This is a genomic window from Stenotrophomonas nitritireducens (assembly GCF_050984405.1).
Lineage (GTDB): Bacteria > Pseudomonadota > Gammaproteobacteria > Xanthomonadales > Xanthomonadaceae > Stenotrophomonas > Stenotrophomonas nitritireducens_B.
In genome coordinates this window covers 622,340-678,645 of the sequence record NZ_CP158790.1, presented here as the reverse complement: position 1 = coordinate 678,645, position 56,306 = coordinate 622,340, and the positions used below count along the sequence as shown (strand labels likewise).

At 68.7% G+C, this 56,306-nt stretch carries 50 protein-coding genes (2 of these 50 running past the window's edge); 20 read left to right on the top strand and 30 right to left on the bottom strand.

All coding sequences use genetic code 11. The annotated features are described in order from the left end of the window. The 3 genes from egtD to ABTV91_RS02835 form a co-directional block, all read right to left on the bottom strand. Positions 1-889: the 5' portion of an L-histidine N(alpha)-methyltransferase gene (gene egtD / locus ABTV91_RS02845; protein WP_433853130.1), read on the bottom strand. 83 nt of this gene lie to the left of the window's left edge; 889 of the gene's 972 nt are visible here — the first part of the coding sequence; the start codon lies at positions 887-889; the stop codon falls past the left edge of the window. After that, positions 890-2,167 (bottom strand): ergothioneine biosynthesis protein EgtB, encoded by a 1,278-nt coding sequence (gene egtB, locus ABTV91_RS02840; RefSeq protein ID WP_433854106.1) that lies wholly within the window; start codon positions 2,165-2,167, stop codon positions 890-892. A 75-nt stretch (positions 2,168-2,242) separates the two neighbouring features. Continuing rightward, positions 2,243-2,638, bottom strand: a complete 396-nt coding sequence (locus tag ABTV91_RS02835; protein WP_433853129.1) for a YchJ family protein — start codon at positions 2,636-2,638, stop codon at positions 2,243-2,245. A gap of 81 nt (positions 2,639-2,719) precedes the next feature. On the opposite strand from ABTV91_RS02835, the gene ABTV91_RS02830 reads away from it, so the two are divergent. Continuing rightward, positions 2,720-3,496, top strand: coding sequence for a sulfite exporter TauE/SafE family protein (locus tag ABTV91_RS02830; protein ID WP_433853128.1), 777 nt, complete (start codon positions 2,720-2,722; stop codon positions 3,494-3,496). 98 nt (positions 3,497-3,594) lie between these two features. Next, complete coding sequence (locus ABTV91_RS02825) at positions 3,595-4,338, top strand: SDR family NAD(P)-dependent oxidoreductase (RefSeq protein ID WP_433853127.1); 744 nt, start codon at positions 3,595-3,597, stop codon at positions 4,336-4,338. A 108-nt stretch (positions 4,339-4,446) separates the two neighbouring features. Here the strand turns inward: ABTV91_RS02825 and ABTV91_RS02820 are convergent, their stop codons facing one another. The 11 genes from ABTV91_RS02820 to ABTV91_RS02770 form a co-directional block, all read right to left on the bottom strand. Further along, on the bottom strand, positions 4,447-4,590 hold the full coding sequence (locus ABTV91_RS02820; RefSeq protein WP_433853126.1) for a hypothetical protein: 144 nt from the start codon (positions 4,588-4,590) through the stop codon (positions 4,447-4,449). 84 nt (positions 4,591-4,674) lie between these two features. Next, positions 4,675-5,052 carry an MAPEG family protein gene (locus ABTV91_RS02815; protein WP_433853125.1) on the bottom strand — a complete coding sequence of 126 codons (378 nt, stop codon included), beginning with the start codon at positions 5,050-5,052 and terminating at the stop codon, positions 4,675-4,677. A 312-nt stretch (positions 5,053-5,364) separates the two neighbouring features. After that, positions 5,365-5,964 (bottom strand): GTP cyclohydrolase I FolE, encoded by a 600-nt coding sequence (gene folE, locus ABTV91_RS02810; protein ID WP_433854105.1) that lies wholly within the window; start codon positions 5,962-5,964, stop codon positions 5,365-5,367. Positions 5,965-6,096: 132 nt separating this feature from the next. Further along, the gene (locus ABTV91_RS02805) at positions 6,097-6,735 is read right to left on the bottom strand and encodes an RpiB/LacA/LacB family sugar-phosphate isomerase (protein ID WP_433853124.1); all 639 of its coding nucleotides are present in this window, start codon (positions 6,733-6,735) and stop codon (positions 6,097-6,099) included. A gap of 98 nt (positions 6,736-6,833) precedes the next feature. Beyond that, the gene (gene kduD, locus ABTV91_RS02800; RefSeq protein WP_433853123.1) at positions 6,834-7,589 is read right to left on the bottom strand and encodes a 2-dehydro-3-deoxy-D-gluconate 5-dehydrogenase KduD; all 756 of its coding nucleotides are present in this window, start codon (positions 7,587-7,589) and stop codon (positions 6,834-6,836) included. A gap of 206 nt (positions 7,590-7,795) precedes the next feature. Continuing rightward, a complete protein-coding gene (locus ABTV91_RS02795; RefSeq protein WP_433853122.1) occupies positions 7,796-8,854 on the bottom strand; it encodes a LacI family DNA-binding transcriptional regulator in 1,059 nt (352 codons plus the stop codon). A 201-nt stretch (positions 8,855-9,055) separates the two neighbouring features. Beyond that, positions 9,056-10,339, bottom strand: a complete 1,284-nt coding sequence (locus ABTV91_RS02790; protein ID WP_433853121.1) for a TRAP transporter large permease — start codon at positions 10,337-10,339, stop codon at positions 9,056-9,058. 3 nt (positions 10,340-10,342) lie between these two features. After that, positions 10,343-10,861: a TRAP transporter small permease gene (locus ABTV91_RS02785; RefSeq protein ID WP_433853120.1), complete on the bottom strand. Its 519-nt coding sequence runs from the start codon at positions 10,859-10,861 to the stop codon at positions 10,343-10,345. Positions 10,862-10,873: 12 nt separating this feature from the next. Next, entirely contained in the window at positions 10,874-11,875 is a 1,002-nt protein-coding gene (locus ABTV91_RS02780) for a TRAP transporter substrate-binding protein (protein WP_433853119.1), read from the bottom strand. 35 nt (positions 11,876-11,910) lie between these two features. Continuing rightward, positions 11,911-12,735, bottom strand: a complete 825-nt coding sequence (locus ABTV91_RS02775; RefSeq protein ID WP_433853118.1) for a 2-keto-4-pentenoate hydratase — start codon at positions 12,733-12,735, stop codon at positions 11,911-11,913. Positions 12,736-12,806: 71 nt separating this feature from the next. Further along, positions 12,807-12,953 (bottom strand): hypothetical protein, encoded by a 147-nt coding sequence (locus ABTV91_RS02770; RefSeq protein ID WP_433854229.1) that lies wholly within the window; start codon positions 12,951-12,953, stop codon positions 12,807-12,809. On the opposite strand from ABTV91_RS02770, the gene ABTV91_RS02765 reads away from it, so the two are divergent. The 3 genes from ABTV91_RS02765 to ABTV91_RS02755 all read left to right on the top strand — a co-directional run bounded on the left by ABTV91_RS02765 (position 12,901) and on the right by ABTV91_RS02755 (position 16,135). Next, positions 12,901-13,863 (top strand): alpha/beta hydrolase, encoded by a 963-nt coding sequence (locus ABTV91_RS02765; protein ID WP_433853117.1) that lies wholly within the window; start codon positions 12,901-12,903, stop codon positions 13,861-13,863. The genes ABTV91_RS02770 and ABTV91_RS02765 overlap by 53 nt on opposite strands. Further along, on the top strand, positions 13,860-15,467 hold the full coding sequence (locus ABTV91_RS02760) for a carboxylesterase/lipase family protein (RefSeq protein WP_433853116.1): 1,608 nt from the start codon (positions 13,860-13,862) through the stop codon (positions 15,465-15,467). The genes ABTV91_RS02765 and ABTV91_RS02760 overlap by 4 nt, the downstream gene beginning before the upstream one ends. A gap of 68 nt (positions 15,468-15,535) precedes the next feature. Further along, positions 15,536-16,135, top strand: coding sequence for a cysteine dioxygenase (locus ABTV91_RS02755; protein WP_433853115.1), 600 nt, complete (start codon positions 15,536-15,538; stop codon positions 16,133-16,135). 504 nt (positions 16,136-16,639) lie between these two features. Here the strand turns inward: ABTV91_RS02755 and ABTV91_RS02750 are convergent. Further along, positions 16,640-20,437, bottom strand: coding sequence for a LamG-like jellyroll fold domain-containing protein (locus ABTV91_RS02750; protein WP_433853114.1), 3,798 nt, complete (start codon positions 20,435-20,437; stop codon positions 16,640-16,642). Between the two features lie 138 nt (positions 20,438-20,575). Then, on the bottom strand, positions 20,576-23,374 hold the full coding sequence (locus ABTV91_RS02745) for a TonB-dependent receptor (RefSeq protein ID WP_433853113.1): 2,799 nt from the start codon (positions 23,372-23,374) through the stop codon (positions 20,576-20,578). Positions 23,375-23,647: 273 nt separating this feature from the next. Between ABTV91_RS02745 and ABTV91_RS02740 the strand changes: the two genes are divergently transcribed. The 3 genes from ABTV91_RS02740 (at position 23,648) to adhP (ending at position 26,427) form a co-directional block, all read left to right on the top strand. Continuing rightward, positions 23,648-24,670 (top strand): sugar kinase, encoded by a 1,023-nt coding sequence (locus ABTV91_RS02740; protein ID WP_433853112.1) that lies wholly within the window; start codon positions 23,648-23,650, stop codon positions 24,668-24,670. Then, a complete protein-coding gene (gene eda, locus ABTV91_RS02735; protein WP_433853111.1) occupies positions 24,657-25,295 on the top strand; it encodes a bifunctional 4-hydroxy-2-oxoglutarate aldolase/2-dehydro-3-deoxy-phosphogluconate aldolase in 639 nt (212 codons plus the stop codon). The genes ABTV91_RS02740 and eda overlap by 14 nt, the downstream gene beginning before the upstream one ends. 103 nt (positions 25,296-25,398) lie before the next feature. Further along, positions 25,399-26,427: an alcohol dehydrogenase AdhP gene (gene adhP / locus ABTV91_RS02730; RefSeq protein ID WP_433853110.1), complete on the top strand. Its 1,029-nt coding sequence runs from the start codon at positions 25,399-25,401 to the stop codon at positions 26,425-26,427. 66 nt (positions 26,428-26,493) lie between these two features. Here the strand turns inward: adhP and ABTV91_RS02725 are convergent, their stop codons facing one another. Beyond that, entirely contained in the window at positions 26,494-28,572 is a 2,079-nt protein-coding gene (locus ABTV91_RS02725) for a TonB-dependent receptor family protein (protein WP_433854104.1), read from the bottom strand. Positions 28,573-28,780: 208 nt separating this feature from the next. Here ABTV91_RS02725 and ABTV91_RS02720 point away from each other — a divergent pair, with 208 nt between their 5' ends. The 3 genes from ABTV91_RS02720 (at position 28,781) to ABTV91_RS02710 (ending at position 31,789) form a co-directional block, all read left to right on the top strand. Beyond that, positions 28,781-29,983 carry an aromatic amino acid transaminase gene (locus ABTV91_RS02720; protein ID WP_433853109.1) on the top strand — a complete coding sequence of 401 codons (1,203 nt, stop codon included), beginning with the start codon at positions 28,781-28,783 and terminating at the stop codon, positions 29,981-29,983. Positions 29,984-30,238: 255 nt separating this feature from the next. Next, complete coding sequence (locus ABTV91_RS02715; RefSeq protein WP_433853108.1) at positions 30,239-31,252, top strand: class 1 fructose-bisphosphatase; 1,014 nt, start codon at positions 30,239-30,241, stop codon at positions 31,250-31,252. A gap of 111 nt (positions 31,253-31,363) precedes the next feature. Then, positions 31,364-31,789: a nuclear transport factor 2 family protein gene (locus tag ABTV91_RS02710; protein ID WP_433853107.1), complete on the top strand. Its 426-nt coding sequence runs from the start codon at positions 31,364-31,366 to the stop codon at positions 31,787-31,789. Positions 31,790-31,808: 19 nt separating this feature from the next. Here the strand turns inward: ABTV91_RS02710 and ABTV91_RS02705 are convergent, their stop codons facing one another. Further along, positions 31,809-32,900: a PA0069 family radical SAM protein gene (locus tag ABTV91_RS02705; protein WP_433853106.1), complete on the bottom strand. Its 1,092-nt coding sequence runs from the start codon at positions 32,898-32,900 to the stop codon at positions 31,809-31,811. Between the two features lie 113 nt (positions 32,901-33,013). Here ABTV91_RS02705 and cls point away from each other — a divergent pair, with 113 nt between their 5' ends. The 3 genes from cls (at position 33,014) to ABTV91_RS02690 (ending at position 35,678) form a co-directional block, all read left to right on the top strand. Then, entirely contained in the window at positions 33,014-34,474 is a 1,461-nt protein-coding gene (cls, locus tag ABTV91_RS02700; protein ID WP_433853105.1) for a cardiolipin synthase, read from the top strand. A gap of 170 nt (positions 34,475-34,644) precedes the next feature. Beyond that, positions 34,645-34,923 carry a hypothetical protein gene (locus ABTV91_RS02695; RefSeq protein ID WP_433853104.1) on the top strand — a complete coding sequence of 93 codons (279 nt, stop codon included), beginning with the start codon at positions 34,645-34,647 and terminating at the stop codon, positions 34,921-34,923. After that, a complete protein-coding gene (locus ABTV91_RS02690; RefSeq protein ID WP_433853103.1) occupies positions 34,920-35,678 on the top strand; it encodes a pyridoxine 5'-phosphate synthase in 759 nt (252 codons plus the stop codon). Before ABTV91_RS02695 ends, ABTV91_RS02690 begins: the two co-directional genes overlap by 4 nt. 90 nt (positions 35,679-35,768) lie before the next feature. Here the strand turns inward: ABTV91_RS02690 and ABTV91_RS02685 are convergent, their stop codons facing one another. The 12 genes from ABTV91_RS02685 to dnaA all read right to left on the bottom strand — a co-directional run bounded on the left by ABTV91_RS02685 (position 35,769) and on the right by dnaA (position 48,987). Further along, a complete protein-coding gene (locus ABTV91_RS02685; RefSeq protein ID WP_433854103.1) occupies positions 35,769-36,137 on the bottom strand; it encodes an ExbD/TolR family protein in 369 nt (122 codons plus the stop codon). Positions 36,138-36,339: 202 nt separating this feature from the next. Then, the gene (locus ABTV91_RS02680; protein WP_055768671.1) at positions 36,340-36,750 is read right to left on the bottom strand and encodes an ExbD/TolR family protein; all 411 of its coding nucleotides are present in this window, start codon (positions 36,748-36,750) and stop codon (positions 36,340-36,342) included. Positions 36,751-36,753: 3 nt separating this feature from the next. After that, positions 36,754-37,179 carry an ExbD/TolR family protein gene (locus ABTV91_RS02675; RefSeq protein ID WP_433853102.1) on the bottom strand — a complete coding sequence of 142 codons (426 nt, stop codon included), beginning with the start codon at positions 37,177-37,179 and terminating at the stop codon, positions 36,754-36,756. Positions 37,180-37,224: 45 nt separating this feature from the next. Continuing rightward, entirely contained in the window at positions 37,225-37,968 is a 744-nt protein-coding gene (exbB, locus tag ABTV91_RS02670) for a TonB-system energizer ExbB (protein ID WP_153190421.1), read from the bottom strand. An 85-nt stretch (positions 37,969-38,053) separates the two neighbouring features. After that, entirely contained in the window at positions 38,054-38,725 is a 672-nt protein-coding gene (locus ABTV91_RS02665; protein ID WP_433853101.1) for an energy transducer TonB, read from the bottom strand. Between the two features lie 146 nt (positions 38,726-38,871). Beyond that, positions 38,872-40,065, bottom strand: coding sequence for a heme biosynthesis protein HemY (locus tag ABTV91_RS02660; RefSeq protein ID WP_433853100.1), 1,194 nt, complete (start codon positions 40,063-40,065; stop codon positions 38,872-38,874). 152 nt (positions 40,066-40,217) lie between these two features. Next, positions 40,218-41,024, bottom strand: a complete 807-nt coding sequence (locus tag ABTV91_RS02655) for a M48 family metallopeptidase (RefSeq protein ID WP_433853099.1) — start codon at positions 41,022-41,024, stop codon at positions 40,218-40,220. 74 nt (positions 41,025-41,098) lie between these two features. After that, positions 41,099-41,941: a lysostaphin resistance A-like protein gene (locus ABTV91_RS02650; protein ID WP_433853098.1), complete on the bottom strand. Its 843-nt coding sequence runs from the start codon at positions 41,939-41,941 to the stop codon at positions 41,099-41,101. Positions 41,942-42,013: 72 nt separating this feature from the next. Continuing rightward, complete coding sequence (gene gyrB, locus ABTV91_RS02645; protein ID WP_433853097.1) at positions 42,014-44,473, bottom strand: DNA topoisomerase (ATP-hydrolyzing) subunit B; 2,460 nt, start codon at positions 44,471-44,473, stop codon at positions 42,014-42,016. 111 nt (positions 44,474-44,584) lie between these two features. Further along, complete coding sequence (gene recF, locus ABTV91_RS02640) at positions 44,585-45,685, bottom strand: DNA replication/repair protein RecF (protein WP_433853096.1); 1,101 nt, start codon at positions 45,683-45,685, stop codon at positions 44,585-44,587. A 547-nt stretch (positions 45,686-46,232) separates the two neighbouring features. Next, on the bottom strand, positions 46,233-47,333 hold the full coding sequence (gene dnaN / locus ABTV91_RS02635; RefSeq protein WP_433853095.1) for a DNA polymerase III subunit beta: 1,101 nt from the start codon (positions 47,331-47,333) through the stop codon (positions 46,233-46,235). 322 nt (positions 47,334-47,655) lie between these two features. Next, on the bottom strand, positions 47,656-48,987 hold the full coding sequence (gene dnaA / locus ABTV91_RS02630; protein WP_433853094.1) for a chromosomal replication initiator protein DnaA: 1,332 nt from the start codon (positions 48,985-48,987) through the stop codon (positions 47,656-47,658). 253 nt (positions 48,988-49,240) lie between these two features. Between dnaA and rpmH the strand changes: the two genes are divergently transcribed. From rpmH to ABTV91_RS02600, 6 genes are all read left to right on the top strand, one after another. Continuing rightward, a complete protein-coding gene (gene rpmH, locus ABTV91_RS02625; protein WP_006404565.1) occupies positions 49,241-49,381 on the top strand; it encodes a 50S ribosomal protein L34 in 141 nt (46 codons plus the stop codon). 38 nt (positions 49,382-49,419) lie between these two features. Beyond that, a complete protein-coding gene (gene rnpA / locus ABTV91_RS02620) occupies positions 49,420-49,881 on the top strand; it encodes a ribonuclease P protein component (protein WP_433853093.1) in 462 nt (153 codons plus the stop codon). After that, entirely contained in the window at positions 49,881-51,599 is a 1,719-nt protein-coding gene (yidC, locus tag ABTV91_RS02615; protein ID WP_433853092.1) for a membrane protein insertase YidC, read from the top strand. Before rnpA ends, yidC begins: the two co-directional genes overlap by 1 nt. Before the next feature lie 199 nt (positions 51,600-51,798). Next, positions 51,799-54,465 carry a polysaccharide deacetylase family protein gene (locus tag ABTV91_RS02610; RefSeq protein ID WP_433853091.1) on the top strand — a complete coding sequence of 889 codons (2,667 nt, stop codon included), beginning with the start codon at positions 51,799-51,801 and terminating at the stop codon, positions 54,463-54,465. A gap of 3 nt (positions 54,466-54,468) precedes the next feature. After that, positions 54,469-55,812, top strand: a complete 1,344-nt coding sequence (gene mnmE, locus ABTV91_RS02605) for a tRNA uridine-5-carboxymethylaminomethyl(34) synthesis GTPase MnmE (RefSeq protein ID WP_433853090.1) — start codon at positions 54,469-54,471, stop codon at positions 55,810-55,812. 193 nt (positions 55,813-56,005) lie between these two features. Beyond that, positions 56,006-56,306, top strand: partial view of an ATP-binding cassette domain-containing protein gene (locus tag ABTV91_RS02600; RefSeq protein ID WP_433853089.1) — the 5' end (the start) only. The gene runs 1,316 nt beyond the window's last position; the window shows 301 of its 1,617 coding nt (coding positions 1-301); it begins with the start codon at positions 56,006-56,008; the stop codon falls past the right edge of the window.

The following is a 56,306-nucleotide window of genomic DNA, read 5'->3' as shown; positions in this document are numbered from 1 at the left end:
CCATCGCCGCGAACTGCGCGTCGTCGTACTTGTGGCTGTATTCCACGTGCATGGCTTCGTCGCGCTCGAACGCGAACGCCTGCCCGGCCACGTGCACCACCTGCGCGTGGCGGCTGACCAGCGACGTCTCGATGCGCCGCCACGCGGCCGCGTAGCGGGCGCGATGGACGAAGCCGGACAGGTCGAAGTCGCTGTCGATCTCGCGGTTGAGGCGCGCCAGCAGGTTGAGGGTGAAGGCGGCGGTGACGCCGGCCGCATCGTTGTAGGCGGCCTCGATGACGTCCGGATCCTTGTCCAGGTCGATGCCGATCAGGGCCAGGCCCTGCGGCCCCATCGCCTGGCGCATGCCGCGCAGGATGGACACCGCCGCCGCCTCGGTGAAGTTGCCCAGGGTCGATCCGGGAAAGAACAGCAGCGTGCGCCGCGCCGGGCGCTGCGGCGGCGGCAGCGGCGGCAACACGGTGAAGTCGGCGCAGACCGGCAGCATCTCGATGGCGGGAAAATCCACCGCCAGCGCGCGGATGCTGTCCAGCAGCGCGGTGCGCGAGATCTCCACCGGCGTATAGGCCACCACCTCTTCCAGCGCCTGCAGCAGCAGCCGCGTCTTGCGGCCGCTGCCGCTGCCGTATTCCACCACCCGCGCCTGCGGCCCCACCTGCGCGGCGATTTCCGGCAGCACCCGCGGCAGCAGTTCCAGTTCGGTGCGGGTGAGGTAGTACTCCGGCTGCCGGGTGATGCATTCGAACAGCGCCGATCCGCGCGCGTCGTAGAAATACTTGGACGGCAGCGCGCGCGGCCGCGCCGACAGGCCGGCGAGCACGTCGGCGGTGATGGTGGCACGGTCGGGGCGGCGGTCGACAAGCGCGGCCTGCGGCGGAACCGGCGCCACTCAGCTGTCCCTGGCCAGGCGCAGGCCGGCGAACTGCCAGCGCGCCGACGGCGGGAAGAAGTTGCGGTAACTGGCGCGCACATGCCCGGCCGGCGTGGCGCAGCTGCCGCCGCGCAGCACGAACTGGCCGCACATGAACTTGCCGTTGTATTCGCCCGCGCTGCCCGGCAACGGGCGGAAACCGGGGTAGGCACCGTAGGCGCTGGCGGTCCATTCCCAGACGTCGCCGAACAGCTGCCGCGGCACGCCCGGCTCGACGGCGGCGGCCGATGCCGGATGCAGCAGGCCGGCATCGGCAAGGTTGCCGGCGACCGGCCGCGCCGCGGCCGCGGACTCCCATTCGAATTCGGTGGGCAGGCGCGCGCCGGCCCAGCGCGCGAAGGCGTCGGCCTCGAACCAGCCCAGGTGGCAGACGGGCGCGTCCGGGTCCAGCGCACGCCAGCCACCCAGCGTGTACTCGCGCTCCAACGCTTCGTCCCAGTACAACGGCCGGCGCCACTGGCCGGCCTGCAGCTGCGCCCAGCCGTCGCTCATCCACAGCAGCGGGTCGCGGTAGCCGCCGTCGTCGATGAAGGCGCGGTACTCGGCGTTGCTCACCGGACGGTCGGCCAGCGCATGCGCCGGCACCAGCACGCGGTGGCGGGGCGATTCGTTGTCGTAGGCGAAGCGCACATGCGCGGGCCAGGCCGGCGCACCGATCTCGACGATGCGCTCCGGGCTTTCGATCCACACCGCGGAACCGCCCGCCGCCGTTGGCGCGGGCATCGGCAGGTCGTCGCGATAGGCCGGCTGTAGCGGATTGCTCCACAGCGCATGCTTGATGTCGGTCAGCAGCAGTTCCTGGTGCTGCTGTTCGTGCTGCAGGCCCAGCAGCAGGTGTTCGCGCGCCTGCGCGTCCAGGTCGTCGGCCTGCAGGCGCTGGCCGATGCAGTTGTCGACCTGCGCCCGGTACTCCAGCACCTGCGCCAGCGAGGGCCGCGACAGCAGGCCGCGCTGCGCCCGCGCATGGGCCTGGCCGATGCTCTGGTAGTAGCTGTTGAACAGCGCCTGCCACTGCGGATGCAGCGCGCGGCCGCCGGATTGCAGGCCCAGCACGAACTGTTCGAAGAACCAGGTGGTGTGCGCCAGGTGCCATTTGGCCGGGCTGGCGTCGGGCATGCTCTGCACCATGGCGTCTTCGGCCGAGAGCGGCGCGGCCAGCGCCATGCTGGCCTGGCGCACGGCGCGGTAACGCTCCGCCAGCGTGGGTGGCGTCGTCGCAGCGCTGGAGGTCTTCAGCAGTGCGGCACTGGAAATCTGCATGCCGCCAGCTTAGCCATGGCGGGTGAGCGCGGTGTCATGGACACGTGGCGCTCAGTCCAGCGCGTCGAGGTAGTACCAGCGGCCGTGCTCGCGCACGAAGCGGCTGTGCTCCTGCAGGCGCACGGCACTGCCGCCGCCGACGCGGTAGCGGGCGACGAACTCCACTTCGGCGGTGTCGGCGCCGGTGGCCCGGTGGCGCTTCACGTCCAGGCCCAGCCACTGCGTGCGCTGGCCCGGCGCGTCGTCCAGCGACAGCGTCTGCGGCCGCGTATCGGCATGCCAGGTCGCCAGCAGGTAATCGGCGTTGCCGGTCACGTAGGCGCTGTAGCGCGAACGCATCAGCGCCTCGGCGTCGGGCGCGGCCTCGCCGGCATGCCAGCGCGCGCAGCAGCGGCCATGGGCGTGGCCGGAGCCGCAGGGACAGGGAGAAGTCGGGGCGATCTGCATGCGCGCATTTTCCCATCCACCTCGCCGCCGCGACCAGCCGGCGCGGGCGTATGCTGTCGCGCCCTCCGTTCAGGTCCGACCATGCTGGAACTCCTGCCCACCGAGCTGCCATGGCTGCTGGCCATCGCCTTCATCGCCGGGCTGGTGGATGCGGCGGTCGGCGGCGGCGGGCTGATCCAGCTGCCGGGCCTGTTCACGGTGCTGCCGCAGCACACGCCGGCCGCCCTGCTGGGCACCAACAAGTTCAGTTCGGTGTTCGGCACCGGCGCGGCGGCATGGCGCTACGCTCGCTCGGTGCGCTTCCCGTGGCGGCCGGTGCTGCTGGCCGCGGCGACGGCGTTCGTATTCGCCTTCCTCGGCGCCACCGCGGTCAGCCTGCTGTCCAAGGACGCGGTGCGGCCGCTGGTGCTGGCGCTGCTGATCGTGATGCTCGGCTACACGCTGGCGAAGAAGGATTTCGGCGCCCTGCACCGGCCACGCGAGGTCGGCCGCCGCGAGCTGGGCATCGCGCTGGCGATGGGCGCGGTGATCGGCTTCTACGACGGCTTCTTCGGCCCGGGTACGGGCAGCTTCCTGATCTTCCTGTTCATCCGCTTCTTCGGCCTGGATTTCCTGCGCGCCTCGGCCGCCTCCAAGGTGGTCAACCTGGCCACCAACGTGGCCGCGCTGTCGTTCTTCGTGCCCAGCGGCAACGTGCTGCTGGCCTTCGCGGTGCCGATGGCGGCGGCCAACGTGGCCGGTTCGGTGACCGGCACGCGGCTGGCGCTGCGCGGCGGCACGCCGTTGATCCGCAGGCTGTTCCTGCTGCTGGTGGTGGTGCTGATCGCGCGCATGGCGTGGGACACGTTCGCCGGCTGAACGGACCGCGGCGGTTTGATCGAACGCAACGCCGCCACCACGGCCGATGCGGATGATGGTGCCATGGCGGCCCTCCCCTGCCGCCTTGGAGACCCACCATGCAACTGGATTTTTCCGGCAAGGTCGCCCTGGTCACCGGCGCCGCCTCGGGCATCGGCGAGGCCGTGGCGCGGCAGCTGGCCATCAGCGGCGCGCAGGTCGTCGTGGCCGACCTGGACCGCAATGCCGCCGGGCAGGTGGCGTCGAGCATCGGCGCGCGGGCCCGCGCGCGCCAGCTCGACGTCAGCGACGCCGACGCGGTACGGCAGCTGGTGGAAGCCACCGTGGCCGAGTACGGCGGCCTGCACCTGGCGGTGAACAACGCCGGCATCGGCGGCGCCAGCCTGCCGACCGCCGACTACCCGCTGGAGGAATGGCACCGCGTGCTCGGCGTGAACCTGCACGGCGTGTTCCATTCGATGAAGTATGAGATCGCCGCGATGCTGGCCGGCGGGGGTGGCGCCATCGTCAACATGGCCTCGATCCTCGGCAGCAACGGCTGGGCCGGTTCGACCGCCTACGTGGCGGCCAAGCACGCGCTGGTGGGCATGACCAAGACCGCGGCGCTGGAATACTCGGCGCGCGGGCTGCGCATCAACGCGGTCGGCCCGGGCTTCATCGACACGCCGCTGCTGGCGGGCATGGAGCGCGCGGCGTACGACGGGCTGGTGGCGCTGCATCCGGCCGGACGCCTGGGCAACGCGGAGGAAGTAGCGGCGCTGACCTGCTTCCTGCTCTCGGACCAGGCCTCGTTCATCACCGGCAGCTATCACCTGGTGGACGGCGGCTTCTCGGCGCGCTGAGTCCACCACGGGCGGCCGCCCGGTCTGGCGCCGCCAGCAACGGCAAAGGGAGCCGCGAGGCTCCCTTTCGTCTGCCGTCGTGCCGGCCCGCGGCAAAGGCGGCTCGCGCTAGTGCTCGGCGTCGAGCTGGGCCAGCCGGCGCGCGGAGGCGTCATGCACCTTCAGCAGGTCGGCACGGATCTCCCAGAGACCGGCCACCAGCAGCAGGGCCAGCCATGGCCAATGGCGCCGGAACAACGAATGCTGTTTCATCGCAACCTCCTGTCGTCAATGTATCCATCGTGGAACGGAACCGGGGCGCCGGGCGACACGGTTCCCGGCGAAGATCGCCCCACCCTAGCGCAGCACCGCGCCGGCCACGGCCAGCAGCACCAGCGCGATCACCGGCAGCATCGACAGCGCGAAGCCCAGCGCGCGGCTGGACGGTGCGCTCAGGTAGGCGCGCCAATAGATGAAACGGCCGACCAGGTACACCGCGCCGATGCCCGCTACCCAGGCCGCCGGCCAGAAACGGGCGGCGACGAACAGCGCGGGCAACAGCGCGACCATCAGCTCCAGGGTGTTCATCTGCACCCGGTACGCGCGCTCGAAGCCTTCGTGGCCGACCACCGCCGGCGCCTTCACCCCATGGCGGCCGCGGGCGCGGCCGACCATGACGCCGAAGAACAGGTACTGCGCGACGGCCAGCATTGCGGTCAGTTCTACGTAGTGCATGGGGTTCTCTCAGAGGTAAAGCCCCTCTCCCGGTGGGGCGAAACCGCACGGCTTGCGCGCCATCGGCGCGCGTGCGGTTGAGCGCCCACACCGCCGGTGTGGGCCGGGGCGCAGGGCGCGGGGCGGGGGTTGGGGTGAGGGCAAGGGCGAAGCCTCGTGGTATCTGGTTGGACTAGGCTTCGCCCGTACCCTCATCCGCCCCTTCGGGGCACCTGCATTCGGCACATCCCTGTGCCTCACCCTTCGGGCGGCTTCGCCGTGCAGTCCGGCAATCCTGCCGGACTGTCTCCCGGAGGGAGAAGGAATACCAGCTCAGCGGCGCGCCTGGCCCACTTCGATGAAGCGCAGGAACTCGGCGCGGGTGCGGGCGTCGTCATGGAAGCTGCCGCGCATGCGCGAGGTGACCATGCTGACGCCGCGCTTGTGGATGCCGCGGGTGGTCATGCACTCGTGCGAGCCTTCCACCACCACGCCCACGCCCAGCGGCTGCAGCACGTCCTGGATGACGTCGGCGATCTGCGCGGTCATCTTCTCCTGCACCTGGAAGCGGCGCGCATAGGCCTCGACCACGCGCGCCAGCTTGGAGATGCCGACCACGCGGCCGTTGGGCACGTAGCCCACATGCACGCGGCCGATGATCGGCGCCATGTGGTGCTCGCAGTGGCTTTCGTACTCGATGTCGCGCAGCACGATCATCTCGTCATAGCCGGCCACTTCCTCGAAGGTGCGCGCCAGGTACTCGCGCGGGTCGTCCTGGTAGCCCTTGAACCAGTCGCCATAGGCCTCGGCCACGCGGCGCGGGGTGTCCAGCAGGCCTTCGCGGGCGGGATCTTCGCCAGCCCAGCGCAGCAGGGTGCGCACGGCCTCCTCGGCCTGGGCCTGGGTGACGGACGGGTTCTTGGAGTCGGCCATGGGTGACGGCGCCTGGATTTCGGGGGTGGACATGCTACCAGCCGGGTGCCGCGGGGGCACCGGCGGCGGCACTGGCCGGAAACGGCAAGGGCGCCCGCAGGCGCCCTCGTCCACCGGTTGCGTGCCCTGCCCTTACTGGCCCAGCACGCCCTTCACGTAGGCCACGATCTCCGCGTCCTGCGCGTTGTCGAAGAACGCCTTCTGGAAACGCGCACCGCCGACGGCCTGCTTCACCAGCTCCGGATCGATCGACTTCAGGCCAGCGATGAACTCCTTCGAGGCGCCCTGCTTCACCTGCGCCAGGATGCCGGCGTTGGTCATCTGCGACTCCTTGCGCTCGGCCGGGTAACCCTGGCCGCGCTCGCCGCCGAAGGCCTTCTCGAAGATGTAGCGGATGTTGATTTCCGCGCCCCAGCCGTAGCCCTTGGCGAACGGCAGCGCCAGCGCGTTGCCGTTGTTGACCTGGGCGAACAGGAAGGCGTCGGTCGGTTCGATGCAGTAGCCGCAGTACACGCCCGGCCAGGCGTTGAGCGACATCATCGCGCCCTGCCCGGTGCCGCAGCCGGCGACGACGAAATCCACCGCCCTGGCGTTGAGCAGCAGCGCGGCGCAGATGCCCAGGTGGATGTAGGTCAGGCGGTGGTCGTTGTCGCCGTCCATGCCGACGTTGAACACCTCGTGGCCCTGGGCGGCGGCAACGGTGTTGAGCTGTTCCAGCACCACCGGGTTCTTGGCGGCCTGGCTGAATTCCTGCATCAGGGCGATCTTCATGGCGTGACTCTCTTTGTTCTGTGGAAGCGTGTTCTGAGGGTATTGCGGGCGCCCATGCGCCCCCTTCCGCCCCGCGGGGGAAGGAAAAAAAACCGGGATCAGCGCGCCAGCCAGCCGCCGTCGACCGGGATCACCGCGCCGTTGATGTAGTCCGAGGCGCTGGAGGCCAGGAACACGGCGGTGCCGCCCAGGTCTTCCGGCCTGCCCCAGCGGCCGGCCGGGATGCGGTCGAGGATGGCCTTGCTGCGGTCCTCGTCGGCGCGCAGCTGCGCGGTGTTGTCGGTGGCCATGTAGCCCGGGGCGATGGCGTTGATGTTCACGCCCTGCTGCGCCCATTCGTTGGCCAGCAGCCGGGTGATGCCGGCGATGCCGCTCTTGGAGGCGGTGTAGGACGGCACGCGGATGCCGCCCTGGAAGGACAGCATCGAAGCGATGTTGATGATCTTGCCGCCGCCCTGGGCGATGAAGTGCCGGCCGGCGGCCTGGCACATGAAGAAGGCGGACTTGATGTTGACGTTCATCACGTCGTCCCAGTCCTTCTCGCTGAACTCCACCGCGTCGGCGCGGCGGATCAGGCCGGCGTTGTTGACCAGGATGTCCAGTCCGCCCAGCCCCTCGACGGTTTCGCGCACCACCCGCTCGACCGGCTCGATGCTGATCAGGTTGGCCTCGATGTTGAGGAAGCGGCGGCCCAGCGCGCGCACCTTGGTGGCGGTTTCCTCGGCCGGGACGATGCCGGCGCCGGCGATGTCGGCGCCCGCGGCGGCCAGCGCCAGCGCGACGCCCTGGCCCAGGCCGGTATTGGCACCGGTTACCAGCGCGACCTTGCCTTCGAGGCTGAATGGATTCGTCATGGTGTTCCTCTCCCTGAGCGGTGGTACGGGGGTGGGTTGGCGGTGCCGCGCCTTGCCTGGCGGGCGATCCGGCGCGGCCGTGGCGCGGGCCCGTCCTGGACGGATCCCGCCGGATGCGGTGCGGGGCCATCATAGCCAATTAGGAAACCGGTGTCATTCCGCAACGCGGGATACTGGTTTTCCTTTCCGGAACAATGATTTGGGGGTCAATCCAGGGGCGGCTGGCAGGAATCGCGCACGATCAGGTGCGGGCGCACGCTGGCGATCTGCAGCGCGGCCTGGCCTTCGGGCTGGATCAGCATCGCCGCGGCGGTGCGCCCGGTGTCACGGGTATTGCGCCGCACCGAGGTCAACGACGGCCACAGCCGCGAGGCCAACGGGCTGTCGTCGTAGCCCACCACCGACAGTTCGCGCGGGATGTTGATGCCGGCGCGCATGGCGACCTTGTAGACGCCGGCGGCCATCTCGTCGTTGCCGGTGAAGATGGCGGTGGGGCGCTGCTTGCCGAGCAGCAGCTTCTCGGCCGCGGCCACGCCGGATTCGAAGGTGTAGCCGGCCTCGATGATGCGCGCCGGCGGCAGTTCGATGCCGCGCCGCTGCAACGCATCGATGAAACCGGCGGTGCGCTCGTGCGCCGAGCGGTAGGCCGACGGGCCGGTGATCAGGGCGATGTCGCGGTGGCCGAGCGAGAGCAGGTAGTCGGCGGCCTCGGCGGCGCCGTCGCGGTCGTGGGTGATCACCATCTGCGAGGTGTCGTCCAGCGGCAGCGAGGCGATGCGGGTGTAGCGGCAGCCGATTTCTTCCAGCATGTCGGCCAGCGCCTGGTCCTCGGAGGCGCGCGGCACCAGGATCACGCCGTGCAGCTTCTGCTGCTGCACGAAGCGCTTGACGCCCTCGATGTAGCCGGGGCTGCGGGTGTCGCAGGGGTGCACCACCAGCTCGAAGCTGGAGCCGCGCAGCGCGTCGAGCGCGCCGTACTGCATGTCCACCACGTACTGCGCGGTGGGGTTGTCGTAGACCATGCCGATCAGGAACGAGCGCCGGAACGCCAGGCCGCGCGCCAGCGGGTCGGGCGCGTAGCCGACCTCGCGCATCAGCGCTTCGACCTTCTCGCGCGTGTCCTTCCGCACCAGCGGCGAGTTGTTGATGATCCGCGACACCGTCTTCTTGGAGACGCCGGACAGGCGCGCGATGTCGTTGATGGTTGCCGGCCTGCCCAGGGGCTTGGTCGTGGCGTCGGAATCGGCCTTCTTGCGCAATGACATGTCCTTGCAAACCATCCAGCGGAACGGGTTCTGGCGAAAGCCGCGCCCGCAGGGCACGGCGATGTGGACGGCGCGGCGGCCTCCCGCCGCTGCCGGCGGCATGCGCCGGGGCAGGGCCGGGAGCCCGCGCCAGGCGGTGATGTTAGCCCGAGACGACGGCCCGGGCCGGAATCGTCGGCCCGGCCCCGGCCGTGACGGTGCTCAGCCGCGCAGCAGCGCCGGCAGCCACAGCGACAGCTGCGGGAAGAACGTCACCACCAGCAGCACGCCCAGCCCGGCAAGCCAGAACGGCCAGATCGTCTTCATGCTCTGGCCGACGGTGATCTTGCCGATGGCGGTGCCGATGAACAGTACCGAGCCCACCGGCGGCGTCACCAGGCCCAGGCCGCCGGTCAGCACCAGCACCAGGCCGAAATGGATCGGGTCGATGCCGTAGGCCCTGGCCACCGGCAGGAAGATCGGCGTGCAGATCAGGATCATCGGCGCCAGGTCCATGAAGGTGCCCAGCAGCAGCAGCATCACCACGATCATCAGCAGCACCATGAACTTGCTGTGCGCGAACGACTGCAGGAAGGCCACCGCCGCCGCCGGCACCTGCAGGTAGGCCAGCAGCCAGCCGAACACCGCCGCGGTGGCGATCACGAACAGGATCACGCCGGTACTGCGCGCGGCGTGGATCACCGTGTCCAGGAACACGCGCCAGCGCAACTGCCGGTACAGCACGGCGGTGACCAGCAGCGCGTAGACCACGGCGATGGCCGCCGATTCGACCGCGGTGAAGATGCCGGCGCGGATGCCGACGAAGATCAGCGCCACCAGGCCCAGGCCGGGCAGGGCGGCGGCCAGCCGCAGCAGCACCGCGCGCAGGCCGGGGAAGGCTTCCACGCCGTAGCCGCGGCGCCGCGCCACGCTGTAGCCGGTGACCATCAGCACCACGGTCATCAGCAGCGCCGGCACCACGCCGGCGGCGAACAGGTCGGCGATGGACAGGCCGCCGCCGGCCGCCGCCGAGAACAGGATCAGGTTGTGCGAGGGCGGCACCAGCAGCGCCACCAGCGCCGCGGTGATGCTGACGTTGACCGCGAAATCGCGGTCGTAACCGCGCTGGACCATCTGCGGGATCATCGTGCCGCCCACCGCCGAGACGTCGGCGATGGCCGAGCCGGACACGCCGCCGAAGAACAGCGAGGACAGGATCGACACCTGGCCCAGGCCGCCGCGCAGGCGCCCGACCAGCGAGGCCGCCAGCGCGATCAGGCGCTCGGAGATGCCGCCACGCATCATGATCTCGCCGGCGAAGATGAACAGCGGAATGGCGATCAGCGAGGCCGAGCCGGTGCCGGCCGCGATCTGCTGCACCAGCACCACGCTGGGCAGGTCGAGATAGAGCAGGGTGGCCAGCGCGGCGGCGGCCAGCGCGTAGGCGACCGGCACGCCGATCAGCAGCAGCGCGCCGAACACGGCGAACAGGATTGCGATGCCCATGGTTCAGCGGTCTCCTTCGAGGGCGGCCGGCTGCAGCGCCAGCCGCAGGCGGTTCAGCGCGAACACCACCATCAGCGCGCCGCCGATGCTCAGCGGCAGGTAGTTCACGCTCTGCGGCAGGTGGGCGCCGGCGGCCTTGATGTGCAGCCCGTCCATCCACAGCGCCCAGCCCCAGCGTGCGATGACCGCGCCGATGGCGGCCACCACCAGCGGCACCACCGCATCGACCGCGCGCCGCGCCAGCGGGTTGAGGTGGTCGGCCAGCAGGAAGAAGCCGAAATGGCGGTTGGTGTGCACGCCCGCGGCCGCGCCCATGCTCATCGCCGTGCTCAGCAGCAGCAGGGTGACCGGTTCGGTCCAGCTGGGCGAATCGTTGATGACGTAACGGGCGAATACCTGCCAGCCCTGCACCACCACCAGCCCGAGCAGGGCGATGGCGGCGACGTGGATGACGACAGTGGCCAGCGTTTCCAGCGCGCGCTGCAGGCCGGCCGGGGGAGTGCGGGGAGTGGACTCGGTCATCGATGCGGGGCCTCAGGCGAAATCGCGGATGCGGCGGTGCAGGGCGGCGATCTCCGGCTGCCGCAGGTAGTCGCGCAGCAGCGGCGCGGCGGCATCGCGGAACGCGGCGATGTCCACCGCGTTGGCCTTCACGCCGTGGGCCAGTACCGCCTGGCGGGCCTTGTCCTCGGAGGCGTCCCATTCGCCGCGCATCACCTGCACCGACTGCCGCGCCAGGTCCAGCAGCAGGCGGCGGTCATCCGGCGCCAGCGTGTCGAAGCTGCGCCGCGACATCAGCAGCACGTCCGGCGCGTACGAATGCTGGCTTTCCGACCAGTAGTGCGCGGCCTCGAAGTGGCGGCTGGAATGGAAGCTGCGCATGTTGTTCTCGGCACCGTCGATCATGTGCGTCTCCATGCCGGAGAACGTGTCGCCCAGCGACATCGGCGTCGGGTTGGCGCCGAACAGGCGCATCAGCTGCAGGAAGATGTCCGAACTGGCCACGCGCAGCTTCAGGCCGTGCAGGTCGTGCGGCTCCACGATCGGGTGCTTGGTGTTGTAGAAGCAGCGCGCGCCCGAGTCGTAGATCGCCAGGCCGACCAGGTCGCGGCTCTCGAAGCCGGCCAGCACCGCGTCGGCGATGCCGCCGTCCAGCGCGCGGCGCATGTGCGCGACCGAGTCGAACACGTAGGGCAGGCACAGCGCCTGGGTCAGCGGGAAGGCGTTGTTCAACGCACCGGAGTAGACGCGGGTGATGTCGATGGCGCCGAAGCGCGCCATGTCGATCGCCTCCGACTCGCGGCCGAGCTGGCCGGAGTGGTACTGCGCCAGCCGCAGCCGGCCGCCGGTCGCGCGTTCGAGCTCCTGCCCGATCCACTTGACCGCAGTGACCGTGGGGTAGTCCGCCACGTGCACGTCGGTGGCGGTAAGCACGCGCCCGCCGCCATCGGCCTTGTTGCCGCCCGAACATGCCGTCAGCACCGGCGCGGCGAGCGCGCCCAGGCTGGCGGTGAGAAACCTTCTGCGATCGATCATCGAACCCCCCTCCACGCGTAGCTGCCATGCGCCGCTCAGCCGGCGGCCACGGCCCTGCAGGAAATTTCGCCGTAACCCTCGAAGCGGACCACGGCATGCTGGCCCACGGCGATGTCGTGGATGCCGGTGGCGTTGCCGGTGGCGATCAAGTCGCCCCGGCGCAGCGACCGTCCACGGCGCGCCGAACGCGCCAGCGCGAACGCGTAGGCCGCGCGCAGGCCGCCGGGCAGGTTGCCGGTGCCGCCGATGCCGACCACGCCGCCGTCGATCTCGGTGCGCGCCAGCAGCCGCGCTTCGTCCAGCTGCGTCCAGTCCACGATTTCGGTGCCGAGTACCAGCCCATTGTTGTTGCCGAAGTCGGAAACGACCACCCGCGGCCCCAGCACGTTGATCGTCGCCAGCGGGCTGCTGGCCACTTCCACGCCGGTGAACAGCCGCGCGGGCAGGGCGGCGGCTTCGTCCGGCGTCCAGTCGAGCTTGCCGGCGGGCGCGTCGGCGTCGAGCCGCAGCACGTACTCGGCTTCGACCGCGGCGAAACCGCCGGCGCCGGAGAACACTGGGATGTCGACGATGCTACCGGTGGCATTCCAGAGCTGGCGCGAGAACACCGGGCCCAGCAGGCGCTCGTCGCCGGATCCGTCGCGGCGCTCGGCGGCGATATAGCCCACCTTCCAGCCCACCACGTCGTCGTCCCAGCGGCCGATGGCCAGGTCCTGCACCTGGTAGGCGGTCACCAGGTCCGCCGGGATCGCGCCGGGGAAATCGGCGAGCGAACGCCCCGCGCGACGCGCCTCCACGAACTGGCGGGCGATGTCGTCCAGCGCGGCGGACGGGTCCTGTCGGCCTTGATCGTTGCTCAAGTGGCTCTCCTGGTGGCGTTGCTGCACCGCCCATCGACAGTGCTGTGGGTGCTGTATATGGTAAACCGGTGTCATATGGCAATACGCAACGCATCACGGCCGCCCCAGCCCCGCATCGCGAGATTCTCCATGCCCCTGAACAGCATCCGCAGACCTTTGTTATTGATGGCTTTTTTGCTGGCGCCCGGGTTCGCGGCCGGAACCGCAGCCGCCAGCATGGACGGCGAACCGGCACCCGGATCGGCGCAGCGGATCGCGCTGTGGCCGGCCGGATTGGCACCGGGGGACAATGCATTGCCGCAGGCGCCGCAGATCGTCGAGCGCAGCGCCGACCCCGCGCTGCCGGACCGCTACGTCACCCACGTCAGCGAGCCCTGGCTGGTCGTGTACCGGCCGGCGCGCCCCAACGGCACCGCGCTGCTGGTGACGCCCGGCGGCGGTTACCAGCGCGTGGTACTGGACAAGGAGGGCTCGGCGCTGGTGCCGGCCTTCGTCGACGAGGGCGGGATCACCCTGTTCGTGCTGCGCTACCGGCTGCCGGGCGAGGGCCGCGAGGATCGCGACGCGGCGCTGGCCGATGCGCAGCGCGCGCTGCGGCTGATCCGCGCCAACGCGGAACAATGGCAGCTGGACCCGCGGCGCATCGGCGTGATCGGCTTTTCCGCCGGCGGGCACCTGGCCGCGCGCCTCGGCAACGGCTTCGACCAGCCGGCGTACCCGGCGACGGACGCCGTCGACCGCGTCAGCGCGCGCCCGGATTTCCAGCTATTGATCTATCCGGTGATCGACATGGCCGGCGCGGATGCGCACCCCGGCTCGCGCGGACGGCTGCTGGGCCCGCAACCGGAGCCGGCGTTGCAGCGGCGCTACTCGATGCAGTACCAGGTGCGCGCCGATACCCCGCCGACCTTCCTGGTGCATGCCGGCGACGACGACGCGGTGCCGGTGGGCAACAGCCTGGCGTTCTACGCCGGCCTGCGCCAGGCCGGCGTGCCGGCCGAGCTGCACGTGTTCCCGCGCGGCGGACACGGCTTCGGCACGCGCGGCACCACCGGCCTCACCACCGCCGCCTGGCCGCGGCTGGCGCTGGACTGGATCGCCGCGCAGCCGGCGGAGCGCGCGCCATGACCGTCACGCCCGACGATCCGCGGCGCCGCCATTTCCTGCGCGCCGGGGTGCTGTGTTCGCTCGGCGCGGGGCTGGCCACTGCCGTGCCGGCCGCGGCCGCGCGCGGCCCGGCCAGTCCGATCGCGCGCTTGCGCGGCGGCCGCGTCGCCGGGCAGACCGAGCAGGGCGTGCATGTCTTCCGCGGCATTCCCTACGGCGCCGATACCGCACCGCGGCGCTTCCAGCAGGCGGCGCTGGAAACGCCATGGCAGGGGATACGCGATGCGCTGGTCTATGGCCCGGCCGCGCCGCAGACCAGCGGCGAAGGGCCGGGCAGCGAGGACTGCCTGTATCTCAACGTGTGGACGCCGGCGCTGCGCGACGGCGGTCGCCGGCCGGTGCTGGTGTACCTGCACGGCGGCGCCTACAACAACGGCTCGGGCAGCGACCCGCTGTACGACGGCGGCAACCTGTGCCGGCGCGGCGACGTGGTGGTGGTCACCGTCAATCACCGCCTCAACGTGTTCGGCTACCTGTACATGGCCGGCCTGGGCGGCGAGGCGTTCGCCGATTCGGGCAACGCCGGCCAGCTCGACCTGGTGCAGGCGCTGCAGTGGGTACGCCGGCACGCGGCCGAGTTCGGCGGCGATGCCGGTAACGTCACCGTGTTCGGCCAGTCCGGCGGCGGCGCCAAGATCGCCACGCTGATGGCGATGCCCGCGGCGAAAGGCCTGTTCCACCGCGCCTGGACGATGAGCGGCCAGCAGGTCACTGCCGCCGGCCCGCGTGCCGCCACGCTGCGAGCGCAACGCGTGCTCGAGCACTTCGGCCTGCGCGATCCGCAGGCGCTGCGCACGCTGCCGATGGAGAAACTGCTGGAAGCGGTGAAGCTGCGCGATCCGTCATGGGTCGAGGACACCGGCCTGTACTTCGGCCCGGTGCTGGACACGCGCCACCTGCCGGTGCATCCGTTCTGGCCGCAGGCGCCGCTGCAGTCGGCCGGCATTCCCATGGTCATCGGCAACACGCATGACGAAACCCGCGCCTTCTTGGGCCACGACGACCACAATTTCGCGCTGGACTGGGACGAGCTGCCGGCTAAGCTGGAGAAGGAACAGTTCGTGGACCTGCTGCCGTCGGTGGTGATCGCCGCCTACCGGCAGATGTACCCGCACTACACGCCGTCGGACGTGTTCTTCGCCGCGACCACCGCCGGGCGCTCGTGGCGCGGCGCGGTCGAGGAGCTGGAAGCGCGCGCGCGGCAGGGCGCGCCGACCTGGGCCTACCAGTTGGACTGGTACGACCGCGGCGGCGAAGCGGACCGGTTGCGCGCCTTCCATACGCTGGACATACCGCTGGTGTTCGACAACACGCGGCAGCCCGGTTCGCGCACCGGCACCACCGCTTCGGCCACGCGCATGGCCGGGGCGATGAGCGACGCGCTGCTGGCCTTCGCCCGCCACGGCGATCCCAACCATCGCGGACTTCCGCGCTGGGAACCGTATTCACTGCAGCGCCGGCAGACCCTGGTGTTCGACGACGACAGCCGTCTGCAGGATGATCCGCGCGGCGGCGAGCGCCGGCTGTACGCGCAGGTGCCGTTCGTGCAGCGCGGCACGGCGTGAACCGCACGCGCCGCCTGGCCTGCGCAACGGCGAACGGAATGTTCACTGCATTGCCCTAGACTGGCCGCATGATTTCAGATGCAACCGGTTATTCCGACTTCATCGGCCGCGAGCGGCTGGTGGCGGCCATCGACACCGCGCTCGCCGCACCCGATGTCGCCGCCACGGTGGCGGCGATCGAACGCGCGCTGCAGCAGGCCATCGCCGATCCGGCGATCGTGCTGCCGCGCTGCGTGCACGAGCCGATCACCGACCACTACGCGCGCCGCGAGCTGTACCGCAGCGCGCGCCACGGCTACAGCATCGTCGCCATGACCTGGGGGCCGGGGCAGGGCACGCCGCTGCATGACCACGACGGCCTGTGGTGCGTGGAAGGCGTGTGGCAGGGCGCGCTGCGCATCGCCCCGTATCGCCTGCTGGAAGAACGCGGCGATACCGCCCGCTTCCAGCCGCTTCCAGCCCTGACCGCCGCGCGCGGCAGCGCCGGCAACCTGATTCCGCCGGACGAGTTCCATGTGCTGCGCAATGCCAGCGACAGCGGCATCGCGATCTCGGTGCACGTCTACCAGCGTCCGATGGAACACTGCACGGTGTTCGTTCCGGAAGCGGGACGCGGGGACTGGTACCGGCGCGAGAGCCGGCAGATGCAGACAGACACCGCCGCGTAGAGGCGAGGCTCGCCCGACATTGGACTCGCCTTGTAACGCCCCGTGCCGGGCAAGCCCGGCACCTACGAGGAGCGTCCGTTCCGGAAACGGGCACAAGGATCGGCATGGCGCGAAAGCCGGGAGGCGCAGCCGACATCCGCGCGTAGATGCGGGGCTCACCCTCCATGAGGCTCGCCTGGTGATGCCCGTGCCGGGCAAGCCCGGCACCTACGAGGAGCGTCCGTTCCGGAAGCGGGCACGAGGATTGATACGGCGCGAAAGCCGGAAGGCGCAATCGACACCCGCGCGTGGATGCGGGGCTCGCCCCGCATGAGGCTCGCCTGGTAATGCCCGTGCCGGGCAAGCCCGGCATCCACGATACGGCACGCGGTATTGAGCAGCCGCCAGTTGCGCCATCGTCATGCGCAGTGGCGGATGAAGCCCGCCTGCGCCCTCATCCGACTCTTCGGGGCACCTTCTCCCGGAGGGAGAAGGAACATCGGGCGTTGCCCGCTGATCCACCGCTTACCGCAGCGGCAGACGGTTGTTGAGCAGCGTCACTTCCTCCGCGTCGCCTTCCTGCAGCACCCGCACGCTGGCACCGTTGCGGTCGAATCCTGCCGGCAACGCGAGTTCCACCATCGTCGTGCGCGGCTGCAGGTCCAGCGGCGCTTCCAGTGCGGGAATCGCGGCGCGCGCCACTTCGCGGCCGCGCGCGTCCTCGATCAGCGCATGGCCGGGCCGGGTGGCGACATGGCCGAGGCTGTGCACGGTCAGCCGCACGCGCCCGTCCGCGACCTGCAGGTCGCCGCGGCCGATGCCGAGGTCGGCGCGGGTTTCCACCGGCGTGCCCGCTGCGATGCGTTCGAACTCGAACACCTGCGCCTGCTTCGGCGCGAAGCGCAGCGTGGTCGCGGCGCTGCGCTCCAGCGCCACCTCGCGCACCTGCGCCTTGCCATCGATCCTGTCGTCGCCATCGCGGTCGATGCCGCTGGTGATGCGCCAAGTGCCGGCGGCGATGTTCCAGCCGGTCATCGCCGCTTCCAGCGGTTTGTCGCCCAGGTTCCAGGCGATCACCTTGAAGCGCTCGCGCGAAGGCGCGTGCACCAGCAGCGCGACCTGCTCGGCGGCGCCGGGCTGGGCGAAGCGCCAGCTCACGGTGTGGCCGGGCCAGCTCTGGTTGCGCTTGAGCGCGATGCCGCCCAGGCGCAGGCGCTGCAGGAATTCGCTCGGCGCCTCGACGCGGTCGCTCCACCAGTGGCCCTCGGTGTTCATGTACTCGCGCTGCGCCTTGGCCTGGATGCCCTCTGCGTGGAGCGCTTCGAGGTACTTCCGGTCGCCGGTCAGCTGCCACGCGGTGACCGCGGCAAAGCCGGTATCGCCCTTGTCGGCATTGGCGATCAGCTGCCGGCCCCAATCCGACTGGCGGCCGAGCACGTCGATGACGTTCTCGCCCAGGTTGGACAGCGCACCGGGACCGCCGCGCAGCACGCGGTAATCCAGCGCCTTCAGGTACCTGTCGTCGCCGCTCCAGCGCCACGCGGCCCAGAACGTGTGCATGACATCGCCGCCGCCCGAGCCCTGGTTCAGTTCGCCGCCGCGGGTCCTGCCGGTGGCCCAGTTGATCTCGTTCGGCAGCACCCAGCGGCCCTTGTCGTCGGCGTAGGCATGGGCGAGATAGCTGTCGGCCAGCCCGGTGACGAGCGCGCGGCCGGTGGGATCGGCGTTGTATTCGCCCATCAGGAACGCCGGGTGCAGCACCGGGAACGAGTACGGCTTCTGCCACTGCCAGTTCGGCTCGCGGTAGACCTTGTTGCCGCCGAACCAGTTGCTGGAGAACAGCAGGTGGCCCTGCGGGTTGCGCAGCACGATGCGTTCGTCGAAGGCGCGCACCGTTTCCATCAGCCGCTCGACGGTCAACGGGTCGCCCCAGTTGAGGTAGAGCATGGCGCTGTTGGCGTTGATGCCTTCCTCATAGGCGTGCAGTTCGTCGGTCTCGATGGTGCTCAGGCCGTTGGCGAACATGCCGTTCTTGTACACCGCGTCCGAGAGCGCGGTCAGCGAGGCGTTGAGGCGATCGGGCTCCACGCCCATCAGCGCCAGCCCCGGCCATTGCTGGGTCAGGTCGGTGTCGTCGGAAATGCCGCCGCCGAAATCGCCGTATTCGACCTGGCGGTTGTCGATCCACCAGTCGACGAAGCGGCGCACGCGCTTGAGGTCTTCCACCTGCCGGAACGCCCACAGCGGCACGTCCTTGGGCGGCTGCGGCTGCTGGAACGGTACCCGGCCCTGGCTGTTGTAGCTGATGTAGTTCCAGTACAGCCGGCCCAGCGCGTGCTCCGGGTCCACGCGCAGCAGGTCGCTGAGGTCGGCGTAGACGCGCGCGTACAGGCGCTGGCGCTTGGAGGTGGTGTGTTCCTCGACCAGGAAGCCCCAGTTGTCGCGCACCTGGTTGAAGCGGTCGGCGACATGTTCCCTGAGCGCTTCCGCGCGGTCCTTGAACACCAGCCGCACCTCGCCGCCGTCGAGGGAGGCGGCGTTGAAGCCGGGCGCGGCCGAGGCGATGGAAATCCACAGGCTGTCGGCGGTGAGCAGGCGGTCGCGCAGGTCCAGCCACAGCGTGCGCTTTTCGCCCGGCCGCACCGAGACCGATACGTCGATCATGTCGCGCGCCGGCCAGATCGGGTCCTTGATGCGGATGTTCAGCGGGATTACGCCGCCGTCGTGCGTGGCGGGCAGGTCCAGCGCCGGTAGGTCGATGGCGACGCCGTCCAGGCCGTCGTGCATGTTCTCCCAGCTGTAGGCCCAGCTGCGGATCAGCGGCTGCGCCGCCGGTGCATCGCCGACACCGGACGGCACCAGCACGTGCACGATGGGCCGCGGGTGCGCGGGCAGCGACCCAGGCGCACGCGTGCGCGAGCCGGCGCCGTTGGGCAGCGCCATCACCACGCTGCGTTCGTCCGGCGCGAAACGGCCATCGATGTAGCCGCGCAGCGCGGCGATGTTGGTGTAGTCCGGCAGTACGCTGCTGTCGATCAGGTAGCGCTGCTTGACCGTGCCCCGCGGCTCGGCGGCGTCGCTTACGTGGTAGCCCCAGATTTCCTGGATCGGCGTTTCCTGCGCGGCGTTGCTGAAGCGCAGCGCGCCGCCGGTCTGCGCGGCGAAATCATTCACGCTGCGGACCACGCCCCTCGGCCGGGTGAACAGGGTGCCGGCATCGCCGTCGAGCGTGCCGAAAGCGGCGCCGCGGATCTCGATGCGGTTGATCCGCTCACCGGCAGGCACGGTGAGATCGAGGCGTTGCCCGCCTTCGACATAGGTGTTCCAGTCCGGCAGCTGGAAATAGTCGTTGCGGCCGGGCAGGCGCGAGCGGTTGTAGACGCCGGGCCAGGTGGTCTCGGCGATGCCGTCGGTGCCCTTCCACATCCATTGCTTCTTGTCCTTGACGTCGGCGAACTCGACCTTGCGGATCGCCGTCACCCCCGTATCCAGTACCGGCGGCGGCGCGCCCTCCCAGCCGTAACGGTGCCACCAGGCGCGCTGCGAGGCGGTCACGGCTTCACCTGCACTCGGTTCCGCATTGCGCGCCAGTGCCGCCACGTCGGCGGCATCGAGCATGCGGTCGTAGACGCGGATCTCGTCGAGGTCGCTGCCGCGCAGGAAGTTGTAGCGGCTCTGCACCTGGTAGGGTGCCATCACCCGGCCGGCCAGGCCGAGCTGGTCGAGCGCGGCGTCGTAGTCGCCGGTGGTGTCGACGCGCGCCACTTCGCGGCCGTCGAGGAACAGGCGCACGCCCTTGTCCTCGTCCCAGGCAAAGGCGATGTGCTGCCATTGCTCGGGCGACGGGTTCTTTTCCAGCTGGAAGGAAACGCGGGTACGTGCGAGGTTGGCGTCGGTGACGAAGGCGTCGAAACCGTGGCCGTTCCAGTCGACGCGCAGCCAGGTCATGTCCCAGCTGCTGTGGTCGGCGTAGCCGACGCGGAAGATCACGAACGGCGCCTCACCCACCGCGTAGCGCGAACGCCAGAAGAAGGACAGGGTGCCGCGTTCGGCGCGGATGTTGCCCGGCGCATTCCACGACAACACGCCGTCGTCTTCCCAGCGGATCGCGCGGCCGTGCGCGCCATCATCGACCAGGCTCACCTTGTCCTGGAAGTTGGGCACGGCGTCGCCCTGCGCCCGGTCGGCGACGAAGCCCTGGTCGGCCGATACGCGGAACAGCAGCTGCGCCGGGGAAGAAAGCGCCGCCGCCGGGAGAGCGGACGACAGCGCGGAAACCAGCAGCAGGGTACGCAACAGCGGGCGGGTGGAACGTGGTGACATCGGGCATCTCTTGGAAGCGCGCGGGCGGTTGCCTGCGCCGCGCGCGGTGGGCCAAGTTAGCGACGCCGACGCGCCATCACATCCTGCGTCGCACCATCGGTGGACCCTCCCGGCATCGCGCCGGGAGGGCATCACGCATCAGAACCTGTAGCGCAGGCCCAGCGTGTAGGTGCGCCCGGTCTGGCTGTACTCCAGCGGCAGCGACACCGACGGGTTGGCCACCCACGATTCCTGCGCCTCGTTGGTCAGGTTGGCGCCTTCCAGGCTGAGTTCCAGCTGGTCGCTGATGCGGTAGTGGATCGACGCATCGAGGATGGTGGTGCCGCTCTGGCCGTGCACGCCGCTGGCTTCGCTGTTGAAGCCCGCCTCGGTGCCGGGCACCTGGATCAGGTAGTCGTTGCGGTTGGTGGCCGAAACGCGACCGGAGAAGCTGGTGCCTTCATAGAACAGCGTGGCGTTCCACGAGTTCTTGGACTGCCCGGTCATCGCCGCCTTCTGCGCGGCCGCGCCGGAAGACAGCAGGTACTGGATGTCCGAATCCACGTAGGTGTAGTTCAGCTGCGTGCCGAGATTGCTCCACTTGCCCGGCAGGAAGGTAAACGGCTGCACGTAGTTCAGCTCCACGCCCTGCAGCTTGCCGCCCGGGGTGTTGATCGGCACGGTGAAGGTGAACTCGTCGCTGGGGCTGGCGTTGAGGTTGTCCAGCAGGCTGGCCGGCAGGCCGCTGTCGGCGTAGACGCGGGTTTCGCGGGTGTTCTGGATGTAGCTGCCGATGTCCTTGTAGAACAGGGTCGCGCCAAGCATGGCGCCTTCATCGAAGTACCACTCGAAGCCCAGGTCGTAGCTCTTGGCGCGCACCGGGTCGAGCATCGGGTTGCCGCCGCTGACCGTCCTGGCGCTGCCGCTGACGTTGACCGTCACGCCGGGAGTCAGGCTGCCCAGGCCCGGACGCGACATCACCTTGGCCGCGGCGAAGCGCACCAGGAAGTCCGGGGTGATCTCGGCCACCACGTTCAGCGACGGCAGGGTGTCGTTGTATTCGCGGGTCACGGTGGCAGGCACCGGCGTGCCGCTGGCGGTGGCGACGCCGGAAGAAGTCTGCTTGGTACGAACGTGGCGCACGCCGAAGTTGCCGTACACCGGGATCGAGCCGATCTCGGTGGAGAACTTGCCCATCAGCCAGCCGCTGCGGTCCTGCTCCTCCACGCCGCGCATGCTGGCGGCGTAGTCGCTCAGCGCGTAGATGCCTTCGCCGCTCAGGACGCCGAACATGTTGGCGATGGCGTCGAAGTTCGGCACCACCCACTTGCCCGGCGAACCGGCCAGGCCGCTGAGGCCAGCCTGCTCGGTCATGTCGACCGGAACGATCTTGTTGCCGGTGCTGAAATCAGGCAGCGAGGCCGCGGCGGATTCGTTCGCGGTACGACGGCGTTCCATCGAATCGAAGCTGTAGTTCTTGGCCTGCACGCCGCCGCTCAGGGTGAACGACGGGCCGATGACCCAGGAAAAGTCCAGCTCGCCGTTGTGGAACTCGTTGGTCACGTAGTTCTGGCGCAGGCGGATGGTGGACAGCGTCCAGCCGTTCGGATCGGTCGGGCTGACGCCGTAATTGAACACCGGCTTGTTGGCGTTGCCCCGGTAGTCGTAGCTGTAGCCCTGGACATTGAGCTTGTCCATCATGATGGTCGCCTGGACCGGGTTGTCGTGCTTGGACCTGGAGGTGCCGACCCTGCCGCTGAGGGTGAAGTCGTCGGTCAGCCTGTGCTCGCCATCAAGGCTGACCTGGTAGAAATCCGTGCTCCACTCGTCGTGGCGGTTCTCGGCGCGGATGTCCACGTTGTCCATCTTTGCGTAGACCAGGGCGCCGTTCTCGATCACGCCGTCCCTGACCACGATCTGGGCCTTGCCGTCGTTGCCGGTCTTGCTCAGGCCGTTGGCCTCGATGTACTTCTCGTCGCGCTGGGCATCGATCTTCGAATAGAGCATGTCCAGGCTGAAGGTGGTGCGGTCGCTGGGCTTGAACTGCAGCGAGCCGGTCACGCCCAGGCGCTTCTGGTCGTGTTCCATCAACGTGTAGCGCGGGAAGCGCGGCGTGTAAACCTGGTCGCTGCACACGCCCGGGAACGGAGCAGTGCCGGTGCTGCAACCCGCAAAACCGACGCCCTTCGGATTGGCCGCATTGGTGGGCGTGTTGGCCAGTGCATTGGCCCAACGTACCGTGCCGGTGCCTTCCTCCACGGTCTCGCGCTCGGAATACGCCACCGACAGCAGCGCGCCGACCTTGCCGTCGGCCCAGCTGTTGGCGATCAGGCCGGCGAAGCGCGGCATGGCCGCCTGCGAGGCGTCGTTGTAGGCGGTCTGCACGTTGGTCACGAGGGTGAAGCCGTCGTAGTCGAACGGCCGCGCGGTGCGCAGGTCGACGGTGGCGCCGAGCGAACCTTCCTCCACATCGGCCGAGGCGGTCTTGCGCGCGATCAGCTGCGAGAACAGGTCCGAGGCGAACACGTTGAAGTCGAAGCCGCGGCTGCGGTTGGTGCCGCCCTGGCCGTCGCTGCTGCCGACGGTGCTCAGCGCCTCCATGCCGTTGATGCGCACGCGGGTGAAATCCGGGCCCAGGCCGCGCACGGTGATCTGGCGGCCCTCGCCGCCGTCGCGGGTGATGACCACGCCGGGAATGCGCTGCAACGATTCGGCCAGGTTGCTGTCCGGGAACTTGCCGATGTCCTCGGCGACGATGGCGTCGACCATGCCGGCCTCGCCGCGCTTGATGTCCAGCGCCTTCTCGACGCTGGCGCGGTAGCCGGTGACGGTCACGGTGTCCAGTTCGGTGGCGGCGCCCGCGTCCTGGGCCGAGGCCGCGCCGGCCTGCAGGGCCAGCGCGATCGACAGCGCGAGCAAGGTAACCGGTGTCTTTTTCTGCTTGCTGTGTGGATACATGTGTTTCCCCCTCTCCAAAGGTTTACATGCGAAGCGGCTGTTCCTGTAGTGCCAAAGGCATATGACACCGCTGGTCAAAACTGAAAGTAGCAGGAGCACCGGAAGGGAGCATCTTGCACTGCAACAGGCAGGGAAACCGCCGCAAGCCCTTGTCTTTGGGACATTACGGCGCCGGTGCCGACAGGGACAACGGGACAATTCCCGGATATGACACCGATGGTCAAACTATCGTGCCATCATTCCCCGCACGCATAGACCGCGACAGGAGTCCCGATGAGTTCCCCCCGTGTTGTCTGTTTCGGCGAGCTGCTGCTGCGGCTCGGCGCCCCCGGCCACCAGTTGCTGCTGCAGAGCCCGGCGCTGGAGGTGCATTGCGGCGGCGCCGAGGCCAATGTCGGCGTGTCGCTGGCGCACTTCGGCCACGACGTGGCGATGGTCGGCGTGGTCGCCGACAACCCGCTGGGCGCCGCGGTGACCGGCGAGCTGCGCCGGCACGGCGTGGACACCGGCCGGGTGCGTCGCGGCGAGGGCCGCATGGGCCTGTACTTCCTGACCACCGGCGCCGGCCACCGGCCCAGCGAGGTGGTCTACGACCGCGCCGATTCGGCCTTCGCCAACGCACGCGCCGACAGCTATGACTGGCCGGCGCTGCTGCGCGGCGCGCAGTGGCTGCACCTGTCCGGCGTCAGCCCCGCGCTGGGTGCCGAGGCGGCGCAGGCGACGCTGGCGGCCGCGCGCGCGGCCAACGCGGCGGGCATCAAGGTGTCCTTCGACGGCAATTTCCGCCCGAAGCTGTGGGAACGCTGGGGCGGCGACGCCCGGGCGATCCTGCGCGAGCTGTTCGACTGCGCGCACATCGTGTTCGCCGACCACCGCGACATCGGCGTGGTGCTGGGCGGCGAGTTCCCGCAGGCCGACGCGCAGGCGCGCGTGGATGCAGCCGCGGCGATGGCGTTCGCCGCCTTCCCGCGCCTGCAGTACATGGCCTGCACCCAGCGCACGGCGCACAGCGTCGGCCATCACTCGCTCGGCGCGATGCTGCTCGGCCGCGACGGCACCCGCGCGGTGGCGCCGGCGCAGGAGCTGACCGGCATCGTCGACCGCATCGGCGGCGGCGACGCCTTCGCCGCCGGCGTGCTGCACGGCCTGCTCGAAGGCTTCGACGCCGACGCCACGGTCCGCTTCGGCCTGGCCGCCGGCTGCCTGAAGCATTCCATTCCCGGCGATTTCAACCCGGTCGGCGTGGCCGACGTGATGGCCCTGGTGGGCGAAGGAAGGTTCGATGTCAGGCGCTGATCCGCGCGTGCGCGCCGTGCTCAAGCTGGCGCCGGTGATCCCGGTGTTCACTCCCGGCGACATCGACGAGGCCGTGCAGGTGGCGCAGGCGCTGTTCCGCGGCGGCCTGCCGGTGATCGAAGTGACGCTGCGCACGCCCACCGCGATGGAGGCGATCAAGGCGATGGTCGAGGCCGCGCCCGAGGCGGTGATCGGCGCCGGCACCGTGCTCGACGCGCGGCAGATGGAGCAGGTCAAAGCCGTGGGCGGTCGCTTCGCGGTATCGCCGGGCGCCACCGACCGGCTCTACGCCGCCGCGCGCGACACCGACCTGCCGTTCCTGCCGGGCGTGGCGACTTCGTCGGAACTGATGCGCGGGCTGGAGCAGGGCCTGGATACGTTCAAGTTCTTCCCGGCGGTGCAGGCCGGCGGCGCGGCGATGCTGGCGGCGTGGAACGGCCCGTTCGGCGACGTGCGTTTCTGCCCGACCGGCGGCATCGGCGCGCAGACCGCCGCGCAGTTCCTGCACCTGCCCAACGTGCTGTGCGTCGGCGGCTCCTGGCTCACCACGCGCGAGCGGCTGGCGGCGCGCGACTGGGCCGGCATCGAGCGGCTGGCACGGGAAGCGGCGGTGCTGGCGGGCTGACCGGCGTCGGGTGGTTTCCCGGCGCGTCCAGGGCGTGATCACGATCAATGCGCTGCGGTGTGGGTGGCGCCAGAGTAGGCGCACCCCCTGACGGAGATTGCGCATGGACAGGACGATGAAGGCCGCGGTGGTGCGGGCATTCGGCCAACCGCTGGTCATCGAAGAGGTGCCGGTACCGCGGCCGGGAGCCGGCGACATCCTGGTGAAGATCGAGGCCTGCGGTGTCTGCCACACCGACCTGCATGCCGCCGAGGGCGACTGGCCGGTCAAGCCCGAGCCCCCGTTCATTCCCGGCCACGAGGGCGTGGGCCATGTGGTCGCGGTGGGCGAAGGCGTCTGCCATGTAAAGGAAGGCGACCGCGTCGGCATCCCTTGGCTGTATTCGGCCTGCGGCCATTGCGAGCACTGCCTGGGCGGCTGGGAAACGCTGTGCGAAAGCCAGCGCAACACCGGCTACTCGGTCAACGGCGGATTCGCCCAGTACGCACTGGCCAACGCGGACTACGTCGGCCATCTGCCGAAGAACCTGGGCTTCGTCGAGGTCGCTCCGGTGCTGTGCGCCGGCGTCACCGTCTACAAGGGCCTGAAGGTCACCGACGCCAAGCCGGGCGACTGGGTGGCGATCTCCGGCATCGGCGGCCTCGGCCACATGGCCGTGCAGTATGCGCGGGCGATGGGCATGAACGTCGCAGCAGTGGACGTGGATGAGGACAAGCTCGCCCTGGCGCGGCGGCTGGGCGCGGCGGTCACCGTCAATGCCCGCACCACGGACCCGGCGGCGTTCCTGAAGAAGGAGATCGGCGGCGCCCACGGCGCACTGGTGACCGCGGTATCGCCCAAGGCATTCGAGCAGGCGCTGGGCATGGTCCGGCGCGGCGGCACGGTGTCGCTCAACGGCCTGCCGCCCGGCGATTTCCCGCTGGATATCTTCGGCATGGTACTCAACGGCATCACCGTGCGCGGCTCCATCGTCGGGACCCGCCTGGACCTGCAGGAATCGCTGCAGTTCGCCGCCGACGGCAAGGTCGCCGCGACGGTCGGCACCGATACGCTGGACAACATCAACGCGGTGTTCGCGCGCATGCGCGCCGGCCAGATCGAAGGGCGCGTCGTGCTGGACATGAACGCCTGACCCCCGTGCATGACCGCCGCCGCCCGCATCCCCTCCCGCGGGCGCGGCGGCCGTGCCATCTCCGCCTCAGCGCGGTCCCCACTGCCATTCCAGGCCCAGCGTCCAGCCACGGCCCGGGCCGGGTTCGTAGTAGCGCTGGTTGCCGTCGTTGACGATGACCGAGCCGACATGGCGCCGGTCCAGCAGGTTGTCCACGCGCGCGAACACGCGCAGCGGGCCGCGCGCGGTGGGCCATTGCCGGGCAGCTTCCAGGTGCAGCAGCGCGTGGCCCGCCGCGCGCGCATTGCCCAGGTCGTTGGCGGGAGTGGCGCCTGCGGCCACGGTTTCCACCACCAGTTGCCACGGTCCGGGTTGCCAGCGCCAGCGCGCGTGGAGCTGCTGGCGCGGCACGCCCGGCAGCGCGGTGCCGGCCGCCACCGGGTTGCGCGGCACGGTGCAGGGCGCGGGCAGGCCGGTGCAGGTGAGGTAGCCCTCGCGCAGCGTGGCCTGCAGCCAGGTCCAAGCCAGCTGCAGCTGCTGGGTTTCGCCGATGGGCTGCCACCAGCCCAGCTCCACGCCCTGGCGGCGCGTGGCGCCGATGGTGCGGTAGCTGCTGCGGCCGCCGCTGTTGCTGGCCACCGCCAGCTCGTCGTCGGTGTCGGCGCGGAACAGCGCCAGTTCCAGCCGCGCGCCGGCCTGGCTGCGCCACTTGGCGCCGAGTTCGTAGTTGCGGCTGGTGGCCGGGGACAGGTCCAGCGCCAACCCGGCGCCGCCATCGGCGCGGTAGCCCAGCTCGTTGAAGGTCGGCGTCTCGAAGCCGCGCCCGGCCGAGGCGTACAGGCGCAGGTCCTCGCCGGCGCGGAACATCAGCCCGGCCACGGGCGTGGTGGCGGTGTAGTCGCGGCGGCCGCTGTCGTCGGGATTGCCGGCGGCGATGTAATGGTCGTCGGAACGGAACCGTACCCGGCTGTGGCGCGCCCCGGCCAGCAGCGACCAGCGCGGGCCGAGCCGCCACCAGGCCTGCGCGAACTGGTCTACGTTGCCGACGCGGTCGCGCTGGTCGCGGCGCAGCCGGCCCCTGGTGCCCAGCACATCGCCGACGAAGTTCTCGTAGCCGGTGCGGTGCTGGCGCTGGCCGTCGGCGTTGGCGCCGATCACCAGTTCCAGCGGCCGGCCGGCGAGGGTGCCATGCCAGGCCCAGCGCGCGTCCACCCCGCCGTAAGCGCCGTCCAGGTCGATCACCCCGCCCGAATGCAGCGGGCTGGCCTGCGCCGCCGGCGGGATCGCCAGGAACTGCTCCACCGTGCGCTGCCCGGCATAGGCCATCACGCGCCAGGTCTGGTGCGCGCGTTCCAGCGTATACACCGCGCCGGCCTGGGCCTGCCGCACCGATTTGCGGGTGTCGTACTGGTGGGCGACGGCGGTGGCCTGGCGCGGATCGGCACGTACCTGGTAGGCGGTCAGGCCCAGCGGGTCCTGCGCGTTCGGGGCGTCGAGCACGTTGAACAGCAGGTCCAGGCGCTGTCCCGGCGCGAGGTCGAAACCGAGCCGTGCGTTGAGCGATTCCCGCCGCGCCGCGCTGTGTTCGCGCCAGCCATCGGTACGGTAATCGCTGGCGGCGATGTTGTAGTGCATCGCCCCGGTTTGGCCCCTGAGCTGCAGGCCCAGGCTGCGGCTGCTGTCGCTGCCGATGCTGGCGCGCAGCCGCCACGGATCGCCCGCCTGGCCGTCGGCGCTCCACAGCTGCACCACGCCGCCGGAGGAATTGCCGTACAGCGCCGAGAACGGGCCGCGCAGCACCTCGATGCGTTCGGCGCCAAGCAGGTTGAAGTGCGACAGCTGGCCCTGGCCGTCGGGCATCGTCGCCGGCACGCCGTCGACCAGCAGCCGCACGCCGCGCACGCCAAAGGTGGAACGCGCGCCGAAGCCGCGGATCGACAGCTGCGTGTCCTGCGCCAGGTTCTGCCGCTCGCGCGCCAGCAGGCCGGGCACGCCGCCCAGCGCTTCGGATACCAGCGCGCCGTGGCCGTTGGCGTCCTCGTCCACGCCGATGCTGGTCACCGATGCGGGGAGGTCGAAATCGTCCACCGCATGTACGCGCGCGGCCTGTACCTGCACGGCGTCCAGCGTGGGCGCCGGGCCGGCCAGCACCACCGCCGGCGCCATCAGCACCCATCCCGTCCACAACGGCAACCGCCCGCTTCGCTCCATGCCGGCATCATCGCCGATCGCCGGCCGGCGCTGTGCCGCGCACCGACGGTTCCGCCTGAAACCCTGCGGCCAAGGCCTCCCGGCCCTGTTACGATGGGGCGGTTTGACCGCGCTGCGCGGTCGTCCCGAACTTCCCCCTCCCGCCACCGTGACGAGTACCGCCGTGTCCTTCTTTGCAAACGTGGAACAGGTTCCTGGCGACCCGATCCTGGGTCTGACCGAGGCTTACAACGCCGACCCGCGCCCGACCAAGGTCAACCTTGGCGTCGGCATCTATTACGACGAAGACGGCCGCATCCCGCTGCTGCGCGCCGTGCATCTGATCGAACAGCAGCTCGCCGCCGAGGCCAAGCCGCGCGGTTACCTGCCGATCGACGGCCTGCCGGCCTACACCCAGGCCACGCAGAAGCTGGTGTTCGGCGAAGGTTCGGACCTGATCGCCGCCGGCCGCGTCGCCACCTCGCAGACCATCGGCGGCAGCGGCGCGCTGCGCGTGGGCGCGGACCTGCTGCACAAGCTGCTGCCGCACGCCACCGTCGCCATCAGCAACCCGAGCTGGGAAAACCACCGCGCCGTGTTCGGCGCCGCCGGCTTCGACGTCGTCGATTACACCTATTTCGACAACGCCAGCCACGGCCTGGATTTCGCCGGCATGATCGCCGACCTGCAGAAGCTGCAGCCGGGCACCGTGGTGCTGCTGCACGCCTGCTGCCACAACCCGACCGGCGCCGACCTGGACACCGCGCAGTGGCAGCAGGTCGCCGCGCTGCTCAAGGACCGCCAGCTGTTCCCCTTCATCGACATGGCCTACCAGGGCTTCGACAAGGGCATCGAGCAGGACGGCCAGGCCGTGCGCATCATCGCCGAGGCCGGCATCGACAGCTTCATCGTCGCCAATTCGTACTCCAAGTCGTTCTCGCTGTACGGCGAGCGCGTCGGCGCGCTGTCGGTGGTGGGCCCGGATGCGACCTCGACCAAGGCCGTACAGTCGCAGGTCAAGCGCATCATCCGCACCATCTATTCCAGCCCGTCCACCCACGGCGCCGCACTGGTGGCCGGCGTGCTGGGCAGCGCCGAGCTGCGCGGCATGTGGGGCGCCGAGCTGACCGAAATGCGCGAGCGCATCCACGCCCTGCGCGCCGGCATGGTGCAGAAGCTGGCCGCCCTGGGCGCGCCTGAGTTCGGCTTCATCCAGCAGCAGGCCGGCATGTTCTCCTACTCGGGCCTGAGCAAGGCGCAGGTGGACCGGCTGCGCGACGAGTACGGCATCTACGCCGTGGGCACCGGCCGCATCTGCGTGGCCGCGCTGAGCCAGAAGAACCTGGACTACGTGGCCAAGGCCGTCTACGACGTCAGCCGCGGCTGATCCGGCCACGGCGCCGCAACGGAAAAGCCCGGGACCTCCCGGGCTTTTCCGTATCCGCCCGCCACATTCTCCGTAGGAGCGACTTCAGTCGCGAAGGGATTTTGCCGGTAGAGCCCGTCGCGACTGAAGTCGTTCCTACAAGGAACGGCTGCGTGGTCGCCATGTCCGCACCAGGACAAACGTTGGCCTGAGTTCGCAAATATCCGGACAACCCGCGACAATAGCGCTCCTTTTGTCTGAAGGTAGCTCCCGACCATGTCCCGCACGTCGCTGACCCGCTTCCTGATCGAAGAACAGCATGCCCGGCGCATCAATGCCGACCTGCGCCAGCTGGTGGCGGTGGTGGCGCGCGCCTGCACCAGCATCTCGATCGCAGTGAGCAAGGGCGCGCTGGGCGGCGTGCTCGGCGATGCCGGCACCGGCAACGTGCAGGGCGAGGCGCAGAAGAAGCTGGACGTGATCTCCAATGAGATCCTGCTCGAGGCCAACGCCTGGGGCGGCCACCTGGCCGCCTGCGCGTCGGAGGAAATGGACCACAGCCAGCCGGTGCCGTCGGAATACCCGCACGGCGACTTCCTGCTGCTGTTCGATCCGCTGGACGGCAGCTCCAACATCGACGTGAACGTGTCGGTGGGCACCATCTTCTCGGTGCTGCGCGCGCCAGCCGGCGTGGACAAGCCCGGCGACGAGCACTTCCTGCAGCCGGGCGTGCAGCAGGTCGCGGCCGGCTACTGCATCTACGGGCCGAGCACGATGCTGGTGCTCAGCGTCGGCCACGGCACCCATGCCTTCACCCTGGACCGCGAGACCGGCGAGTTCGTGCTGACCCAGCGCGGCATGCAGGTGCCGGCCGACACGAAGGAATTCGCCATCAACATGTCCAACCAGCGCCACTGGGAAGCGCCGATGCAGGGCTATGTGGCCGACCTGCTGGCCGGCCGCGAGGGCGTGCGCGGCAAGGACTTCAACATGCGCTGGATCGCCTCGATGGTGGCCGACGTGCACCGCATCCTCACCCGCGGCGGCATCTTCATCTACCCGTGGGACAGGAAGGACCCGTCCAAGGCCGGCAAGCTGCGGCTGATGTACGAAGCCAATCCGATGTCGATGCTGATCGAGCAGGCAGGCGGCGCGGCCACCGACGGGCGCCGGCGCATCCTCGACATCCAGCCCGACCAGCTGCACCAGCGCGTGCCGGTGTTCCTCGGCTCGCGCAACGAAGTGGCCGAAGCCACCCGCTACCATCAGGAACACGACGCGCAGGCCTGAGCCGGCGTCCCCATGCGGGGCCCCGCCACAGGCGCGCAGGCCCCGCCATGCGGCACTACCCAGCCGCGCCGGTTGCGGCCATCATCGGCGCGGTTTCCCTGGGACATGCCGATGCGCGCACTGATCGCCCCGCTGCTGCTGTTTCCGCTCCTGGCCTGGGCGCAGACGCCCACGCTCGAGCAGGCCGACACCGACTGGAACCGCCTGCGCCTGCAGGGCGACGCACCGGGATTGGCACCGCTGTTGGCCGAGGACTGGCTGCTCACCCATTCCGACGGCCGCGTGCAGCGCAAGGCCGACTACCTGCAGGAGCTGGCCACGCGCCAGCGCCGCAATACCCGGATCGACAACGAGGACGTGCAGGTGCGCCGCTACGGCGATACCGCCGTGATCACCGGCACCAGCGTGCAGGCCGCGGTCAGCAACGGCCAGCCATGGGAAGGACGCTTCCGCTTCACCCGCGTGTGGGTGCTGCGCGACGGGCGCTGGCAGATGGTGGCTTCGCACTCGTCGCGGTTGGCCGAAGCCCGCTCCTGACGGCCGGCGCCACGACCGTTCAGAACAGCTCGCCCTGCGGCGAGGCTTTCTTGGGCGGGGCCGGCGGCACGAAACGGCTGCAGTCCAGCCACGGCCACTGCTCGCGCGAGGCATTGAAGCCCAGGCGCTTGCTGGCCAGCGCGAAACGCCGCGCCAGCAGCTGCGCGTAGACGCCTTCGCCGCGCATGCGCTTGCCGAACTGGCTGTCGTAATCCTTGCCGCCGCGCAGCTGGTTGATGGTGCTCATCACGTGTTCGGCCCGCTGCGGGTGGTGCGCCTGCAGCCATTCGCGGAACAGCGGCGCCACTTCGTAGGGCAGACGCAGCAGCACGTAGCCGGCGCTGCGCGCGCCGGCATCGCGCGCGGCTTCCAGCACCGCTTCCAGTTCGGCGTCGTTGATCCACGGGATCACCGGCGCCACCATCACGCCCACCGGGATTCCCGCCTCGTGCAGGCGCCGCATCGCCCGCAGCCGCGCATGCGGCGCGGAGGCGCGCGGTTCCAGCTTCGCCGACAGGTGCGGGTCCAGCGAGGTCACCGAGAAGTGCACGCTGACCAGGCGCTGTTCCGCCAGCGGCGCCAGCAGGTCGATGTCGCGTTCGACCAGCGCGTTCTTGGTGATCAGCGAGAACGGGTGGCGGGTTTCCAGCATCACCTCGATCAGCTGGCGGGTGATGCCCAGCCTGCGCTCGACCGGCTGGTAGGCGTCGGTATTGATGCCCAGCGCGATCGGCTTCACCACGTAGCCGGGTTTGGCCAGTTCCCTGCGCAGCAGCTCGGCGGCATTGGTCTTGGCGAAGATCTTGGTCTCGAAGTCCAGCCCCGGCGACAGGTTCAGGTAGGCGTGGGTCGGCCGCGCGAAGCAGTACGAGCAGCCATGCTCGCAGCCGCGGTACGGGTTCACCGACTGGTCGAAGCCCACGTCCGGGGAGCTGTTGCGGCTGATGATGCTGCGCGCGACTTCCACGCGCACGTCGGTGCGCAGGCGCGGCGAGGCGAATTCCTCGGCCTCGTCGGCCGTCCAGCCGTCGTCGACGGTATCGGTGGTGGTGGTTTCGAAGCGGCCGGGCAGGTGGCTGGCGGCACCGCGGCCCTTGATCGGAGTCGGCATCATCGCGCTACGCTAGCGCGGGCACGTCGCACCTGCAGCGACGCGGCGTTCATGCACGTGTACGCGGCGTGGCCCGTCGCGCGCCGCACACCGGCCATGGCTAGAATCGCGGCATGCGCGAAGCCCTGTACAGCCTCTGGACCAGCGTGTCCTCCATCCCGCACGCGGCCCAGATCCTGGCAGCCACCTATGTGGTGTACCTGGTGCTGCTGGCCTGCTACATCCTGCTGCAGAAGCGCGAGCCGGTGGCGACGCTGAGCTGGATCCTGTCGCTGGCGGCGCTGCCCTACATCGGCCTGTTCGTGTTCTACGTGTTCGGCCCGCAGAAGATCGTGCGCCAGCGGCTGCGGCGCGGGCGCTCGCGCGAGGGCATGGAGGCCTACAACACGGTCTGCCCGGCGGACGTGCACTGCACCGAGCTGGCGCGCATCGGCCAGGCCACCACCGGCCTGCCGCCCAGCACCGCGACCACCGTGGACTGGCTGGTCGACGGCGCGGCGACCTACGCGGCGATCCTGGAGGCGATCGCCGGCGCGCGGCGCCACGTGAATCTGGAGTACTACATCTTCGAGCCGGACCACGCCGGCACGGCGATGCGCGACGCGCTCATCGAGCGCGCCAGGGCGGGGGTGACGGTGCGCCTGCTGCTGGACGCGGTCGGCTCCTCGCGGGTCAGGGGCCGCTTCCTGCAGCCCCTGCTCGCGGCCGGCGCCGAGGTGGTGTGGTTCCATCCGCGGCAGCTGCTCAAGCCGTTCAAGCGCCCGTGGCTGAACCTGCGCACCCACCGCAAGCTGGTGGTGATCGACGGGCGGGTCGCCTTCACCGGCGGCATCAACATCACCGACGCCGAGGACGACAGCCGCAATCCCGACGCCTACCGCGACCTGCATACGCGCCTGGCCGGCCATGTCGTGCGCAGCCTGCAGCTGGTGTTCCTGGAGGACTGGATTTACGCCAGCGGGCAGGGCATGGCCAATTTCGACCGCGAGGACCTGTTTCCTTCCGATGGTCCCGCGCGCGAGGACGGCACGGTGCAGGCCCAGGTGCTGGTGTCCGGCCCGGACTCGTCGTGGGAAGCGATCCATCGCATGCACGTGGCGGCGATCCACGAGGCCTCGCGCCGCGTCTGGCTGGTGACGCCCTACTTCGTTCCCGGCGAAGCGGCGCGCATGGCGCTGACCTCGGCCGCGCTCGGCGGGCTGGACACGCGCCTGCTGGTGCCGCGGCGCAGCGATTCCCTGTTCGTCACCCTGGCCGGTCGCTCCTACTACGACGAGCTGCTGCAGGCCGGGGTCAAAATCTACGAGTACGGCCCGCGCATGCTGCACACCAAGGCGTTCATCGCCGACGACGACACCTGCATCGTCGGCAGCGCCAACTTCGACCACCGCAGTTTCCGGCTGAACTTCGAGCTGTCGATGCTGTACCACGACCGCGGGCTGACCGCGGAGCTGGAGGCGATCCTGGAACAGGAGTTCGCCCGGGCCACGCCGGTGCTGCCCGACCGTCACTGCCCGCTGTGGCGGCAGCGGCTGCCCGAGGCGGTGGCCCGGCTGGCCTCGCCGCTGCTGTAGTGCCGGCGGCTGTAGCAGGGGCTGGGCTCGACCGGGCCTGTTGCCGGCCAAGGGTCCCGTCTGCGGGGTATCCATGTCCGGCATCGCGCGCGCAGGGTGCTGCCGGGTCCGGCGCGTGGAAGCGGCCCCGGACGGACCGCTACACTGGGCGCCTTCCCGGGGAGACCGTCATGTACTGGCTGTTCCTGCTGCTCGCGCTGGGCGCCTTCGTCCTTGCCATCACGACCACGCACACGTGGCTGCTGCTCCTGTCGCTGCTCGCGGCGCTGCTGCTGTTCCTGCTGTGGATGAAAGGGCTGTACGCGGCGCGCTTCGGCGGCACGGCCAGCCAGATGCCACGGGCGCTGCATCCGGCCGAACTGCAGGCCATGCGCGAGCAGCTGCGGCCTGGCAGCGCCGGAACCGTTCCCCCTCCGTCCTCTGCACCTGAAGAACACCCGCCGTCATGACCCGCCTCAGCGTCAACGTCAACAAGATCGCCGTCCTGCGCAACTCCCGCGGCGGCAACGACCCGGACGTGCTGCGCGCGGCGACCGCCTGCCTGGATGCCGGTGCGCATGGCATCACCGTGCATCCGCGCCCCGACCAGCGCCACATCCGTGCCGACGACGTGCATGCGCTTTCCATGCTCACCCGGCAGCGGGGCGTGGAGTTCAACATCGAAGGCAACCCGTTCGCGCCACCGCGTGCCGGCTACCCGGGCCTGCTCCCGTTGTGCGAGCAGACCCGCCCGGCGCAGGCCACCCTGGTCCCGGATGGCGACGGCCAGCTCACCTCCGACCACGGTTTCGACTTCGCCCGCGACGGCGAACGCCTGCGTCCGCTGATCGCCGCGTTGAAAGGCTACGGTTGCCGGGTCAGCCTGTTCGTCGATGCCGGCAACCCGGATATCGCCACCGCAGCGGCGCTGGGCGCGGACCGCATCGAGCTCTACACCGGTCCCTATGCCGAGGCTTTTGCCGCCGGTGCGCCGGACGCGGCCGTTGATCTGTTCGCCGATGCGGCCAGGCGGGCGCAGGCCGCGGGACTGGGCGTCAACGCCGGCCATGACCTGTCGCAGGCCAACCTGGGCCGCTTCCTGCGCGACGTGCCGCAGGTGCTGGAAGTCTCCATCGGCCACGCGCTGATCGGCGAAGCGTTGTACGACGGCCTGGACGCCACGGTGAAGGGCTATCTGCGCATCATCGGGCGCGATCTCCGCTGATCCAGCCGGCGGCGCCACGCATCGGCTGTCACGCTCCTGTGCGTCCGTGCGGCTGCGGGGGAAAAATCGCGTCGTGACTTGGGTATCGCGTTACTGCACGAAACCGATCTTCTTTATCTGCGCGTTCTTGGCCTGGGCCAGGACCTTGGCCAGGACCTCATAGTCCGAAGCCGGATCGGCGTCGATGCGAAGTTCCGGTTGCTTGGTCGGGTCCTTCTGAACTTCCTCTTCCATCTTCTGCTGCAGCTCGTTCACGTCTATCGGGCTGTTGTTCCAGTAGACCTGATTGCCCGCATCCACACGCAGATCGATCGGGGGCGGCGGCTCGCGCAGCGGCGACGGCGGATTGATGACCCGCTGCGGCAGATCCACGGCAATCGGGTACGTCATGATCGGCGCGACCATCATCAGAGCACCAGCTGCCAAAGCCACCGCCACTACCACCGCTGCCGCCACCATTGCGAGCTCTTTCCCCTTCAACATGCTCCGCCCCCCGCCGTCCGTGTCTGCCAACCCTGTCAACTCCTGGCCAATGGAGCCATTGGCCAGAAGCGACGGGGGTATCGCCTCTACATCGCCCAGTGCCTCACCGCCTGCGATGAAAAAAAACACCCCCGGCAAGCGGGGGCGTTTTCCAGTCGCGTCATGACTTGGTATTGCGTTACTGCACGAAGCCGATCTTCTTCATCTGGGCGTTCTTGGCCTGGGCCAGAATCTTGGCCATGACCTCGTACTCCGAATCCGGATTGGCGTCGATGCGAAGTTCCGGCTGGTTGGTCGGATCCTTCTGTACTTCTTCTTCCATCTTCTGCTGCAGCTCGTTCACGTTCACCGGGCTGTTGTTCCAGTAAACCTGATTGCTCGCATCCACGCGCAGATCGATCGGCGGCGGCGGCTCGCGCAGCTGCGGCGGCGGGTTGATGACCCGCTGCGGCAGGTCCACGGCGATCGGATACGTCATGATCGGCGCGGTCACGATGAAGATGATCAGCAGCACCAGCATCACGTCCACGAGGGGCGTGACGTTGATGTCGGCCATGGGGCCCCTGTTACCACCACTACTGAATGCCATCGCTTATTGCCCCTTTTCTTTGGTGGCAACGAAACCGACGTCCAGCATGCCCTGGCTCTGCGCGATCTTGGTCACTTCGTTGATCACGCTCATCTTGGTGGTCTTGTCACCACGCAGATTGAGCGGCGGCTGCGGCGTCTGCTGGGCAGCAGTAGCGAAACGCGACTCCATGGTCTCCTTCGACACAGGCTCATCGTTCCAGTAGAGCGAACCGTCTTCCTTGACCGCCACCGTGATCGGGCCCGAACGCTTCTCAGCGTCGTCCGGGTTGATGTACAGGTTGGCCTCGGGCAGCTCCACCTTGACCTTGTGGGACATCAGGGGAGCCGTGATGATGAAGATGATCAGCAGCACCAGCATCACGTCCACGAGGGGCGTGACGTTGATGTCGGCCATGGGGCCGCCGCTGTTACCACTACTGAAAGCCATAACGGGCTCCGTCTATATCGTTGCGAGGACTGCTCTGCTGCCGGCTCAGCGAACGCGCGAGCCGGTGGCGAAGAAGTCGTGCAGATCGTGCGCGAAGGTGTCGAACTTGCTGACGGTGGCGCTGTTGATCTTGCTGAAGAAGTTGAAGGCGAACACGGCCGGGATCGCGACGAACAGACCGATCGCGGTCATGATCAGCGCTTCACCCACCGGGCCGGCAACGGCGTCGATCGACGCGGAGCCGGTGGCACCGATCTTGATCAGCGCGCCGTAGATGCCCCACACGGTACCCAGCAGACCCACGAACGGAGCGGTCGCGCCGACGGTGGCCAGCAGGATCATGCCGCCCTGCAGCTTGTTGGACTCGCGGGTGACGGCCTGACGCAGGGCGCGGTCGACGAACTCCGAACGGCTCAGGGTCTCGGCGGCGCCGGCCTGCTGGTGGTGGGCAGCGGCCTGGGCAGCGTCCAGGGCGATCTTGGAGAACGGCTCGGAAGCCGGCTGCTCTTCCATCGCGCGGATGGCGTCCTGGGCATTGGCGGCATCCCAGAACATGCCCGGCACGCGGTCGGAAGCCGACTTCAGGCGGGCGGTACGGAAGATGTTGATGACGGTCCAGTACCACGACATCGCCGACATCGCGACCAGGGTCAGCAGCACGACCCAGGAAACCGCGAAGTCACCCGGCTTGGAGGTCATTTCGTGAATCAGATGCTCGAAGCCCATCTGCGAGAGCGCGTTGTTTGCGTTGCCCCCGGCAGCAGCGGCGATGAAGATTTCCTGCAGCATGACGCTTACCTTTGTTGTGTGTGGTGTTAAAGGGTGTAGCTAAAGTCGAACGGTTCCCCGCTGGCGGCCGGTGGCCGCCGGAGGATCAGCTCAGCGCAAAGTTGACCGGGACGCGCACGCGACCAGCCGCCTTTTGTCCATTGATGACGGAAGGGTTGAACTTCCACTTGCGTGCCGCGTCCATGGCGGCGCGGTCGAGGTCGCGGTTACGGCTGGACTTCTCGACGGACACATTGGTGACGTTGCCGCTGGCGTCGACATCAATGATGAGGATGACCTCGCCCTGAATACCGGCGCGGAAGGCGGCCGGCGGGTAACGCGGCGGGTTCATGTTCTTGGACGAGATGTCCACGCTGGCCTGGATGTCGGTGACCTGGGCCGGCGGCGAGGGCGGCGACGGCGGCGTGACCACGTCGTTCGGACGCGGTTCCGGCACGTCGACCACCGGGGCTTCCGGCGGCGGCGGCAGCGGCGAGGGCTTCGGCGGCGCCAGGTTCTTGACCGGCGGCGGCGGCGTGTCCTGCGGCGGCGGCGGCGGCGGCGGCGGGGGTGGCGGCGGCGGGGCGTCGACCAGCGTCACCATGACGTTGCGTTCCTTTTCCGCGGCGGCCTTAGGGGCCACGGCGGGAATCAGGAGCATCATCAGGGCTGCCAGATGGAGTGCGATTACGAAGGCGATACCGGCGATCCGGGGCCAGCTCAGACCCTTGTCTTTCTCGCCGTCATACCTGTGGTGGAAAACCAGTTGTTCCGTCATGCGCCAAGAGCTCATTAGTGGGGCCGGGGCGGCGCTGTTCCGACGCCCCTGATTCAGCGGTGCATGACACCGCAGGAACCTCCAAGCTTATACCAATCCTGACCAGCTGCGCATCACATCTGCAGCTGTTCAGGCGTTATTCCTGCTTACTTCAGGTTGATGATCTTGTCTGCATCGGCCGGGTTCTTCACACCTTTAGCCTTTGCGTCCCGGGCAGCCTGCTTGGCTTCGGGGATCCGTCCTTCGGCATGCAGTACGCGCGCCAGATTCAGGTAGGTCTCGCCATCCTTGGAAAGCGGGGCGGCCTTCTGCCACGCCTCGATGGCCTGCGGGATCTGGTCGGAGTAGTAGTACGACTGCGCCAGCGCCAGGTAGACCTGGTAGTCCGGCTTGAGGATGCCCTTGGACAGGCCCTCGTTGATCACCGCAATGACGTCCTTTTCCTTGTTCTCGGTGTTGGCATAGATCGAGTACAGCTGCTTGTACTCGCGCTCTTCGGTGAGCTGTCCGGCCGCGCGCAGCTTGTCCATCACCGCGGCGGCCTTGTCCATCTGGTCGGCCTGCATGTACATGCTGGCCAGGTTGATCTGCGCCTTCTTGTCGGCCGGGTTCCTGGCGACCAGGGCCTCAGCTTCCTTGACCGCTTCGCCGGTCTGGCCGGCTTCGGCGTAGGCGGCCATCAGCAACTGGTTCCAGTTGTCCTTGGGCTCGGGCGAGGCGGCGATGGCCGCCTTCAGCACCGGGATGGCCTCGGCGTACTTCTCGGTCTGGTACAGGGCCTGGCCCTTGATGATCATTTCCTCGGGCTTCTGCGACTTGGACTCGGCAAGGTATTTGTCCAGGTTGGCCAGGCCTTCGGCGTACTGCTCGTCCTGCAGCTGCAGCTGGGCGAGCATCAGCATCGCCTGGAAATGACCGTTGTTGTCCAGCTGGTTCAGGGCGACGGCCTGCTGCAGGTACTGCTTGGCGGCGGCGGTGTCGTCCAGGTTGTAGGCGGCCTGCGACGCCAGCTGGTTGGCGACCGCCTTGTCGTAATCGTTGGCGCCTTCGGCGGCGAGGATCTCGTCGGCCAGCTTGCGGGTTTCCTCGTACTCGTCCTTGTTGTAGGCGGCGAACAGCTTCTGCAGCTTGCCGCCCATTTTCGAGGACGACTTGGCCTTGGGCTCCTCGCGGGTCGCCTCCGGATACAGCACTTCGGCCTTGGCCGAACCCCGGTTGCGGCGTTCGCTTGAACGCTCGGAGGAGCGCGCCTGGGCGGCAGCATCGGCAACCACAACGCCACCGAGCACGGTAGCGATGAGGACGGAAAGCAGGGCCTGCTTATGGCTGCGGGAGATCATGGGTCACCTCGATGAAACCGCGGGGGCGGTGCTGTAAACGGACGGTCTGGAAAGACGGAGCCGCCAAACGTAACAGAAATTTTTTGACGGAGAAATCACTTCCGTTGCTGTATTGCACCAATGTCTGAGGCTGGGGCGGGCCATGTCCGGGGTCAACCGCAGCGGGGCGTCCGCCCGGCCTGTCGCGCCTGGCGGTAGACAGGCTCCAGCGCCGCGACATCGCGCTGCAGTTCGCGGATGCGGTTGGTCGGGTCCGGGTGGGTGGAAAGCCACTGCGGCGAACGCGCTCCGCCCGCCGCCATCATGTTCTGCCAAAGGCCGACGGCCTGGGCCGGATCGAAGCCGGCCTGAGCCATCAGGCGCTGGCCGACCACGTCGGCCTCGCTTTCCTGGGTGCGGGAGTTCGGCAGCAGGATCAGCCCCTGCGCGCCCATGCTGCCGAACTGGTTGACCGCGCTGGCCGCCGTGTCGCCATAGGCGGCACCGGCCAAGGCACCGAGGATGCCAAGGCCTACCTGGGCGCCTTGCTGGCGGGTCAGGCGCTCCTCGTGATGCCGCGAGATCACGTGGCCGATCTCATGGCCGATCACCGCCGCGAGCTGGTCCTGGTTCTTCGCCACGGTGAAGATGCCGCTGTTGACCCCGACCTTGCCCCCCGGCAGGGCGAACGCATTGGGCTCCTTCTCGACGAACAGCGCCGCCTCCCACCGTACGCCCTTGTACTGTTGCGGCAGCTGCGCCACCAGCGCGTTGACCACGCACTGCACGTAGGCGTTCTGCCTGCTGTCGCTGCTCAGGGTCTGCTTGGCCTTGGTTTCGGCGAAGGCCTGCGCACCGAGCTGGTCCAGCTGCTGCTGGGAAATGCCTCCCACGACCTGGCGGCGGCCGGTGGGCGAGGTCGTGGTCGCGCAGGCGCCCAGCACGAGCGCGATGACAACACCGAACATCACGGGTTTCATGGCGGATTTCCCCTCGTTCATGTCGGCAGTGTGCGAGCGCGCGGCTTAAATTTCCGTCAAGCGGCCGGCTGGCGTTACTGGATGCCGAAAAGCACCAGCGCGGCCAGCGCCACGGCATTGTTGAGGGTATGCGCGGCGATGGCGGCCCACAAGGTGCCGGTCTTCCGGTACAGCCAGGCAAAGGCGACGCCCATGCCGCCGTAGACCAGCCACAACTGCAGGATTTCCGGCAGCCCGTTGTCGCTGGTACCGGGTATCTCGTGGATGAACGCGAAGGCGGCGCCGCTGAGCGCCATGCCCAGCCAGGGACGGCCTGCGGCCCACAGGCGGCCGAACAGCACGCGCCGGAACAGCAGTTCCTCGTACGCCGGCGCCAGAAACACCGCGAAAGCGACCAGGAACACGGGGTAGTGCGCCAGCGCCTGCTCCATCAGCGGCAGGTTGGTCGGTACCGGTTCGATGCCGACCTGCTTTCCGGTCCATCCGATCAGGCTGCTGCCCACGAACACGCCGATGGCCACCAGCAGGGTCCATGCCCAGGTGGAGCTCCGTCGAACGGCGGCCAGGGACGCGGCGCGTTCGGCCGCCGAGGCGCGCCGTCGCCAGAGGTAGAGCACCAGGGCCGTGGCACCGGTGGAAACCAGCGCGATCAGCATCTGCGCCAAGGCACCCGGCTGGCCCAGCTGCGAGCCCAGCTGGGCCGCGTCCGGCGCACCGCCGCCTTCGCGCGCGATCGCCATGCCGACCTCGAATCCGCGCCACAGGCCCCAAGCCAGGCCGCAGAACAGGCTCAGGCCCAGCAGGATGCAGGCCGCCAGCAGGACATCCAGCCCGAACCCCAGCAATGGCGAACTTTCGCGGGATACCCGCGGCGCGGCAGGAGGAACGGACAACGGAACCGGCGGTGGTGCGGACATCGTGATCCTGGGGCAGCAGATGGAGAGCGGGCCGGCGCCAGGAGCGGCGCCGGCCCGTGTTGCCGGATTGTGTCAGATATCCAGGTTGGTGACCTTCAGCGCGTTGTCCTCGATGAAATCGCGGCGCGGTTCGACCACGTCGCCCATCAGGGTGCTGAAGATCTGGTCGGCGGCCACCGCATCCTCGATGCGCACCTGCAGCAGGCGCCGGGTATCCGGGTTCACGGTGGTGTCCCAGAGCTGCTCCGGGTTCATTTCGCCCAGGCCCTTGAAGCGCTGGATCTGGCGGCCTTTCTTGGCTTCCTCCATCAACCAGGCCTGGGCCTGGGCGAAACCGGTGACTTCGGTCGAACGGTTGCCGCGGTTGATGGTGGCGCCTTCGCGGATCAGGCCGTGCAGCAGCTGCGAGGCCTGGTGCAGCGGACGCAGTTCGCCGGATTCGAACGCCGCCAGCGGCAGCACCTGGATGTGCTCCTCGCCCATGTGGCGGCGGGTGACCAGCACGGCGGCCGGGCGCTGTTCGGTCGGTTCCTGCAGGACCAGGCTGAAACGCGGCGTGCCCAGGCTGCCCTGGTTCAAGCGCCGGGCCAGCGCATCCAGGCCTTCGCCGGCAGGGGCATTGCGCAGGTGCTCCAGGTCCATCGGGGTGAAATCGACCAGCGCCTCGAGCAGGCTGCGATCGTAGCGATGGGCGTTGCGGTCGATGGCGTCCTGCGCGCTGGCGTAGGTCATCAACAACTTCTCCAGCGCCACGCCTTCGATGGGCGGCTCACCGGCGGCCGGGACCAGCGAGGCGTTCTCCACCGCGCTGTTGGCCAGGTAGGCGTCCAGCGCCGGGTCGTCCTTCAGGTAGAGCTCGGTCTTGCCCTGCTTGATCTTGTACAGCGGCGGCAGGCCGATGTAGACGTAGCCGCGCTCGATCAGCTCCGGCATCTGCCGGTAGAAGAACGTCAGCAGCAGCGTGCGGATGTGCGCGCCGTCGACGTCGGCGTCAGTCATGATGATGATCTTGTGGTAGCGCAGCTTGTCCGGGTTGTACTCGTCGCGGCCGATGCCCGTGCCCAGCGCGGTGATCAGGGTACCGACCTGGTCGGAGGACAGCATGCGGTCGAAGCGCGCGCGTTCCACGTTGAGGATCTTGCCGCGCAGCGGCAGCACGGCCTGGTTCTTGCGGTTGCGGCCCTGCTTGGCCGAGCCGCCTGCCGAGTCACCCTCGACGATGAACAGTTCGGACAGCGCCGGATCCTTTTCCTGACAGTCGGCCAGCTTGCCGGGCAGGCCGGCGATGTCCAGCGCGCCCTTGCGGCGGGTCAGGTCGCGCGCCTTGCGCGCGGCTTCGCGGGCGCGCGCGGCGTCGACGATCTTGCCGGCGATGGCCTTGGCTTCGTTCGGGTTTTCCTGCAGGAACTCTTCCAGGCGCGCGCCGAAGGCGTTTTCCACCGCCGGGCGCACGTCGGAGCTGACCAGCTTTTCCTTGGTCTGGCTGGAGAAGCTCGGGTCAGGGACCTTCACCGACAGCACGGCGATCATGCCTTCGCGCATGTCGTCACCGGTCAGGCTGATCTTGGCCTGCTTGGCGATGCCGTTCTGCTCGATGTAGTTGTTCAACACGCGGGTCAGCGCGCCGCGGAAACCGGCCAGGTGGGTGCCGCCGTCCTTCTGCGGGATGTTGTTGGTGAAGCAGTACATCGTTTCCTGGTAGGAGTCGGTCCACTGCAGCGCCACTTCCACGGTGATGCCGTTGTGCTCGCCGGTGACCGCGATGACGTTCGGGTGCAGCGGGGTCTTCAGCTGCGCCAGGTGCTCCACGAAGCTCTTGATGCCGCCTTCGTAATGGAAGTCGTCGCGGCGGCCTTCGCCGCGCTCGTCGACCAGGACGACCTTGACGCCCGAGTTGAGGAAGGAGAGCTCGCGCAACCGGCGCGCCAGGATCTCGTAGTGGAACTCGACATTGCCGTGGAACGCCACGGTCGAGGGCCAGAAGCGCACGGTGGTGCCGCGCTTGGTGGTGGTTCCCAGCTGCTTCAGCGGGCTGACTGCGGCACCGTTGCTGAATTCCTGCTGGTAATGGAAACCGCCCTGGAATACGTCCACCAGGAGCTTCTGCGACAGCGCGTTGACCACGCTGACGCCGACGCCGTGCAGGCCGCCGGACACCTTGTAGCTGTTGTCGTCGAACTTGCCGCCGGCATGCAGGACCGTCATCACCACTTCGGCGGCGGACACCTCGCGGCCGAGCTTCTGGCTCATCTGCTCGTGCTTGCCCACCGGGATGCCGCGGCCGTTGTCCGACACCGAGACCGAGCCGTCGGCGTGGATCGTGACCAGCACGTTGTCGGCGTGGCCGGCCAGGGCTTCGTCGATGGAGTTGTCGACGACTTCGAACACCATGTGGTGCAGGCCGGTGCCATCGTGGACGTCGCCGATGTACATGCCGGGGCGCTTGCGGACAGCCTCCAGGCCTTCAAGGGCGGTGATGCTGTTGGCGTCGTAGTTGCCGTTGCTGGCCGGGGTGTTCTGTTCTTCGCTCATCGCGCTTTGCCGTTGGCTCCACAGGTCACACGCCGACCCGAAAGGCCGGGGCGTGAGTAAAGAGGGGGTCGTCGGAAGTATACCAGCCGGGCCCTTACGCACCCGGAACGGTCATTGCAGCGCCTGGATGGCGCCGTGTTCCACGTGGAACACGGCTGCCGGGCGCACGTGTTCTTGGAGTGCGGCCGGCGGTTCCGTCGCGGTGATGAACACCTGCGCGGGCGTGGCTGCGAGCCGCTGCAGAACGCGCTGCTGGTGGTCCCGGTCGAGCTCCGCTCCGAGATCGTCCAGCGCGATCACCGGCCACTCGCCGCGCTGGGTTGCATAGTCGTCGGCCTGCGCCAGCAGGCAGGACAGGGCGGTGAGCTTGGCCTGTCCGCGCGAGAGCGCGTCGCGCCCCGGTATCTGCCCATAGACCACGGTCCAGTCGGCCCGGTGTGGCCCGACCGACGTATGCCCCATCGTGCGGTCGCGGTCGCGGGCCATGAGCAGCGCATCGGCCAGCGGCATTTCGTGCCGCCGCCACCCTGGCTGAAGCTCGAGGCCCTGCAACTGCAGGCTAGGCGCGAGGTCGGCGGCGATGCTCACGGCCCGCTCCTGCAGGCGTTCCAGGTAATGCTGGCGCCTGGAGGTGAGCGGGGTTCCCGCTTCGGCCAGCTCGTGGTCCCAGGCATCGAGCTGCCGGGGCGCGGCGCCCGCTTTGAGCAGGGCATTTCTCTGTTTCAGGGCTCGCGTATATCGGCGCCAGAGGGGGAGGAAGTCAGGTTCCACGTGGAACAAACCCCAATCCACGAAGCGCCGCCGAGGTTCGCTGCCCCCACTGACCAGGGCGTGGCTGCCAGGTTCGAAGGTCACTACGGCCAGCGCGGCACACAGCGACCCCAGCTGGGCGACATCTTCTCCGTCCAGGCGGCCTTTCCAGACCTGTCCGCCGTGACGCAACCCGGCCCTGCGCACCCGTCCGTCCGGTCCTGCACCCGCCTGTTCGCGCCATTCGACGAAGACGTCGAGCGCCTCCGCGCCCTTCTGCACCAGGCCGTCGCGGACCCGCCCGCGGAAACTGCGCCCGTATGCCATCAGATGCAGCGCTTCCAGGAGGCTGGTCTTGCCCGCGCCGTTCGCGCCAGTGATCAGGTTGATACCGGGGCGGGGAGCCAGTTCCACGGAGTCGAACCGGCGAACGCGGCTCAAGGAGAGACGGACGATGTGCATTGACGCTCGGCGGAAACAGATGTCCCGGCAGTTCCAGCCCGGGAAGGAATCGGCAGCTTAAAGCATCCGGTCGCTGGTCTCCCCTTTGGGTGCAACCTGGCCGAACAAGGGATGAAGTTTCCTACACCAGGGATCCATCTAGTAGCCGGAAGCCTGCGGAAAGCCCGTGCACAGGGGGACTTGGCATCCTGTGGATGGTTTTCCTGCTTTCAGCTCCGGATCCACTTGTTCACAGCTATCCACAGCGCTATCCCCGACATTCCCATAGGGGTTTCGACAGCCATATTCCCTTTAAAAACAGCCACATGAGCCACTTCTACATTAAATCTGCTCCTACCATCATCACCAAGCTTCTGATTTATTCCCAGATTTAAAGCATTGAAGACAGGGACAAACCGCTTTCGGGCTCGAACAGGACCAGATGCGAAGCAGGAGTTCCACGTGGAACACCGATTGAATCCGGTAGCGCGAGACAACTTCCAAACCGACGACCGAAAAAAAAGCCCGGCATGCGCCGGGCTCTTGTTCCACGTGGAACGTACTGCTGTCAGAGGCGCAGCGGCATGACCACGTGCCTGGATTTCTCGCTGCTGGCTTCACGCACCAAAGCCGACGAGTTGGAATCGCGCAGCTGGATCACGACGTGTTCGTCGCGCAGCGCCGACAACGCATCGAGCAGGTAGTTCACGTTGAACCCGATGGCCAAGTCGCTGACCTGGGTCTCGGCCTCGATCTCTTCCTGCGCTTCTTCCTGCTCCGGGTTGTGCGCGCTGATCTTCAGCTGGCCGGGCGTCACTTCGACGCGGACGCCGCGGTACTTCTCGTTGGACAGGATGGCCGCACGCTGCAGCGACGCACGCAGGCTCTCGCGGTCCACCTTCACCTCGCGGTCCGCGCCGATCGGGATGACCGCTTCGTAATCGGGGAAGCGGCCGTCGATCAGCTTGGAAGTGAAAGTCACATCGTCGCGTTTGACGCGCACGTGGCTGCGTCCAACTTCCAGCTCGACCTCGCGATCGCCGCCTTCGAGCAGGCGCTGCAGTTCGGTCACGCCCTTGCGCGGCACGATGATCTGGCGCTTGGAACCGGTGCTGTTCTCCAGCGCGGTCTCGCACAGCGCCAGACGGTGACCGTCGGTAGCCACGCAGCGCAGCAGCTGGTCGCGCAGGTCGAAAAGCAGGCCGTTGAGGTAGTAGCGCACGTCCTGCTGGGCCATCGCGAAGGCGGTGCGTTCGATCAGTTCCTTCAGCGCCGACTCGGGAACCGCAACGCGCTCGGTGGCCTCGACTTCGTCCACCGACGGGAAATCGTTGGCCGGCAGCGTGGCAAGCGTGAACCGGCTGCGGCCGGCCTGCACGGTGATCTTCTCGCCGGTCTGCGACACGGTTACGCGGCTGCCGTCGGGCAGGGCGCGGATGATCTCGAACAGCTTGCGTGCCGGAATCGTGGTTTCGCCATCCTGCGCATCTTCGACCGCAATGCGGGAGACCATTTCCACTTCCAGGTCGGTACCGGTCAGCGACAGCTGGCCGCCCTGCACCTGGACCAGGAAGTTGGCCAGAACCGGAAGGGTCTGACGGCGTTCGACCACGTTGACGACCTGGGCCAACGGCTTGAGGAAGGCTTCGCGCTGCAGTGTGAAACGCATGTGGTTTCGTGCCCCTATGCTTTTAAAAGATGTGGGTTAAATCAAAAGCTTGGTGGTGCTGGTAGAGCCAGATTTGGTTTAAAACACACCCAAGTATTTGTTTTAAAAGGATTTCATTGCATCGAAACCCTCTGTACTACTGGTCCGGAACGGGTGGGGAAAGCTGTGGACAACTTTGCGCCGATCCGGGCGCGCGTTTTTATCCACAGATTCCCCAACGTCTGCCCCCGAATGATGCACCGTTTTGTGCGATGACGCCTGCGTGGCGTCGATGCATCATTCGCTGGCCCTGCCACTTCGACGTTCCCGGTATCCCGATGGCCTACTCACTCAACTTGCGGATGAGCTTGTCCCAGTCCTCGCGCAGCTTGCCGTCGGTTTCCATGAGCGTGCGGATCTGGCGGCAGGCGTGCAGGACCGTGGTGTGGTCGCGGCCGGCGAAGGCGTCGCCGATTTCCGGCAGGCTGTGCTCGGTCAGCTCCTTGGTCAGCGCCATCGCGACCTGGCGCGGACGCGCCAGCGAACGGGTGCGGCGCTTGGACAGCAGGTCTTTGATCTGCAGGCCGTAGTAGTCGGCCACGGTCTTCTGGATGTTGGGAATGCTGATGGCCTGCTGCTGGGCGCGCAGCAGGTCGCGCAGGGTTTCCTGGGCGAACTCGGTGGTGATGGCACGGCCGGTGAAGTTGGCGCGTGCGGTCAGCGTGTTGAGCGCGCCTTCCAGGTCGCGCACGTTCGAGCGCATCTTCTTGGCGATCAGGAACGCCACGTCGTCGGGAATCTCGGCGCCGCGCTCGCGCGCCTTGGCCAGCACGATGGCCGCGCGGGTCTCGAAATCGGGCGGTTCGATCGCCACCGACAGGCCCCACGCCAGCCGCGATTTCAGCCGCGCTTCCAGGCCCTCGACCTCGCGCGGGTAGCGGTCGCAGGTCAGGATGATCTGCTGCTTGCCGTCGAACAGCGCGTTGAAGGTGTGGAAGAACTCCTCCTGCGTGCGGTCCTTGCCGGCGAAGAACTGGATGTCGTCGATCAGCAGCGCGTCCACCTGCTGGAACTGGCGCTTGAACTGGTCCATGGTCTTTTCCTGCAGCGCACGGATCATGGCGCTGAAGAACTGCTCGGACCGCAGATAGAGCACGCGCGCGGCCGGATTGGCCTGGCGCATCGCATTGCCGGCGGCCAGCATCAGGTGGGTCTTGCCCAGGCCGGTGCCGCCGTACAGCAGCAGCGGGTTGTGCGCGCGGTCACCCGGTTTCTGCGCCGCCTGGAAAGCCGCGGCCAGGCCCAGCTGGTTGCTGCGGCCCTCGACGAAGTTGGCGAAGGTGTAGTGGGCGTCCAGGTTGCCGTTGAACGGCACTACCGGCGCCGCCGGGGCCGCGATGCCCGCCACGGGAGCGGCGACCGGCGCCGGCTCGACCGCGCGCGGGCGCGAGCCGATTTCCAGCTGCACCTCGGTGATGTCGGCGAAATAGCGCAGCAGCTCGTTGATGCGCGGCAGGTAGCGCTCGCGCACTTGGTCGACGATGAAGGCGTTCGGGGCGTACAGCACCATGCTGTCTGCGCGCTGGTCGGCCTGCAGCGGCTTCAACCAGGTGTGGACATCTTCCGGCGGAAATTCCGCTTCAAGACGTTCGATACAACGGGACCAGGCATCCATCAGGAATAATCGTCGAAGGCACGCGGGACGGGCGCAGGAAGCCGCCCGGCCACGTGCCGGAAAGGGGGAAAGTGGATGGCCCAGACTACCACCGCGTGGCGGGGGCGGGAATGCTTGTCCCTGACTTGTTCACAGATCCATCCACAGCCTGTGGATGAAACCCTTGCAGGGCAGGCGGTGCGGCGCTTGACGTGATGGGGGGAGGGTCTATAGAATTTCCGGTTCTTTCCGTCCCATTCATACAGGTGCCCCCATGGCCACCAAGCGCACGTTCCAACCCAGCAACCTCAAGCGCAAGCGCGATCACGGCTTCCGCGCGCGTATGAAGACCGCTGACGGCCGCAAGATCCTGTCGCGTCGCCGCGCCAAGGGCCGCAAAGTCCTCAGCGCTTGATTGCGTTGCCGCCCCGTGCGGCAGATGCAAATCCGATTGTGAGCAGCACCGACCCGCGCAAGCGATTTCCTCGCTCTGCGCGGGTTCGTACGCGTGCCGAATATACAACGGTCTTCAACGGCGCCCGCCGTGTATCCGACCCGCTGATGACACTGCACTGGCTGAAAGGGGATTCCCCCGCCCGGCTGGGCTTGGCCGTGTCGCGCAAGGTCGATACGCGGTCGGTGGGCCGCAACCGTATCAAGCGTGTGCTGCGTGATGCCACACGCCACCTCCGGGCAGACATGGCCGGGGGAGACTACGTCGTGGTCGCCCGCTCGGCGGCCAAGCTTGCCGACAACCGGCAGATCCGCGAGGCGTTCATACGCCTGCTCCGCCGCGCCGGTGCATTGCCCGCGGTGGTCGCTGACGGCACAATGCCGCCGCGCGAGGGCAACGAACCCTCTTCTTCCTTGAACGCGCCGGGCACTCCGCCTGGTCGAGCCGAGCCTGCCTGCTGATGAACCAGACCCGTGTATTCCTGATTTTCGCCTGGCTGATGGTGGCGGTGCTGCTGTGGATGGAGTGGGGCCGCGAGAAGAACGCGCCGGATCCGGCCACTGTCGCCGCGACCCAGCCGGCGGTACCGGCCGCCAACGACGCCGACCTGGCGCCACCTTCGGCCGGCAACGTGCCGCAGGCCGCGGTGCCCGGGCAGGCGCCGGCCGCGACCGCACCTTCGGCCGCGATGGAAGCGGCCAGCGGTGCGACCCGCGTCACCGTCACCACCGACGTGCTGAAGCTGGTGCTCGACGGCCGCAGCGTGCTCGACGCCGACCTGCTGCAGTTCCCGCAGACCAAGGCCGCCGGCAGCCCGCCGGTGCAGCTGCTCACCGAAGAGAAGGCGCATCCGTACAGCGCCACCAGCGGCTGGGTGGGCCAGGGCGGTTCGGCCGCGCCGGGCGCCAACGGTTTCCAGCCGGCGCAGGCGGCGAAGGAATACACCCTGGCCGACGGCCAGGGCGAGCTGCAGGTGCCGTTCGTCTGGAATGGTCCCAATGGCGTCAGCATCCATCGCACCTACACCTTCAAGCGCGGCGACTACGCCATCGGCGTGAAGGATGAAGTGGTCAACGCCGGCGGCGCGCCCTGGCAGGGCTATGTGTTCCGCAAGCTCGACCGCGTGCCGGCGGTCCTCAGCCGCAGCATGACCAACCCGGATTCCTTCAGCTTCAACGGCGCCACCTGGTACGACAAGGACAAGAAGTACCAGCGCCGCCCGTTCTCCGACTACCTGGAGGACGGCAACCTCAACCAGACCGTCAGCGGCGGCTGGGTGGCGATGCTGCAGCACCACTTCTTCACCGCGTGGATTCCGCAGGCCGACCAGGCCTCGCTGTACCTGCTCTCACAGAACGGCCCGCGCAACGTCATCGAGGCACGCGGCCCGGGCTTCACCGTGGCGCCGGGCCAGAAGGTCAGCACCCAGGCGCGCCTGTGGGTCGGCCCGAAGCTGGTCAACCAGATCGCCAAGGAAGACGTGCCCGGCCTGGAGCGCGTGGTCGATTACAGCCGCTTCTCGCTGATGGCCATCATCGGCCAGGGCCTGTTCTGGGTGATGAACCAGGTCCACAAGCTGGTCGGCAACTGGGGCTGGTCCATCATCGGCCTGGTGATCCTGCTCAAGCTGGCGCTGTTCCCGCTGGCCAACGCGCAGTACAAGTCGCAGGCCAAGATGCGCAAGTTCCAGCCGCGCATCGCCCAGCTCAAGGAACGCTATGGCGACGACCGCCAGAAGTTCCAGACCGCGATGATGGAGCTGTACAAGAAGGAAAAGATCAACCCGATGGGCGGCTGCCTGCCGCTGCTCATCCAGATGCCGATCTTCTTCGCCCTGTACTGGGTGCTGGTGGAATCGGTGGAACTGCGCCAGGCGCCGTGGTTCGCCTGGATCCAGGACCTGACCGCGCGCGATCCGTACTTCATCCTGCCGGTGATCAACGTGGCGGTGATGTGGTTCACGCAGAAGCTGACGCCGGCGCCGGGCATGGACCCGATGCAGCAGAAGATGATGCAGTTCATGCCGCTGGTGTTCGGCGTGATGATGGCTTTCATGCCGTCCGGCCTGGTGCTGTACTGGGTGGTCAACGGCGGCCTGAGCCTGGCTCAGCAGTGGTGGATGACCAAGAAGCACGGCGAGCAAGCACCGACGCCGCCGACCAAGGCCGAAGCCAAGTAACCCGCAAAGCCCGCCGCAAGGCGGGCTTTGCGCATGTGCGGCGCGATGCAGCTTCCCTGTAGGAGCGACTTCAGTCGCGATGGGGCATCGCCGGGAAAGCTCCATCGCGACTGAAGTCGCTCCTACGGGAATTGTTGCAACGCCAGCGGGGCCGACCCCGCTCCACTAGAATCTTCCGGCCTCCGCTCGTCCGCCTGCCATGTCCCGTCTTCCTGCAATGCGCGGTTTCCTGTTGTCGATCGCCCTGTCCGCACTGCTGGCCGGTTGCGGTGGTGGCACGCCGGCCGATCCGCACTCATCGGCCACGCCGGCCGGGCAGGCCGCGATCGCGGCGGACGAGGGCGCCGCTGTGCCGCTGCTGGCCTCGCTGCGCCAGCAGCTGGACAGCCACCGCCGCATCATCGTGCTGCTGGCCGACGAGGAGGCGCAGAACGACCGGGATCGTGCCACCTCCACCCGCATCGGCCAGCAGCTGTTCCACGATGGCCTGGAACGGCGCCAGGCCATCGCCGCGCAGTTCGATGCGCTGCTGCGCACGGCCAGCCCGCAGCGCTTCGCCACGCTGAGCGCGGTGCTGGACTACATCGAATCGGCGCCGGACCTGTTCGATGCCGACCGCCTGGCCTTCCGCGAAGTACTGCGCGACCTGCACGGGCGCATCGGCGCCGATTCCTCGCTGCCGGCGGTGAAACTGCATCAGCGCATCGGCGAGGACCTGGAAGCGCTGGACGAGATCGAGCGCAACTACAACCAGGAGATCACCCGCATCTTCAGCCGCTTCGAGCGCACCCGCGCCATCGCGCTCAAGCGCGAGAAGTGGGAGGACTATGTCGCCCGCCTGCGCGCGCAGTACGACCGCGAGGCGATCCTGCGCGACTACGGCGTGATCGAGCCCTACCCGATGTCGATGAAGGACAGCGAGCGCGAGATCTTCGGCCGCGACCTGCCGGCCAAAACCGTGGTGCTGACCTTCGACGACGGCCCGCACAAGGCGTACACCGACGAGATCACCGCCATCCTCAAGCGCTACGACGTGCCTGGCGTGTTCTTCGAGGTCGGCCGCAACATCGGCAACGTCGGCGCCGACGGCAAGGTGACGCTGGGTGCGATGGCAGGCATCAGCCGTCAGCTGATGGCCGACGGCTACGCTGTGGGCAACCACAGCCTCACCCATGCCCAGCTCTCGCGCACCAGCGGTGACGCGCTGCGCGAACAGGTGCTGGGCACCGACGCACTGCTGCGCAGCGTGGGCGACAAACGCGCGCCGCTGTTCCGCTTCCCGTACGGCGCGCGCAACGCCGAAGGCCTGCAGCTGCTGGGCGAAGCCGGCTTGAAGTCGATCATGTGGAACATCGATTCGATGGACTGGGCCGATCCGGTGCCGGAGTCCATCGTGCAGCGCGTGCTCGACCAGGTGCAGAAGGAACAGCGCGGCATCATCCTGTTCCATGACATCCACGACCGCGCGGTGAAGGCGCTGCCGCAGATCCTGGACCGGCTGATCGCCGACGGCTACCAGTTCGCCGGCTGGAACGGCCGCGACTTCTCCGTCGGCCGCGCGCGACGCGACGCCGGCAGCGCGGCCACCGTCACCACCGGCTACGAAAAGTCATGGGCCATCGTCATCGGCATCGACGACTACGCGAAGTGGCCGAAGCTCGAATACGCCAGCCGCGACGCGCAGGCCATCGCCGACACCCTGACCGGCCAGTTCGGCTTCCCGTCCTCGCAGGTGATCGTGCTGAAGAACCGCGAGGCCACCCGCAACAACATCCTGGCCGCGTTCCACGACCGGTTGTCCGATGGCCGCACGCAGAAGAACGACCGCGTGTTCGTCTTCTTCGCCGGCCATGGCGCCACCCGCCAGCTGGCCTCCGGGCGCGATCTGGGCTACATCATCCCGGTGGATTCGGACCCGGAGGAGTTCGCCACCGACGCCATCGCCATGACCGACGTGCAGAACATCGCCGAGAGCCTGCAGGCCAAGCACGTGCTGTTCGTGATGGATGCCTGCTACAGCGGCCTGGGCCTGACCCGCGGCGGCCCGTCCTCGTCGTCGTTCCTGCGCGAGAACGCGCGCCGCACCGCACGGCAGATGCTCACCGCCGGCGGCGCCGACCAGCAGGTCGCCGACAGCGGCCCCAACGGCCACTCGGTGTTCACCTGGGTGCTGCTGCAGGCGCTGTCCGGCAAGGGCGACCTCAATGGCGACGGGCTGATCACCGGCACCGAGCTCGCTGCCTACGTCGCGCCGGCGGTGTCGGCGGTATCGCGGCAGACGCCGGCGTTCGGCAGCCTGCCCGGCTCGCAGGGCGGCGAGTTCGTGTTCCAGGTGCCCGGCAGCCAGGAATTCCTCAACGCCGACACCACCCAGCTGTCGGCCGATGCCATCGCGCTCAACAGCCGCGTCGATGCGGCGCAGGGCGGCAACGAGGCCGCGGTGAAGGTGGCCGGCCTGCAGGGCGGCAGCAGTACGCTGGTGGTGCCGGCCGCGGTGCCGACGTCCGATCGCCAGCGCGCGCAGCAGGCCAACGACCGCGGCCTGCAGCTGTACCGCGAGAAGCGTTACGACGAGGCGGTGGCGCAGTTCACCGAAGCGCTGAAGCTGCGCCCGGATTTCGCCCAGGCCGCCAACAACCTCGGCTTCGTCTACTACCGCCAGCAGCGCTACGCGGAAGCGGCGCGCTGGCTGGAGAACACGCTGAAGATCGACCCTTCGCGCGCGGTGGCCCATCTCAACCTCGGCGACGCTTACTTCCAGGGCGGCGACAAGGCCAGGGCGAAGCAGGCCTACACCACCTACCTGGCGCTGCAGCCGCAGGGCAGCGGCGCCGCGCAGGCGCGCGCGCAGCTGCAGAAGCTCTGAGCCATGAATGCATCCACCGACACCATCATCGCCATCGCCAGCGGCGCCGCTGCCGGCGGGGTCGGCATCCTGCGTCTTTCTGGTCCGCGGTCGGCGTCGATCGCCCGTGGACTTGGCTGCCCGACGCTGCAAGCGCGTCATGCGCACTACGCGCGCTTCCGCGATGCGGCCGGCGAGGTGATCGACGACGGCATCGCGCTGTACTTCCCCGGCCCGCGCAGCTTCACCGGCGAGGACGTGGTGGAACTGCAGGGCCATGGCAGCCCGGTGGTCCTGCGCCAGCTGCTGGCGCGCTGCATCGAGCTGGGCGCGCGGCAGGCGCGGGCCGGCGAGTTCAGCGAGCGCGCCTTCCTCAACGGCAAGCTCGACCTGGCCCAGGCCGAGGCCATCGCCGACCTGATCGCCGCCGGCGACGTGCGCGCCGCCCGCGCCGCGCGCCGCTCGCTCGACGGCGTGTTCTCGCGCCGCGTGGAGGACGTGGCCGAGCAGCTGGTGCGGCTGCGCATCCACGTCGAGGCCGCCATCGACTTCGCCGACGAACCGCTGGATACGCTGGGCGGCGCGCAGGTGCGCACCGGCGTGGAGCACGCGCGTGAGGCGCTCGCCCGGCTGCGCCTCGATGCTGAACGCGGGCGCAAGCTGCGCGACGGCTTGCATGCGGTGCTGATCGGCCCGCCCAACGCCGGCAAGAGTTCGCTGCTCAACGCGCTGGCCGGCAGCGAGCGCGCCATCGTCACCGACATCGCCGGCACCACCCGCGACACCCTGCGCGAAACCATCCGCATCGATGGCCTGGAACTGGAGCTGGTGGACACCGCCGGCCTGCGCGAAGGCGGCGACGCCATCGAGCGCGAAGGCATGCGCCGCGCCCGCGCCGAAATGCAGCGCGCCGACCTGGCCATCGTGGTGCTGGACGCGCGCGACCCGGAAGCGGGCCGGCAGGCCATCGGCGACGCCGCGGCGCAGGCCGCGCGGCAGCTGTGGATACTCAACAAGTGCGACCTGCTGCCGCAGTGGCCGCAACGGCTGGGCGACGACACGATCGCGATTTCCGCCGCCAACGGGCAGGGCCTGGAGCAGCTGCACGCGCGCCTGCGCGAACTTGCCGGCGATGGTGCCGGCGAAGGCCAGCAGGGCGAATTCTCCGCGCGCCTGCGCCATGTGCAGGCCATCGTCCGCGCTGCCGCGCATCTGGACGCCGCCGATGTGCAGCTGCGTTACGACCAGCTGGAACTGGCCGCCGAGGAACTGCGCCTGGCGCACGACGCACTGGGCGAAATCACCGGCCGCATGACCGCCGACGACCTGCTGGGCCGCATCTTCTCCAGCTTCTGCATCGGCAAGTGACCGGCCACCGGCATTGAACCGTTCATCCGTCGCCGGTTAGTCTTCACCCCTGCCGCCGTGATGGCGGCTCTGTTCCTCGAAGGAGTCCGGTCCAATGCGCCATTGATGCCCGCCCCGCCAGCACGCGCTGGTGAGGCCTCGCGAAGTCCCGCTGCCGCCGGCAGCCGGGTGATCCGGGCATGGATGGAATGCAATGACCACGACTCCCTTCCTGACGCTTGAACGCGTCTGCTGGCAGCTGCCGGACGGCAGGCTGCTGTTTTCCGATCTGGACGAAACCTTCGACGCGCGACCGACCGGGCTGGTCGGGCGCAACGGCGTGGGCAAGAGCGTGCTGGCGCAGGTGCTGGCCGGCCGCCTGGCGCCCACGCGCGGGCGCTGCCTGCGCTCCGGGCCGGTGGCGTGGTTGCCGCAGCAGATCGACGCGCCGCCCACCGCCAGCGTTGCCGACCTCGCCGGACTGGGCGATGCGCTGGCGGCGCTGCATCGTATCG

What these genes read in the sequence shown, in the direction of transcription:
- ABTV91_RS02835 (WP_433853129.1), bottom strand. Translation starts at nt 2,638, where the DNA reads ATGCAGATCGCCCCGACTTCTCCCTGTCCCTGCGGCTCCGGCCACGCC.
- ABTV91_RS02830 (WP_433853128.1), top strand. Translation starts at nt 2,720, where the DNA reads ATGCTGGAACTCCTGCCCACCGAGCTGCCATGGCTGCTGGCCATCGCC.
- ABTV91_RS02825 (WP_433853127.1), top strand. Translation starts at nt 3,595, where the DNA reads ATGCAACTGGATTTTTCCGGCAAGGTCGCCCTGGTCACCGGCGCCGCC.
- ABTV91_RS02820 (WP_433853126.1), bottom strand. Translation starts at nt 4,590, where the DNA reads ATGAAACAGCATTCGTTGTTCCGGCGCCATTGGCCATGGCTGGCCCTG.
- ABTV91_RS02815 (WP_433853125.1), bottom strand. Translation starts at nt 5,052, where the DNA reads ATGCACTACGTAGAACTGACCGCAATGCTGGCCGTCGCGCAGTACCTG.
- folE (WP_433854105.1), bottom strand. Translation starts at nt 5,964, where the DNA reads ATGGCCGACTCCAAGAACCCGTCCGTCACCCAGGCCCAGGCCGAGGAG.
- ABTV91_RS02805 (WP_433853124.1), bottom strand. Translation starts at nt 6,735, where the DNA reads ATGAAGATCGCCCTGATGCAGGAATTCAGCCAGGCCGCCAAGAACCCG.
- kduD (WP_433853123.1), bottom strand. Translation starts at nt 7,589, where the DNA reads ATGACGAATCCATTCAGCCTCGAAGGCAAGGTCGCGCTGGTAACCGGT.
- ABTV91_RS02795 (WP_433853122.1), bottom strand. Translation starts at nt 8,854, where the DNA reads ATGTCATTGCGCAAGAAGGCCGATTCCGACGCCACGACCAAGCCCCTG.
- ABTV91_RS02790 (WP_433853121.1), bottom strand. Translation starts at nt 10,339, where the DNA reads ATGGGCATCGCAATCCTGTTCGCCGTGTTCGGCGCGCTGCTGCTGATC.
- ABTV91_RS02785 (WP_433853120.1), bottom strand. Translation starts at nt 10,861, where the DNA reads ATGACCGAGTCCACTCCCCGCACTCCCCCGGCCGGCCTGCAGCGCGCG.
- ABTV91_RS02780 (WP_433853119.1), bottom strand. Translation starts at nt 11,875, where the DNA reads ATGATCGATCGCAGAAGGTTTCTCACCGCCAGCCTGGGCGCGCTCGCC.
- ABTV91_RS02765 (WP_433853117.1), top strand. Translation starts at nt 12,901, where the DNA reads ATGGCTTTTTTGCTGGCGCCCGGGTTCGCGGCCGGAACCGCAGCCGCC.
- ABTV91_RS02770 (WP_433854229.1), bottom strand. Translation starts at nt 12,953, where the DNA reads ATGCTGGCGGCTGCGGTTCCGGCCGCGAACCCGGGCGCCAGCAAAAAA.
- ABTV91_RS02760 (WP_433853116.1), top strand. Translation starts at nt 13,860, where the DNA reads ATGACCGTCACGCCCGACGATCCGCGGCGCCGCCATTTCCTGCGCGCC.
- ABTV91_RS02755 (WP_433853115.1), top strand. Translation starts at nt 15,536, where the DNA reads ATGATTTCAGATGCAACCGGTTATTCCGACTTCATCGGCCGCGAGCGG.
- ABTV91_RS02750 (WP_433853114.1), bottom strand. Translation starts at nt 20,437, where the DNA reads ATGTCACCACGTTCCACCCGCCCGCTGTTGCGTACCCTGCTGCTGGTT.
- ABTV91_RS02745 (WP_433853113.1), bottom strand. Translation starts at nt 23,374, where the DNA reads ATGTATCCACACAGCAAGCAGAAAAAGACACCGGTTACCTTGCTCGCG.
- ABTV91_RS02740 (WP_433853112.1), top strand. Translation starts at nt 23,648, where the DNA reads ATGAGTTCCCCCCGTGTTGTCTGTTTCGGCGAGCTGCTGCTGCGGCTC.
- eda (WP_433853111.1), top strand. Translation starts at nt 24,657, where the DNA reads ATGTCAGGCGCTGATCCGCGCGTGCGCGCCGTGCTCAAGCTGGCGCCG.
- adhP (WP_433853110.1), top strand. Translation starts at nt 25,399, where the DNA reads ATGGACAGGACGATGAAGGCCGCGGTGGTGCGGGCATTCGGCCAACCG.
- ABTV91_RS02725 (WP_433854104.1), bottom strand. Translation starts at nt 28,572, where the DNA reads ATGGCGCCGGCGGTGGTGCTGGCCGGCCCGGCGCCCACGCTGGACGCC.
- ABTV91_RS02715 (WP_433853108.1), top strand. Translation starts at nt 30,239, where the DNA reads ATGTCCCGCACGTCGCTGACCCGCTTCCTGATCGAAGAACAGCATGCC.
- ABTV91_RS02710 (WP_433853107.1), top strand. Translation starts at nt 31,364, where the DNA reads ATGCGCGCACTGATCGCCCCGCTGCTGCTGTTTCCGCTCCTGGCCTGG.
- ABTV91_RS02705 (WP_433853106.1), bottom strand. Translation starts at nt 32,900, where the DNA reads ATGCCGACTCCGATCAAGGGCCGCGGTGCCGCCAGCCACCTGCCCGGC.
- cls (WP_433853105.1), top strand. Translation starts at nt 33,014, where the DNA reads ATGCGCGAAGCCCTGTACAGCCTCTGGACCAGCGTGTCCTCCATCCCG.
- ABTV91_RS02695 (WP_433853104.1), top strand. Translation starts at nt 34,645, where the DNA reads ATGTACTGGCTGTTCCTGCTGCTCGCGCTGGGCGCCTTCGTCCTTGCC.
- ABTV91_RS02690 (WP_433853103.1), top strand. Translation starts at nt 34,920, where the DNA reads ATGACCCGCCTCAGCGTCAACGTCAACAAGATCGCCGTCCTGCGCAAC.
- ABTV91_RS02685 (WP_433854103.1), bottom strand. Translation starts at nt 36,137, where the DNA reads ATGGTGGCGGCAGCGGTGGTAGTGGCGGTGGCTTTGGCAGCTGGTGCT.
- ABTV91_RS02680 (WP_055768671.1), bottom strand. Translation starts at nt 36,750, where the DNA reads ATGGCATTCAGTAGTGGTGGTAACAGGGGCCCCATGGCCGACATCAAC.
- ABTV91_RS02675 (WP_433853102.1), bottom strand. Translation starts at nt 37,179, where the DNA reads ATGGCTTTCAGTAGTGGTAACAGCGGCGGCCCCATGGCCGACATCAAC.
- exbB (WP_153190421.1), bottom strand. Translation starts at nt 37,968, where the DNA reads ATGCTGCAGGAAATCTTCATCGCCGCTGCTGCCGGGGGCAACGCAAAC.
- ABTV91_RS02665 (WP_433853101.1), bottom strand. Translation starts at nt 38,725, where the DNA reads ATGACGGAACAACTGGTTTTCCACCACAGGTATGACGGCGAGAAAGAC.
- ABTV91_RS02660 (WP_433853100.1), bottom strand. Translation starts at nt 40,065, where the DNA reads ATGATCTCCCGCAGCCATAAGCAGGCCCTGCTTTCCGTCCTCATCGCT.
- ABTV91_RS02655 (WP_433853099.1), bottom strand. Translation starts at nt 41,024, where the DNA reads ATGAAACCCGTGATGTTCGGTGTTGTCATCGCGCTCGTGCTGGGCGCC.
- ABTV91_RS02650 (WP_433853098.1), bottom strand. Translation starts at nt 41,941, where the DNA reads ATGTCCGCACCACCGCCGGTTCCGTTGTCCGTTCCTCCTGCCGCGCCG.
- gyrB (WP_433853097.1), bottom strand. Translation starts at nt 44,473, where the DNA reads ATGAGCGAAGAACAGAACACCCCGGCCAGCAACGGCAACTACGACGCC.
- recF (WP_433853096.1), bottom strand. Translation starts at nt 45,685, where the DNA reads ATGCACATCGTCCGTCTCTCCTTGAGCCGCGTTCGCCGGTTCGACTCC.
- dnaN (WP_433853095.1), bottom strand. Translation starts at nt 47,333, where the DNA reads ATGCGTTTCACACTGCAGCGCGAAGCCTTCCTCAAGCCGTTGGCCCAG.
- dnaA (WP_433853094.1), bottom strand. Translation starts at nt 48,987, where the DNA reads ATGGATGCCTGGTCCCGTTGTATCGAACGTCTTGAAGCGGAATTTCCG.
- rpmH (WP_006404565.1), top strand. Translation starts at nt 49,241, where the DNA reads ATGGCCACCAAGCGCACGTTCCAACCCAGCAACCTCAAGCGCAAGCGC.
- yidC (WP_433853092.1), top strand. Translation starts at nt 49,881, where the DNA reads ATGAACCAGACCCGTGTATTCCTGATTTTCGCCTGGCTGATGGTGGCG.
- ABTV91_RS02610 (WP_433853091.1), top strand. Translation starts at nt 51,799, where the DNA reads ATGTCCCGTCTTCCTGCAATGCGCGGTTTCCTGTTGTCGATCGCCCTG.
- mnmE (WP_433853090.1), top strand. Translation starts at nt 54,469, where the DNA reads ATGAATGCATCCACCGACACCATCATCGCCATCGCCAGCGGCGCCGCT.